Raw genomic sequence first — 54,526 nt, forward strand, 5'->3', positions numbered from 1 at the left:
GCCACCAGCGACGGGCGCGACCTGATCCTGCCGATCATCGAGGCCGTGGCCTCGCAGGTCTTCATCCCGCTGACGGTGGGCGGCGGCGTGCGCACGGTCGACGACGTGCGCCGGCTGCTCAACGCGGGCGCCGACAAGACCAGCTTCAACTCCGCCGCGCTCGCCAATCCCCAGGTGATCGAGGACGCCTCGCAGAAGTACGGCGCCCAGTGCATCGTGGTCGCGATCGACGCCAAGCGCCGTTCGCCCGAGGACGCCGCCACGCGCGGCGCGGGCTGGGACGTCTACAGCCACGGTGGGCGCAAGAACACCGGCCTGGACGCGGTGCAGTGGGCGGCCGAGATGGCCCGCCGTGGCGCGGGCGAGATCCTGCTGACCAGCATGGACCGCGACGGCACCAAGAGCGGCTTCGACCTGGCACTGACCCGCGCGGTGAGCGACGCGGTCAACGTGCCGGTGATCGCCTCGGGCGGCGTCGGCAGCCTTGACGACCTGGCCGACGGCATCCAGACCGGCGGCGCCGACGCGGTGCTGGCCGCCAGCATCTTCCATTACGGCGAATACACGGTCGGCCAGGCCAAGGCCCGCATGGCCGAGCGCGGAATCCCGGTACGCCTGTGAGGCCCTCTGTTCACGGCGTGATGCCCCGGGGTGGGACAATCCGGCCATGAACTGGCTCGATGAAGTGAAATGGGACGCGAACGGCCTGGTGCCGGTGATCGCGCAGGAACAGGGCAGCAACGATGTCCTGATGTTCGCCTGGATGAACCGCGAGGCGCTGGCCCGGACGGCCGAGCTCGGCCGCGCCGTGTATTTCAGCCGCTCGCGCAACAAGCTGTGGTTCAAGGGCGAGGAATCCGGCCATGTACAGACGGTGCACGAGATCCGCCTCGATTGCGACAACGACGTGGTGCTGCTCAAGGTGACACAACTCGGTCACGAACCCGGCATTGCCTGTCACACTGGCCGTCACAGTTGTTTCTTCAGCCGGTACGAGAATGGCCAGTGGACCGCGGTCGAACCGGTCCTCAAAGACCCAGGGACGATCTACAAATAATGGAAACGATGAGCACCGACGCGCTGGACCGCCTTGCGGCCGTGATCGAAAGCCGCCTGCCCGCGCGTGGCGGCGACCCCGAACAGAGTTATGTCGCCCGCCTGCTGCACAGGGGCCCCGATGCCTTCCTCAAGAAGATCGGCGAGGAGGCGACCGAGGTCGTGATGGCGGCCAAGGACGCCGACCACGGCGGCGACCCGCAAAAAATAGTGAACGAAGTCGCCGATCTGTGGTTCCACACCATGGTGGCGCTGGCGCATTACGGCCTGAGCCCGCGCGAGGTGGTGGCCGAACTGGCGCGCCGCGCGGGCACCAGCGGCATCGAGGAAAAGGCCCTGCGCAAGGCGCAGGACCGCGAAGCTTCCAACGACTGAAAGGACGCCATGGCCAACCACATCGTGACCACCGAGCCCGACGAATCGCTCAGGACCTGGGGCTGGGTCAGCTACATCCTGCACCTGATCGTGGCGGTGGGCGCGGTGCTGCCGGGCGCGCAGGCCTCCGTCGTGCTGTTGCTGATCGCGCTGGTGATCGACCTGGTGAAGCGGACCGACGCCGTCGGCACCTGGCAGCAGTCGCACTTCAGCTGGCGCATCCGCTCGGTGCTGTGGGCCGGCGTGCTGTACGTGGTCACGGCCTGGCTGTGGCTGCTGTTCGTCGTGCCCGGCTGGATCGCCTGGGGGCTGATCTCGCTGTGGTTCCTCTACCGTATCGTCAAGGGCATGGTGGGCATGAACGCCGGCCGCGCCATGGAGCCCGCCGATGTCGTCTGATTCGAACTGCATCTTCTGCAAGATCGTCGCGGGCCAGATCCCGTCGAAGAAGGTCTACGAGGACGAGGAGCTGTTCGGCTTCCACGACATCTCGCCCTGGGCGCCGGTGCATTTCATGCTCGTGCCCAAGCGGCACATCCCGTCGATGGCGCAGTTGACGCCCGACGATGCGGCGCTGATGGGCCGGATCATGACGCTGGCACCCCAGCTGGCGCTCGAGCAGGGCTGCCGTCCGTACCCCGAGGGCGGCTTCCGCGTGGTGGTCAACACCGGCCAAGAGGGCGGGCAGGAAGTCCACCATCTCCATGTTCACGTCATGGGCGGTCCGCGCCCATGGTTCAAGGGCTAGTCATGCTGGCGGGTGGCGGCCCTGTCCGCCCATGCCGCCGGGACTAAAATTCTTTTCATTCTTCAGGAGTACTTCCATGGGTTCCTTTTCCATCTGGCACTGGCTGATCGTGCTGCTCGTCGTGGTCATGATCTTCGGCACCAAGAAGCTGCGCAACATGGGCTCCGACCTGGGCGGCGCCGTCAAGGGCTTCAAGGACGGCATGAAGGACGGTTCGTCGACCGACACGCCCGCTGCGCCCACGCAGCACGTGACCGGCACGCCGGCCGCCGACAAGTCGACCATCGACGTCGAAGCGCGTCAGAAGTCCTGAGCCGCCGCGCGTGATCGACCTCGGCATCTCGAAACTCGCGCTGATCGGCGCGGTGGCGCTGATCGTCATCGGGCCTGAAAAGCTGCCCCGGGTGGCGCGCACGGTCGGCATGCTGCTGGGCAAGGCCCAGCGCTACGTCAACGACGTCAAGTCCGAGGTCAATCGCTCGATGGACCTCGACGAACTGCGCAAGATGAAGGACACGGTGCAGGACGCCGCGCGCGATGTCGAACAGAGCATCCACGCGGGTGCCAGCGACTTCGAGAAGCAGTTCTCGGAGAGCGGCCAGACCCTGTCGGCGCTGGCCGAGCCCGAGGCCGCGTCCTATCCCGAGTACAAGCATCCCCGCAAGAACTGGCGTTTGAAGCAGGGCGCCACGCCGCAGTGGTACAAGTCCCGCAACGGCGTTCGTACCAAGGCGCTTTCCGGCGCGGCGCGCGTCGCGCGCTTCCGTCCCCACAAGATCAACTAGGCGCCACGCCGAATCGGCCGCGCGCAGTGCGCCCCGACTTCCTGCCTGCAGCGTTCCCTCATGGCCGATTCCACCGACAAGAACAAAGACGACGAACTGGCCGGCACCGAGCAGCCTTTCGTCGCCCACCTGATGGAGCTGCGCGATCGCCTGCTCTATTGCGTCTACGGCCTGGCCGTGGCCGCGGCGCTGCTGGCCTTCTGGCCGGGCCCCAGCGGGCTGATCGACCTGATCGCGATGCCGATCAAGGCGCACATGCCGCCCGGCGCGAAGCTGATCGCCGTCGGCGTGTTCTCGCCCTTCTTCGTGCCGCTCAAGGTGCTGGGCATGACGGCCGTGCTGCTGGCGCTGCCCTGGCTGATGTACCAGATCTGGATGTTCGTGGCGCCGGGCCTCTACAGCCATGAAAAGAAGTTCGCACTGCCGCTGATCCTCTTCGGCAGCCTGCTGGCCTATTCCGGCATCGCCTTCGTGCAGTTCTTCGTGCTGGACAAGATGTTCGGCTTCATCCAGAAGTTCACGCCGCCCAGCGTGGCCGCCACGCCCGACATCTCCTCGTACGTGGAGGCGATCCTGTCGCTCTACATCGCCTTCGGCTGCGCCTTCCAGGTGCCGATCGTGGTGATGCTGCTGGTGCGCTTCGAGCTGGTGACCATCGAGAAACTGCGCAGCTTCCGCGGCTACTTCATCGTGCTGGCCTTCGTGGTGGCCGCCGTGCTGACGCCGCCCGACGTGGTGTCGCAGCTGGCGCTGGCGGTGCCTATGTGCCTGCTCTATGAGGTGGGTATCCTCGCGGCGCGCTATTTCGTGAAGCACAGCGCGGCGCCCAAGGAAGAAGAGGGCGCCGACTCGGCCTCCTCCTGAGGAACAAAAAAATGCCCGGGACCGGGCATTTTTTTCAGGCTACTCGGTATCGGCCGGGCTGCGCCGCTGCTGTACCTTGGGCCGCAGGCCCGGCACCACGTTCAATTCCATCTTGTCGGTGCCGCGCTGCAGCGCGAAGCGCGCCTCGTTGCCGGGCTTGAGGCCGGCCACCGCGGTCAGCAGCTCCTGCACGTTGTCGATCTTGCGATCGTCCACGTTGGTGATCACGTCGCCGGGCCGGATGCCGGCCTTGGCCGCCGGGCCGTTCTGCAGCACGCCGGTGATGATCACGCCGGCGTTGGCCTTGACGCCGAAGGTCTCGGCCAGTTCGGGCGAGAGGTTGTTCGGCTCCACGCCGATCCAGCCGCGCGTGACCTTGCCTTCCTTGACGATGTCGCCCAGCACCTGCTTGGCGATCGACACCGGGATCGCGAAGCCGATGCCCATGCTGCCACCCGAGCGCGAGTAGATCGCGGTGTTGATGCCCTCGAGGTTGCCGTTCACGTCGACCAGCGCGCCGCCCGAATTGCCGGGGTTGATGGCCGCGTCGGTCTGGATGAAGTTCTCGAAGGTGTTGATGCCCAGCTGGTTGCGGCCCAGCGCCGAGACGATGCCGCTGGTCACGGTCTGGCCGACGCCGAAGGGGTTGCCGATGGCCAGCACCTGGTCGCCCACCGCCAGCGCGTCGGAGTTGCCCAGCACGATGGCCGGCAGCTTGTCCAGTTCGATCTTCAGCACCGCCAGGTCGGTTTCCGGGTCGGTCCCGATCACCTTGCCGCGCGCATGCCGGCTGTCGTTGAGCGTGACGTCGATCTCGTCGGCGCCCGCCACCACATGGTTGTTGGTGAGGATGTAACCGTCGGTGCTGACGATCACGCCGCTGCCCAGGCCCACCTGGGGCTGGTCGTCGCCCTGGTCGCCGAAGAAAAAGCGGAACCAGGGGTCGTTGCTGCGCGGATGGCGCTGCGCGGCCTTGCTGGTGTTGATGCTGACCACCGCCGGCGCCGCCTTGCGGGCGGCGGCGCTGAGGCTGCCGGCGGCCGTCGTGGCCGGGCTGGCGTTGCCGGGCGCCTCGATGATCGAGACCAGCCCGCTCAGCGAGGTGCGCCGGTTGAGCCATTCGGGCTTGAGCGTGGCGACCACGAAATAGGCCGCCAGCAGGACGGTCACGGCTTGGGCGAAGAGCAGCCAGGTGCGTTTCATGAACAGAGGGGCAAAAGCGAAAGGAGAGCGCGGCCACACGCGGCCGGCGCCAGGGCGCAATTGTCCCTCAACGCTTCGCAACGCTGGCCACGCCGCGCCACAATCGGCACATGAGCACCACCCGCCACGAACTCCTGCACGCCTTCGACCTGCTGCTGGCCCCCGCGCGCTTCAAGGACTACGGGCCCAACGGCCTGCAGGTCGAGGGCCGCACCACGGTGCGCAAGATCGTCTCGGGCGTGACCGCCAGCCGGGCGCTGATCGAGGCCGCGATCCATGCCGAGGCCGATGCGATCTTCGTGCACCACGGCCTGTTCTGGCGCGGCCAGGACGGCCGCGTGACCGGCTGGATGCGGCAGCGCCTGGGCCTGCTGCTGGGCGACGACGTGAACCTGTTCGCCTACCACCTGCCGCTCGACGCCCATCCCGAGCTGGGCAACAACGCCCAGCTGGGGCTGCAGCTGGGCCTGGCGGCGCACCTGGGCCCGGCCGGTCGCTTCGGCGAGCAGGACCTGGGCTTCATCGGCGGGCGCATCGACGGCAGCGGCTTCGCCGACGCCGCGGCGCTCGCGGCGCATGTGCAGCAGGTGCTGGGCCGCCATGTCACGCTGGTGCCGGGCACGCGGCGCCCGATCCAGACAGTGGCCTGGTGCACCGGCGGCGCGCAGGGCTACTTCGAGGCCGCGATCGCGGCCGGCGCCGATGCCTTCATCACCGGCGAGATCTCCGAGCCGCAGGCCCACTACGCGCGCGAGATGGGCGTGGCATTCCTGGCCTGCGGCCACCACGCCACCGAGCGCTACGGCGCACCGGCGGTGGCTGCGCACGTCGCCGCCCAGCTGGGGCTGGCGCACGAATTCATCGATATCGACAACCCGGCCTGAACGAGGCGAGGAACATGAGCGACAACGTTGCATCGGCCGGCCTGCCGATCGCCATCACCATGGGCGACCCGGCCGGCATCGGCCCCGAGATCGTGGCCAAGGCCTTCCTGCAGGCGCCAGAACTGACGCGCGGCTGTTTCGTGGTGGGCGACCTCGGCACCCTGCGCCGCGCCGCGGCGGCGCTGGCGGTGCCTGGCGGCGTCTCGCTGCCGGTGGCGCTGATCGCGCGGGCCGAGGAGGTCGCGGGCCTGCCGCCGCATTGCCTGCCGCTGCTGCAGGCCATCGAGGTGCCGCAGGGCGTGGTGACCGGCCAGGTCGGCGCGGCCGCCGGAAAGGCGGCCGGCGACAGCGTGGTCTGGGCCGCGCGCGCGGCGCTGGCGGGCCAGGTGGCGGCCATCGTCACCGCGCCGCTGCACAAGGAATCGCTGGCGGCCGCGGGCTTTCCGTTTCCGGGCCACACCGAGCTGCTGCAGGCCGAAGCGGCCGCGCACCTGGGGCGTCCGCTGGCCGAGGTGCCGGTGCGCATGATGCTGGCCAACGACGAGCTGCGCACGGTGCTGGTCAGCATCCACATGTCGCTGCGCCAGGCGATCGATGCGGTGCACCGCGAGGGCGTGCTGGACACGATCCGGATCGCGCACCGGGCCCTGGGCGCCGCGCTGGGTCGCGCGCCGCGCATCGGCGTGGCGGGCCTGAACCCGCATGCGGGGGAGGGCGGCCTGTTCGGCAGCGAGGAGCGCGAGGTCATCGCGCCGGCCATTGCCGCCGCGCGCGCCGAAGGCATCGACGCCCAGGGTCCCCATGCGCCCGACACCGTCTTCATGCGGGCCCGGGCCACGCCGGACAAGGCCGGCGAATTCGACGTGGTGATCGCGATGTACCACGACCAGGGGCTGATCCCGGTCAAGTACCTGGGCGTGGACAAGGGCGTGAACGTGACGCTGGGGCTGCCGCTGGTGCGCACCAGCCCCGACCATGGCACCGCTTTCGACATCGCGGGCACCGGCCGCGCGGACCCGGCCAGCCTGATCGAGGCGATCCGGATGGCGCGATCGCTCGCGCCGGGCGCGCTCAGGGGCGCTTGAGGCTGTCGCGGATCTCGCGCAGCAGCGCGATGTCCTCGGGCGGGGTCGCCACGGCGGGCGCCGCTTCTTCCTTCTTCCGCAGCCGGTTGATCTGCTTGACCATCATGAAGATGATGAAGGCCAGGATCAGGAAGTTGACCGCGATGGTGATGAAGTTGCCATAGGCCAGCACCGGCACGCCGGCCTTCTTCAGGTCGGCCAGGTTGTTGGCCACGCCGGCCGGCACCGTGCCCAGCACCACGAAGAGGTTGGAGAAATCCAGCTTGCCGAACACCAGGCCGGCGAGCGGCATGATCACGTCGCCGACCAGCGAATCGACGATCTTGCCGAAGGCGGCGCCGATGATCACGCCGACGGCCAGGTCGATCACATTGCCCTTGATGGCAAATTCCCGGAACTCTTTGAGAACGCTCATGTCTGCCTACCTCGCGTGGATGTTGGAATCGCGGTCAGTATAGGGGTGCTCCAGGCTTCGGCGCGGCGCGGCCCGTGGGTGGGTGCGCGTTGAATCTGTCTGTATCGCTCCGCTACAATCGCGGGTTGACCCAAGCCCCCAGCGAGAAGATTGAGGACCCCCATGAGTGACATCCCCGTCGGCGCCCCCCGGATCGACAAGAGCAAGAGGACGTGGTTGATTGCATCGACCTGCGCCGGTGCCGTGGGTGGCGTGGCAACCGCCATCCCCTTCGTCAGCACCTTCCAGCCCTCCGAGCGCGCCAAGGCCGCCGGTGCGCCGGTCGAAGTGGACATCAGCGCGATGCAGCCCGGTGAGAAGATCACCGTCGAATGGCGCGGCAAGCCCGTGTGGATCCTCAAGCGCACGCCGCAGCAGATCGCCGAGCTGCCCAAGCTCGACAGCCAGCTGGCCGATCCGAAGTCGGCCCGCAACCCGGCCGAATTCACGCCCGAGTACGCGCGCAACGAAGGCCGCTCCATCAAGCCCGAAGTGCTGGTGGTGGTCGGCATCTGCACCCACCTTGGCTGCTCGCCCATCGACCGGCTGCAGGCCGGTCCGCAGCCTTCGCTGCCCGACAACTGGGAAGGCGGCTTCCTGTGCCCCTGCCACGGCTCGACCTTCGACCTGGCCGGCCGCGTCTACAAGAACAAGCCCGCGCCCGACAACCTCCCAGTCCCGCCGCACATGTACCTCTCGGACACGCGCCTGCTGATCGGCGAAGACAAGAAAGCCTGAGGCAGAAGAAAAATATGGCTGAATTCCACGAAATCTCCCCCAATGCCCCGGCCGGCGAAAAGCTGCTGAACTGGGTCGACAACCGCTTCCCGCTGACCAAGCTGTGGAACGACCAGTGGGGCAAGTACTACGCACCGAAGAACTTCAACTGGTGGTACATCTTCGGCTCGCTCGCGATGCTGGTCCTCGTGATCCAGATCGTGACCGGCATCTTCCTGGTGATGCACTACAAGCCCGACGCCAACCTCGCGTTCGCCTCGGTCGAGTACATCATGCGCGACGTGCCCTGGGGCTGGCTGATCCGCTACATGCACTCCACGGGGGCCTCGGCCTTCTTCGTGGTGGTCTACCTGCACATGTTCCGCGGCCTGATCTACGGCAGCTACCGCAAGCCGCGCGAGCTGATCTGGATCTTCGGCTGCGCGATCTTCCTGTGCCTGATGGCCGAGGCCTTCATGGGCTACCTGCTGCCGTGGGGCCAGATGTCCTACTGGGGCGCCCAGGTGATCGTGAACCTGTTCGCCGCGATCCCCTTCGTCGGTCCTGACCTCGCGCTGCTGATCCGCGGCGACTACGTGGTGAGCGACGCCACGCTGAATCGCTTCTTCAGCTTCCACGTGATCGCCGTGCCGCTGGTGCTGCTGGGCCTGGTCGTGGCGCACCTGATCGCGCTGCACGAAGTCGGCTCGAACAACCCCGACGGCATCGAGATCAAGGCCAACCTCGGTCCCGACGGCCACCCGGTCGACGGCATCCCGTCGCACCCTTACTACTCGGTGCACGACATCTTCGGCGTTGTGATCTTCCTGACGATCTTCTCGGCCGTGATCTTCTTCGCGCCCGAAGCCGGCGGCTACTTCCTGGAGTACAACAACTTCATCCCGGCCGACTCGCTCAAGACGCCCAACCACATCGCACCGGTCTGGTACTTCACGCCCTTCTATTCGATGCTGCGTGCCATCACCAGCGAGATGATGTATGCGCTGATCGCCTGCGTCGTCGGCGCCGCGGTGTTCGGCGTCTGGAAGACCCGCGTGCCGGCCATCGTCAAGGGTGCGTTCGTGATCGCCGCGGTCGTCGTGGCCGCGCTGATGCTCTCGATCGATGCCAAGTTCTGGGGCGTGGTCGTGATGGGCGGTGCCGTCATCATCCTGTTCTTCCTCCCCTGGCTGGACAACAGCCCGGTCAAGTCGATTCGCTACCGTCCGAGCTGGAACAAGTACCTCTACGGCGTGTTCGTGATCAACTTCCTGGTGCTCGGCTACCTGGGTGTGCAGCCGCCGTCGCCGCTGGGCGAGCGCGTGTCGCAGATCGGCAGCCTGTTCTACTTCGGCTTCTTCCTGCTGATGCCGTGGTGGAGCCGTGTGGGTACGTTCAAGCAGGTGCCGGACCGCGTCACCTTCCATGCGCACTGAGCCAAGAGAAGAAGAATGAAGAAACTGATCCTCACGCTGATCGCCGCTCTCGGCATCGTCACGGGCGCCCAGGCCGCCGAAGGCGGTATCGCCTGGGACAAGGCGCCCAACAAGACCAACGACCTGGCTTCGCTGCAGAACGGCGCCAAGCTGTTCGTCAACTACTGCCTGGGCTGCCACTCGGCGGCGTTCATGCGCTACAACCGGCTGCAGGACATCGGCATCACCGAGCAGCAGATCAAGGACAACCTGCTGTTCACGACCGACAAGGTCGGTGAAGTCATGAAGGCGAACATCGATCCGCACCAGGCCAAGGAATGGTTCGGCGCGAACCCGCCCGACCTGACCCTGGTGGCGCGCTCGCGCGCCGGCCATGGCGGCACCGGTGCCGACTACCTCTACACCTACCTGCGCACCTACTACCGCGACGACACCAAGGCCACGGGCTGGAACAACCTCGCGTTCCCGAGCGTCGGCATGCCGCACGCGCTGTGGGAGCTGCAGGGCGACCGCCGTCCGGTCTACACCAAGATCGAGTCGCACGGCCACGAGGTCGAGGTCTTCAAGGGCTGGGAACAGACCCGCCCGGGCACGCTGACCCCGCTGCAATACGACCAGGCCGTGGGCGATCTCGTCAACTACCTGCAATGGATGGCCGAACCGGCCCAGAACACCCGTGTGCGCATCGGTGTCTGGGTGCTGCTGTTCCTCACGATGGCGCTGGTCTTCGTCTGGCGCCTCAACGCCTCGTACTGGAAAGACGTCAAGTAAGTCGTCCAATGCCGATCGATGCCGCCGCAGGGCGGCCGGTCCCGCAGAGTGGGTTGCCAACGCAACCCACTCTTTTTGATTTTTAGGAGTCTCTCGCCATGATGGTTCTGTATTCAGGTACGACCTGCCCCTTTTCCCACCGCTGCCGCTTCGTGCTGTTCGAGAAGGGGATGGACTTCGAGATCCGCGACGTCGATCTCTACAACAAGCCCGAAGACATCAGCGTGATGAACCCGTACGGCCAGGTGCCGATCCTGGTCGAGCGCGACCTGATCCTGTACGAGTCGAACATCATCAACGAGTACATCGACGAGCGCTTCCCACATCCGCAGCTGATGCCCGGCGACCCGGTCGACCGCGCGCGCGTGCGCCTGTTCCTGCTCAACTTCGAGAAGGAACTGTTCGTGCACGTGGCGGCGCTCGAGAACCGTGCCGCCAAGGGCAACGACAAGGCGCTGGAAAAGGCGCGCGCGCACATCCGTGACCGCCTGACCCAGCTCGCACCGGTGTTCCTGAAGAACAAGTACATGCTGGGCGACAACTTCTCGATGCTCGACGTGGCCATCGCACCGCTGCTGTGGCGCCTCGACTACTACGGCATCGACCTCAGCAAGAACGCGGCCCCGCTGCTCAAGTACGCCGAACGCATCTTCTCGCGCCCGGCCTACATCGAAGCGCTGACCCCGTCCGAAAAGGTCATGAGGAAGTAAGACTCGCCCCCGAAGGCTGCACGCACTTCGTGTCGCGTGCGCCTTCCCCCTTCCGGGGGCAACACCTGCGGCCCGGCAAAGCCGGTTCCGCGGTGTTCCGCGAAAATGCGGGAGCCCGTTGCCGCGGACCGCAATCACCACTCACATGATCAACGCACTCGATTCGACTTCCACCCGCCCGTACCTGATCCGTGCCCTGTACGAATGGTGCACCGACAACGGGTTCACGCCCTATGTGGCGGTGCTGGTCGACGACTCCGTGCAGGTGCCGCGCGAGTACGTGAAGAACGGCGAGATCGTGCTCAACGTCAGCTTCGACGCGACCAGTTCGCTCAAGCTGGGCAACGACTTCATCGAGTTCAAGGCGCGCTTCGCGGGCACCGCGCGCGAGATCGTCGTGCCAATCGGCCGGGTGATCGCGATCTACGCACGCGAGAACGGCCAGGGCATGGCCTTTCCCGCGCCCGCGCCGGCTTCCGCGTCGGGTGAAGAGGGCGACGAGCCCTCGGCGCCGCCGCCCCGCATGCCGCTGCGCGATGCGTCGCGCGGCAACGAGGGCGATGCGAGCAAGGTGGTGCACCTGGTCGCGGTCGAAGGCTCGGACGAATCGCCCGATGGCGAAGGCCATGCGCCGGCCGATCCCGAGCCGCCGAAGCCGCCCGCGGGCGGTGGTGCCAAACCTTCGCTCAAGCGCATCAAGTAAGGCGCATCCGCGCCGGTAGAATTCGGTCCGCGCCGCTTTAGCTCAGTTGGTAGAGCAACCGCCTTGTAAGCGGTAGGTCGTCAGTTCGATTCCGACAAGCGGCACCACTTTGACTCCGGGAACATCCTGGAACCAACGAAACCCCTGGGGACATCCGTCCCGAGGGGTTTTTTCTTGTCCGGGCCCGCCGCGCTCAGTGCCGGGCCTGCACCTTGATCCGGATGCTCGAGACGTTCCAGCCCTTGGCGTTCAGACGGGTCACGAGCGCTGGCGTCAGCTGACGCAGTTTGGCAGCCGCGGCGCTGCCCTGTACCAGCAGGCACCAGACGTCTTCCTCGGCCGGGCCGGCCTTCACCGCGGCCCGCATGTCGGCCGGAATCAGCGTCTCGACGGCCTTGAGCCGTTCGCTCGCATCGCGGGCCCGCGCGACCAATCCGGCCAGGGTCGGCGATGCATCGGAGGCCTCCAACACGGTCTGGGGCTTGAAGCGGCGGTGTATTGACATGAACGAGGGTGGACCTAGTGGCTAAAATGCCCGGTTTGCCGGCACAGGCGCCGGGATGGACCGCTTGCTTTCAGGCAAAGCGTGCCCAAGTGCATTCACCCTATCTTAGGGATTTCGTCGCAGCGTCCGAAGCTTCGAGCGCCCGATCGATCCTTCACACATGGCCACCAACTTCCTGACCCAAATCTTCGGCAGTCGCAACGACCGCTTGCTCAAGCAGTACCGCAAGACCGTGGAGCGCATCAACGGCCTCGAGCCCCAGTTCGAGAAGCTCAGCGACGATGCACTGCGCGCCAAGACGCAGGAGTTCAAGGAGCGCATCGCGAAGGGCGAGTCGTTGGACGACCTGCTGCCCGAGGCCTTCGCCACGGTGCGCGAAGGCTCCAAGCGCGCGATGAAGATGCGGCACTTCGACGTGCAGCTGTTGGGCGGCATGGCCCTGCACAACGGCAAGATCTCGGAAATGCGCACCGGCGAGGGCAAGACCCTGACCGCCACGCTGCCGGTGTACCTGAACGCGCTGTCCGGCAAGGGCGTGCACGTGGTGACGGTGAACGACTACCTGGCCAACCGCGACGCGCAATGGATGGCCCGGCTCTACAACTTCCTCGGCCTGACCGTGGGCATCAACCTGCCCAACATGCCGCGCGAGGAGAAGCAGGCCGCCTACGCCGCCGACATCACCTACGGCACCAACAACGAGTACGGCTTCGACTACCTGCGCGACAACATGGTCTACGAGTCGCAGGACCGCGTGCAGCGCCAGCTGAACTACGCGATCGTCGACGAGGTGGACTCGATCCTGATCGACGAGGCCCGCACGCCGCTGATCATCAGCGGCCAGGCCGAGGACCACACCGACACCTACCTGGCGATCAACAAGGTGGTGCCGCTGCTGGTCAAGCAGGAGGGCGAGGAAGACCCGCGCACCGGCGAAGGCGTGACCAAGCCGGGCGACTTCACGGTCGACGAGAAGACCCACCAGGTGTTCCTGACCGAAGACGGCCACGAGAAGGCCGAGCAGGTGCTGTCCGAGTTCAAGCTGCTGCCCGAAGGCGCATCGCTCTACGACCCGGCCAACATCACGCTGATGCACCACCTGAATGCCGCGCTGCGCGCCCGGCATCTCTACCACCGCGACCAGCATTACGTGGTGCAGCAGGGCGAGGTCGTGATCGTCGACGAGTTCACCGGCCGCCTGATGAGCGGGCGCCGCTGGAGCGACGGCCTGCACCAGGCCGTCGAAGCCAAGGAAGGCGTGGAGATCCAGGCCGAGAACCAGACGCTGGCCTCGATCACCTTCCAGAACTACTTCCGTCTCTACAACAAGCTCTCGGGCATGACCGGCACGGCCGACACCGAAGCCTACGAGTTCCAGGAGATCTACGGTCTGGAGACCATGATCATTCCGCCCAACCGCATCAGCAAGCGCGAGGACCAGCTCGACCGCGTCTACAAGACCACGCGCGAGAAGTACGAGGCGGCGATCCAGGACATCCGCGAATGCTACGAGCGCGGCCAGCCGGTGCTGGTCGGCACCTCGTCGATCGAGAACTCGGAAATCATCGACGAGCTGCTCAACAAGGCTGGCCTGCCGCACCAGGTGCTCAACGCCAAGCAGCACGCCCGTGAAGCCGACATCGTGGCGCAGGCCGGTCGCGCCAAGATGATCACCATCGCCACCAACATGGCGGGCCGCGGCACCGACATCGTGCTGGGCGGCAACGTCGAGAAGATGATCGAGGCCGTCGAGGCCGACGAAGGCCTGGACGAGGCCGGCAAGCAGGCCGAGATCGCCACGCTGCGCGCCGAGTGGGCCCGCGACCACGAGGCCGTGAAGGCCCTGGGCGGACTGCGCATCATCGCCACCGAGCGCCACGAGTCGCGCCGCATCGACAACCAGCTGCGCGGCCGCTCGGGCCGCCAGGGCGACCCGGGCTCCTCGCGCTTCTACCTGAGCCTGGACGACCCGCTGATGCGCATCTTCGCGGGCGACCGCGTCAAGTCCATCATGGACCGGCTCAAGATGCCCGACGGCGAAGCCATCGAAGCCGGCATCGTCACGCGCAGCATCGAGAGCGCCCAGCGCAAGGTCGAGGCGCGCAACTTCGACGTGCGCAAGCAGCTGCTCGAGTACGACGACGTGTCGAACGACCAGCGCAAGGTGATCTACCAGCAGCGCAACGACATCCTGGACGCCACCGACCTCAATGCCCAGATCACGGCGCTGCGCGAAGGCTGCTTCACCGACCTCACGCGCCAGCACGTGCCGGCCGAATCGGTCGAGGAGCAATGGTCGCTGGGCGCGCTCGAGAAGACGCTGGCCAACGACTGGGCGCTCGAGATCCCCCTGAAGGCGGAGGTCGAGGCCGCTTCGGCCATCACCGACGAGGACATCGTCGAGAAGGTGGTCGCGGCCGCCAATGCCGCCTTCGAGGCCAAGCTGGCGCTCATCGGCCAGGAGAACTTCACCCAGTTCGAACGCATGGTGCTGCTGCAGAGCATCGACACCCACTGGCGCGAACACCTGGCCTCGCTCGACTACCTGCGCCAGGGCATCCACCTGCGCGGCTATGCGCAGAAGCAGCCCAAGCAGGAATACAAGCGCGAAGCCTTCGAACTCTTCGGCCAGCTGCTCGACTCGGTCAAGAACGCCGTCACGCGCCAGCTGATGACGGTGCGCGTGCAGTCGGGCGAACAGCTCGAACAGGCGGCCGAGACGATGGAAAGCCGCGCCGAGGCGATCTCGAACATCACCTACACCGCGCCCACCGAAACGGGCGAGGTCGAGGTGCGGGTCGACGAGGAGAGCACGCGCCGTGCGGCCGCAGCGGCCGCCGCGGGTGGAGGCCTGAGCGCCGAAGCCGCGGCCTTCGCGCGCGTCGGCCGCAACGACCCCTGCCCCTGCGGCAGCGGCAAGAAGTTCAAGCAGTGCCACGGCAAGCTGACCTGATCCGCTCCTGTTGTTCCCTCTTTTGAAGACGATGCCATGCCCGTGAACCTCACCCCTCCCAATCCGGCAATGCTGCACGCGGTGCCCGGCGTGCGCATCGGCGTGGCCGAAGCCGGCGTGCGCAAGGCGAACCGCAAGGACCTGACGGTCGTGCTGATCGACGAAGGCGCGGCCGTGGCCGGCGTGTTCACGCAGAACCGCTTCTGCGCCGCGCCGGTCCAGGTCTGCCGCGAGCACCTGGCGAAGAACTACGGCATCCGCGCGATGCTGATCAACACCGGCAACGCCAACGCCGGCACCGGCCAGGACGGCCTGGCGCGCACGCACCAGAGCTGCGTGGCACTGGCCCGCGAACTGAACATCGCCCCCGAGCAGATCCTGCCCTTCTCGACGGGCGTGATCATGGAGCCGCTGCCGGTCGACCGCATCGAGGCCGGCCTGCCCGCCGCGATCGCCGACGCTTCGCCCGACCATTGGGCGCGCGCGGCCGAAGGCATCATGACCACCGACACCGTGCCCAAGGCCTTCAGCCGCCAGGTGCAGATCGGCGGCGCGACCGTGACTGTCACCGGCATCAGCAAGGGCGCGGGCATGATCCGGCCGAACATGGCGACCATGCTCGGCTTCATGGCGACCGACGCGCAGATCGACCCGGCGCTGATCCAGCCGCTGGCCAAGGCCCTGGCCGACGCCTCCTTCAACCGCGTGACCATCGACGGCGACACCTCGACCAACGATTCCTTCGTCGTGATCGCCACGCAGAAGGCCGCACACGCGCGCATCGATTCGCTCGACTCGGCCGACGGCCGGGCGCTGTTTGCCGCGATGCAGGAAGTGGCGCGCCTGCTGGCCCAGGCCATCGTGCGCGACGGCGAGGGCGCGACCAAGTTCATCGAGATCCGCGTCGAAGGCGGCCGCGACGGCGCGGAATGCCGCCAGGTGGCCTATGCCGTGGCGCACTCGCCGCTCGTCAAGACCGCCTTCTTCGCCAGCGACCCGAACCTCGGGCGCATCCTGGCGGCCGTGGGCTACGCCGGCATCGACGACCTCGAACAGACCGGCATCGACCTCTACCTCGACGAGGTGCACGTGGCGGTCAAGGGCGGCCGCAACCCGGCCTACCGCGAAGAGGACGGCCAGCGCGTGATGAAGCAGAGCGAGATCACGGTGCGCATCGGCCTGGGCCGCGGCACCGCCGTCGACACGGTCTGGACCTGCGACCTGAGCCACGACTACGTCTCGATCAACGCCGACTACCGGTCCTGATCCGCCGTGGGCGGCGCGCGGGGCGCGTCGCTCCGTCTTCCTGCCCCTCTGCCGACAGAACCATGAACGACAAGTTTGACAAGCTGATCGAGCGCGCCGAGCACCTGATCGCCCGCATCGAATCGATCCTCCCGCAGCCGCTGCAGGCGCCCGCCGACTGGGATGCCGCGATCGCCTGGCGCTACCGCCGCCGCAGCACGGGCCATGGCGTGCTCGAGCCGGTGCGCCATGTGGCCAAGATGCCGCTCGACGCGCTCAAGGAGATCGACGTCCAGAAGGAGAAGATCGAGCGCAACACGCGCCAGTTCGTCGAGGGCAAGCCGGCCAACAACGTGCTGCTGACCGGCGCCCGCGGCACCGGCAAGTCCTCGCTGATCCGCGCCTGCCTGCAGGCCTATGCACCGCAGGGCCTGCGCCTGATCGAGGTCGACAAGGCCGAGCTGACCGACCTGCCCGACATCGTCGAGGTGGTGGCGAACCGGCCCGAGAAGTTCATCGTCTTCAGCGACGACCTGAGCTTCGACGAGGGCGAGCCCGGCTACAAGGCGCTCAAGTCCATCCTCGACGGCTCGGTGGCCGCATCGACGCCCAACGTGTTGATCTACGCGACCAGCAACCGGCGCCACCTGCTGCCTGAGTACATGAAGGACAACCTGAGCTACACCCACACCGAGGACGGCGAAGTCCATCCCGGCGAGGTGATCGAGGAGAAGATCTCGCTGTCGGAGCGCTTCGGACTCTGGGTCAGCTTCTACCCCTTCAGCCAGAGCGAATACCTGGCGATCACGGCGCAGTGGCTGTCGTCCTTCGGTGTCGACGCGGCGGCGATCGAGGCCGCACGCCCCGAGGCGCTGGTCTGGGCGCTGGAGCGCGGCTCGCGCAGCGGCCGCGTGGCCTACCAGTTCGCGCGCGACTACGCAGGAAGAGCATGACCGGGCGCAAGCACACCGAGGTCGCGGTCGGCATCCTGATCGGCGCCGACGAAGCCCTGCTGCTGTCGACGCGCCCCGAAGGCAAGCCCTACGCGGGCTACTGGGAGTTCCCGGGCGGCAAGATCGAGGCCGGTGAAACAGTGGAAGAGGCGCTGCGCCGCGAGCTGGAAGAAGAGCTCGGCATCACCATCGCGGGCGCCGAGGTCTGGAAGGTCACCGAGCACGACTACCCGCATGCGCTGGTGCGGCTGCACTGGTGCAAGGTGCGCGCGTGGTCCGGCGACTTCGAGATGCGCGAAGGCCAGGCCATGCGCTGGCAGCAACTGCCGTTGGACGTGAGCCCGGTGCTGCCGGGCGCGCTGCCGGTGCTGCAGTGGCTCAGCGAAGAGCGCGCCGCCTAGGCGGCGCCCGAGCTCACTGCAGGCGCGGGTCGCCGAAGGAGGCTTCGTCCGGCGGGGCCTCGGTCGGCACGCGGAATTCCTCGCTGGCCCAGGCGCCCAGGTCCACGCCCTTGCAGCGCGCGCTGCAGAAGGGGCGGTAGGCGTTGCTGGGGCCGTAGATGCTGTCTTCGCCGCAGCCGGGGCAGCGGACGATGCGTTCGCCGGTGGGCGTGCTTCGGGTGCTCATCGTGTTTCTCCTGCGCCCGGCGCCCGCTGAGGGCGTCCAGGCCGGTTCGTCCGCGCGCGGCTCACGCGCAGAGCGTCAGTTCGAAAGGGGTGTCCTGGGTGCTGGGATGCAGGCGATCGTCGGCTTCGTGGCGCATGAGCCGCACCGAGACCATCAGGCGGTTGCCGCTGATCTCGGGGATCACGCCCAGCCGCGGGTCGATGCGCAGGCGCAGCAACTGGAAACTCCGGCCTTGCGGCAGATTCTGCTGGAACTGGCCGCCGGCGGCCATGACCTTGTAGGGCACGTCGGCATCGCGCAGCAGCTTGAGCAGCAGGTAGATCGCTTCGGCCAGCGGCGACAGGGTGGCCGACCAGCGCTCCAGGTCCGTGCGGCGCAGCGGTGCCGGCCGGTTCTGCCAGGCATGGTAGGCCGGCAGGTCGAATTCGCAGGTGCCGCCGGGAATGCCGGCGCGGCTGCGGATGCTCATCAGCCACTCGTTCTCCGTCAGCGCCTGGCCGGCCTTGCCGGGCAGGGTGTGGAGCGTGGCGAAGTTGCGTTCGAGCTGGCCGACCACCTGGTCGAGCACCGCTTCCGAGATCGCCGGATTGCCGCGGTAGCTGTTGAAGACGTTCTTGTGCTTGTCGAGGTCACGCAGCACGTCGGCCTTGAGGTCGGCGCGCGCAGCCACGTCCATGATCTCGAAGATCGTGACGAGGGCGTAGTGATGGGAGAGGGCGGAGTCCGAGGGGACCAGCTCGCCCAGCCGGCGGAACAGGTGCTCCAGCCGGAGGTAGGTCCGGATGCGCTCGTTGAAGGGGTACTCGTAAAGAATCACGCGGGTGTATCGTTTCCTGTCGGGGCATCATAGCCGCCGGGTGGCCTGCCGGATGTGTCCTCTTGCTTCATTTGGCGATCCAGCGCGCCCACAGCTGCTGCACTTCCCGCGCCAGCTGCGGCAGGTCGAGCCCGTCGTTGTAGATCACCGCGTCGGCCGCGGCCCGCCGTGCGCTGCGCGGCGCCTGTTGCGCGATCACGGCCTGCACCGCCTCGGGCGTCCAGCCGGAACGCGCCACCACACGCTGCAGCTGCGTGGCTTCGTGCGCGTCGACCACCAGCACCCGGTCCACGATGCCGCGCCAGCGCTTCGATTCGACCAGCAGCGGCACGTCGAAGACGATCGGCGCGCCGGCGGCGGCCGCGGCTTGGCGCTCGGTCTCGAGGCCGATCAGCGGGTGCAGGATCGCTTCCAGCCGCTTCCGGGCGCCGGTGTCGCTGAACACGATCGCGCGCATGCGGGCGCGGTCCAGGCCGCCGTCGGCAGCGAGCACCCCGGGGCCGAAGGCAGCCTCGATCGCGGGCATGGCAGCACCGCCGGGCTGCGCGATGGCGCGCGCGATGGCATCGGTGTCGACGAGCGTGGCGCCGCACTGCACCAGCAGGGCCGCGACCGTGCTCTTGCCGCTGCCGATGCCGCCGGTCAGGCCGATGCGCATGGCCTCAGCCCAGGCCAACCGCGCGCAGGATCGCGTCGGGGCCGAAGAACATGGCGGTGAAGCCGGCGCCGGCGAGGAAGGGGCCGAAGGGCACGTAGCCGCCTTCGCGCAGCCCGTTGTTGAACTTGAGCGCCAGGCCGACGATCACGCCGATCACCGAGGCCATGAGCACGATCGGCACCAGCGCCTGCCAGCCGAACCAGGCGCCGAAGGCCGCGAAGAGCTTGAAGTCGCCGTAGCCCATGCCTTCCTTGCCGGTGGCGAGCTTGAACAGCCAGTACACGCTCCACAGCGAGAGGTAGCCGGCGGCAGCGCCCAGCACGGCGGCGTTCAAGGCCACGCCGGTCAGCCCCAGCAACGAGGCCAGCAGCCCGGCCCACAACAGGGGGAGGGTGATGTCGTCGGGCAGCAGCGTGGTGTCCCAGTCGATCAGCGCCAGCGCCAGCAGCGCGGCCGAGAAGCCGCACCAGGCCAGCGCCGCCCATTGGCCGGGCATGCGCCAGACGCACCAGGCGAAGAGCAGGCCGGTCGCGAGCTCGACCAGCGGATAGCGCAGCCCGATCGGCGTCTTGCAGGACGCGCAACGCCCGCGCAGCAGCAGGTAGCTGACCAGCGGCACGTTCTCGTACCAGCGGATCTCGTGGCCGCACTGCTGGCAGCGCGAACGCGGCACCATCAGGTTGAAGGGCTCGCCCGCGCCCGGTTCGCTGCCGTCGAGGCCGGCGCAATCCGACACCCACTGCCGCTCGAGCATCTTGGGCAGGCGGTAGATCACCACGTTGAGAAAACTGCCGATCAGCAGCCCGAGCACGCCGGCCAACGCGGCGTCCACACCTTGCGAAACGAACATCAGACGACTTGGCCCAGTTTGAAGATGGGCAGGTACATCGAGACCACGATGCCGCCGATGATCGTGCCGAGAAACACGATGATGATGGGTTCCATCAGGCTGGACAGGCCCGCGACCATGTCGTCGACCTCGGCCTCGTAGAAGTCGGCGGCCTTGCCGAGCATGTGGTCGATCGAGCCGGACTCCTCGCCGATGGCGGCCATCTGCAGCACCATCGAGGGGAACACGTTGGCATTGGTCATGGCGGTCGTCAGGCTGGTGCCGGTCGAGACCTCCTGCTGGATCTTGACCGTGGCATCGGCGTACACCGAATTGCCCGAGGCGCCGCCCACCGAGTCGAGCGCCTCGACCAGCGGCACGCCGGCCGCGAACATGGTCGCCAGCGTGCGGGTCCAGCGCGCGACGCAGGACTTGTCGATCAGCGTGCCGAAGATCGGCAGGCGCAGCAGCAGCCGGTCCATCACGCGCTGCACCTTCTCGTTGCGTTTCCAGGCCTGCAGGAAGAAGTAGATGCCGCCGCCGATCACGCCGAAGATCAGCCACCAGTAGGCGACGAAGACCTCGCTGATGCCCATCACGATCAGCGTCGGGGCCGGCAGGTCGGCGCCGAAGGAACTGAACACTTCCTTGAAGGCCGGGATCACGAAGATCATGATGATGGCCACCACGACGAACGCGACCACCACCACCGACATCGGGTACATCAGCGCCGACTTGATCTTCGACTTGATGGCCTCGGTCTTCTCCATGTAGGTGGCGAGCCGGTCCAGCAGTTCCTCCAGGATGCCCGCCGCTTCACCGGCTTCCACCAGGTTGCAGTAGAGGTTGTCGAAATACTTGGGGAACTTGCGGAAGGCGGCCGACAGCGAGGTGCCGGTCTCGACGTCGCTGCGGATGTCGTTGAGCAGCTTGGCCACGCTGGCGTTCGCGTTGCCGCGCCCGACGATGTCGAAGGCCTGCAGCAGCGGCACGCCGGCCTTCATCATGGTCGCCAGCTGGCGCGTGAAGATCGCGATGTCCTTGGGCTTGATGGCCTTGCCCGAGCGCATGCGCCGCTTCTTCACCTTGGTCAGCAGCACGCCCTGGCGCCGCAGCGCGGCCTGGACCTGGTTGGTGCCGGCCGCGCGCAGCTCGCCCCGCACCTGCTTGCCGTTGCGATCCTTGCCTTCCCATTCGTACACGAATTCCTTGTGTCCGCGTGGGGTGGATGTTGCCGTTGCCATGGGGGTTCCGCTTCTCAACAATGCTATTCGTTCGTGACCGCGAGCACTTCCTCGAGCGAGGTCAGTCCCTGCATCACCTTCTTCAGGCCCGACTGGCGCAGCGAACGCACGCCCTCGGCCTCGGATTGCCTGGCGATCTCCATCGCACTGCCGTCGCGCAGGATGATCTTCTGGATTTCCTCCGACACCGGCATGACCTGGTAGATGCCCACGCGGCCCTTGTAGCCGCCGTTGCAGGCCGAACAGCCGACGGCGCGGTAGGGCTTCCAGCTGCCGTCGATGTCGGCGTCCTTGAAGCCGGCGTCGCGCAGCGCTTCGTGCGGCACGTCCACCGGTTCGCGGCACACGGTGCACAGCCGGCGCGCGAGGCGCTGGGCCGTGATCAGGATCACGCTCGACGCGATGTTGAAGGGCGCGATGCCCATGTTGCGCATGCGCGTCAGCGTGGTGGGCGCATCGTTGGTGTGCAGCGTCGAGAGCACCAGGTGGCCGGTCTGCGCGGCCTTGATCGAGATGTCGGCGGTTTCCAGGTCGCGGATCTCGCCGACCATGATGATGTCGGGGTCCTGCCGCAGGAAGGCGCGCAGCGCGGCGGCGAAAGTCAGGCCGGCCTTCTCGTTGACGTTGACCTGGTTCACGCCCGGCAGGTTGATTTCCGACGGGTCTTCCGCGGTCGCGATGTTCACGCCGGGCTTGTTGAGCAGGTTGAGGCAGGTGTAGAGCGAGACTGTCTTGCCCGAGCCCGTGGGGCCGGTGACCAGCACCATGCCGTAGGGCCGGCCGATGGCGGTCAGCAGGCGCTCCTTCTCGACCGCGTCGTAGCCCAGCGCATCGATGCCCAGCTTGGCGCTGCTCGGGTCCAGGATCCGGATCACGATCTTCTCGCCGAACAGCGTCGGCAGCGTGCTGACACGGAAATCGATCACCCGGTCGGGGCCGATCTTGAGCTTCATCTTGCCGTCCTGCGGCACCCGCTTTTCCGAGATGTCGAGCTTGGAGATCACCTTGATGCGCGAGGCCAGCTTGTCCTTGATGATCGGCGGCGGGCTCGCGATCTCGCGCAGTTCGCCGTCGATGCGAAAGCGCACGCGGTACTGGTGTTCGTAGGGTTCGAAGTGGATGTCCGAGGCGCGCATCGCGAAGGCGTCGAGCAGCATCTTGTGCAGGAAGCGCACCACTGGCGCGTCCTCGACCTCGGCCACCGCCTGTTCGGCGCTTTCGCTGGGCGAGTCGATCGAGGCCTCGTCGAACTCGAACTCGGCGCCGACGATGCCGTCGATGGTCTCGGCCGCGGTGACCGCGGCCTGCTCGACCATGCGCGAGAGCTTGTCGTACTCGGCGATGACCCAGTCGACCCCCATCTGCGAGGCGAACTTGATCTTCTCGACGGCCTGCTGGTCGGAGGGGTCGGCCGTGGCGACGATCAGCCGGTTGTTGCGCTTGCTGAGCACCACGATCCGGTAGGCCTGGCACAGCTTCGCATCGAGCAGGTCCTTGGGCAGGCGCTGCGGATCGATGGCGTCGAGGTCGAGCAGGGGGGCGCCGAAGGCGCTGGACAAGGTGTGTGCGAGATCGGCCGCGGAGACGGCCCCGGTGCCGGTGAGCTCTGCAATGAAGCTGGAGCGGCCCGACAGCGAGCGCTGGTAGATTTCTTCGGCGGTCCTGGCGGGCAGCTTGCCGGCAGAGATCAGCGCTCGTGCGAGGCCCGGGAGGGCAACGGAGGCGCTATCTTTGGCAATGGGATCTGCAGCGGCCATCAGCGGATGTAAAAAGCGTGAAAAAGTGCTTCACGATCATCGCTGATCGCCCAGGGACTGTAAACGGCTGCCCGTCGAATGACGACGCAGCATTGTGTATTACAGCCTCAAAAGGCTGGTCGGGGTGAGAGGATTCGAACCTCCGGCCTCTACGTCCCGAACGTAGCGCTCTACCAGGCTAAGCTACACCCCGATGGTGGTTGCAATAAAAGAGAAATCGTCCTGGTTGCCCACTCTCGTGAGGGTCTAGGCGCGTCGCTCAAGCAACTGAGCCGCTAATTGTAGCAAACCTTGGACGTGCGAATTCGCAGAAAAACCACTTAATGCATCGATGGCGCGTTGCGCCTCGGCGGCGGCGGCCGCGCGGGTGGCTTCCAGCGCCCCGGTTTCGCGCACGATGGCCACGATGTGGGGCAGCTGGGTGGTGTCGCCGGTCTCGATGGCGTTGCGCACCAGCGCGCTCTGCGCGGGCGCGGCGCGCTGCATCGCGAGGATCAGCGGCAGCGTGGTCTTGCCTTCGCGCAGGTCGTCGCCGACGTTCTTGCCGGTCTCGCTGGCATCGCCTTCGTAGTCCAGCACGTCGTCGATGACCTGGAAGGCCGTGCCCAGGGCCTGGCCGTAGGAGGCGCAGGCTTCCTCGGTTGCGGCGTCAACGCCGGCCAGCACGGCCGCCAGCCGGGTGCTGGCCTCGAACAGCTTGGCGGTCTTGGAGCGGATCACGCGCAGGTAGGCCGACTCGTCGAGCGTGGCGTCGTGCATGTTCATGAGCTGCAGCACCTCGCCCTCGGCGATGATGTTGGTCGCCTCGGCCAGGATCTGCATCACGCGCATGTTGTCGGCGTCCAACATCATCTGGAAGGCGCGCGAATAGAGGAAGTCGCCGACCAGCACGCTGGCCGGGTTGCCGAAGGATTCGTTGGCGGTCGGCCGGCCGCGCCGCAGCGTGGACTCGTCGACCACGTCGTCGTGCAGCAAGGTCGCGGTGTGGATGAACTCCACCACCGCCGCCAGGTTGAAGCGCTGCTCGCCGCGGTAGCCCAGCGCGCCCGCCATCAGCAGCAGCAGGGCCGGGCGCAGCCGCTTGCCGCCGGCGGAGATGATGTACTGCGACACATGGCTGACCAGCGGCACCCCGGTATCGAGGCGGCGTGCAATCACGCGATCGACTTCGACCATGTCGTCTGCAATCAGCGCCAGAACGGAGGTCGTCGGGGAGGAGTCTGCGGCGGGGCTGGGCAACACGGTGACGCGCCGGAGCGCTGCTTGAAGTGAAGAACGAGCGGCGCGGGCCGCAGGTGCGAAGCCAAATTATAGAGAGCGCGGGAGAGGCTTGCCTGGACGCGCTGGCCCCGTGGGAGAGGGCGTGCTAGAATCTTGGGCTCTGCGGAATTCGCCGCGGAGCCATCTTCATCAAGAGGTCATCATGTACGCGGTCATAAAAACCGGCGGCAAGCAGTATCGCGTTGCTTCCGGCGAAAAAATTAAAGTAGAACAGATTGCTGCGGACGTAGGCCAGGAGATCGTGATCGATCAGGTTCTCGCAGTCGGCAACGGCGCAGAAATCAAGATCGGCACGCCCCTGGTGTCCGGCGCATCCGTCACGGTCACTGTGCTCTCGCACGGCAAGCACGACAAAGTGCACATCTTCAAGATGCGCCGTCGCAAGCACTATCAGAAACGTCAAGGCCATCGCCAGCAGTTCACCGAACTGCAAATCGGCGCGATCGCCGGTTAAGGAGAAGGCACCATGGCACAGAAAAAAGGCGGCGGCTCCACGCGAAACGGGCGCGATTCCAAGCCCAAGATGCTGGGCGTGAAAGCGTTCGGCGGTGAACTGATCAGCGCGGGCTCGATCATCGTGCGTCAGCGCGGAACCCAGTTCCACCCCGGCGTCAACGTCGGCGTGGGCAAGGACCACACGCTGTTCGCGCTGGTCGACGGCCACGTGTCGTTCGCCATCAAGGGCGCGCTGAACAAGCACACGATCAACGTGACGCCGGCTGCTTAAGCAACCGTCGTCCCGATCGGCCCGAAGCCCCGCTTGTCGGGGCTTCTTCATTTTTTCGTCCGCTGGCCGCAGCCACTGCGCACCGTCGCCAGCCGGGCTTTTCATTTGTAAACTGGACATCCCATGAAGTTCGTCGACGAAGCCTTCATCGACATCGCCGCTGGCGATGGCGGCAACGGCTGCGTGTCGTTCCGTCATGAGAAGTACAAGGAATTCGGCGGCCCCAACGGCGGCGACGGCGGTCGGGGCGGGCATGTGTTCGCCGTGGCCGACGTCAACCTCAACACGCTGGTCGACTTCCGCTATTCGCGCCGCCACGAGGCCAAGCGCGGCCAGCACGGCATGGGCTCCGACATGTTCGGCGCGGCCGGCGACGACATCGTGCTGAAGATGCCGGTCGGCACCATCATCACTGACGCCGAGACCGGCGAGGTGCTGTACGAGCTGCTGGTGCCGGGCGAGATGGTCACGATCGCCAAGGGCGGCGACGGCGGCTTCGGCAACATGCGCTTCAAGAGCGCGATCAACCGCGCGCCGCGCCAGAAGACGCCGGGCTGGCCGGGCGACAAGAAGAGCCTCAAGCTCGAGCTCAAGGTGCTGGCCGATGTGGGCCTGCTGGGCATGCCGAACGCCGGCAAGTCGACGCTGATCTCGGCCATCTCCAATGCCCGCCCGCGCATCGCGGACTACCCCTTCACCACGCTGCACCCCAACCTGGGCGTGGTGCGCGTCGGCCCCGAGCAGAGCTTCGTGGTGGCCGACCTGCCCGGGCTGATCGAAGGCGCCTCCGAAGGCGCCGGCCTGGGCCACCTGTTCCTGCGCCATCTGCAGCGCACCCGGCTGCTGCTGCATGTGGTCGACCTCGCGCCCTTCGACGAAGGCGTCGATCCCGTGGCACAGGCCAAGGCGATCGTCGGCGAGCTCAAGAAGTACGATGCCGGCCTCTACGACAAGCCGCGCTGGCTGGTGCTCAACAAGCTCGACATGGTGGCGTCCGACGAGCGCGCGGCGCGCGTCAAGGACTTCGTCAAGCGGCTGCGCTTCAAGGGTCCGGTGTTCGAGATCTCGGCGCTCACGCGCGAAGGCTGCGAACCGCTGGTCCAGGCCATCTACCAGCATGTCAAGGCGCAGCAGGTGGCCGAGCAGCCGCCGGTCGACGTCGATCCGCGCTTCGCCTGAGCGCTTCCCCGGGGCGGCCGCGGCCGCTCCCGTTTTCGAGTTTCTGATTCCGCCTCGCCTGCACCATGAGCTCCACCTTCGCTTCCACTGCCTTGCGCGATGCGCGCCGGATCGTCGTCAAGGTGGGTTCGAGCCTGGTCACCAACGAGGGCCGCGGGCTCGACGAGGCGGCCATCGGTGAATGGTGCCGCCAGCTCGCCAGCCTGATGCAGGACGGCCGCGAGGTGGTGATGGTCTCCAGCGGCGCGATCGCCGAAGGCATGAAGCGCCTGGGCTGGCGCACCCGCCCGCGCGAGATCAACGAACTGCAGGCCGCGGCCGCGGTGGGCCAGATGGGCCTGGCGCAGATCTACGAGACCAAGCTGCGCCTGAACGGCGTCGGCAGCGCGCAGGTGCTGCTCACGCACGCCGACCTGGCGGACCGCGAGCGCTACCTGAACGCGCGCTCGACCCTGCTGACACTGCTGAGCCTGGGTGTGGTGCCGGTGATCAACGAGAACGACACGGTGGTCACCGACGAGATCAAGTTCGGCGACAACGACACGCTGGGCGCGCTGGTCGCCAACCTGGTCGAGGCCGATGCGCTGGTGATCCTGACCGACCAGAAGGGCCTGTACACCGCCGACCCGCGCAAGAACCCCGACGCCACCTTCGTGCATGAGGGCCTGGCCGGTGACCTGGCGCTCGAGGCCATGGCCGGCGGCGTGGGCTCGGCCATCGGCAGCGGCGGCATGATCACCAAGATCCTGGCCGCGAAGCGGGCCGCCGGTTCGGGCGCCTCGACCGTGATCGCCTGGGGCCGCGAGCCCGATGCCTTGCTGCGGCTGACGCGCGGCGAGGCGATCGGCACCCTGCTGGTCGCGCAGACCGCCAAGCACCAGGCGCGCAAGCGCTGGATGGCCGACCACCTGCAGCTGCGCGGCGCCGTCACCGTGGATGCCGGCGCGGCCGCCAAGCTGCGCGACGAAGGCAAGAGCCTGCTGCCGATCGGCATGACCGGCGTGGAGGGCGAGTTCTCGCGCGGCGACGTGATCGCAGTGCGCGACCCGCAGGGGCTGGTGGTCGCGCGCGGCCTGGCCAACTACTCGAGCGCCGAGGCGCGCACGTTGTGCCGCAAGCCCTCGGCCGAGTTCGAGCGGCTGCTGGGCTATGCGGCCGAGCCCGAGATGGTGCACCGCGACAACATGGTGCTCATGGGCCGCTGACGCGCCCCGGGCGCGAGGGCTATTCGAGTTCCTGCACCGGATTCTTGAGCCGGCGGATCATCTCGCCGACGCTGGCGCGCGGCGCGCCGCTGCGGCACAGGCCCTGGGTCGCGAGCGCGTGGGTGTAGTTGGAGTTCACCAGCGCCATCGGCTTCCATTCCGGATTGGCGACCAGTTCCCAGGCGCCGCCGCTCGAGCGCGCATAGCTCTTCACCTCGCCGGTCGCGCAGCGCACGCCCTCGTAGAAGGCATTGACCGCGTTGCCCGACTTGCTCGTGCCCACCGCGACGTAGCGCACCAGGCCGTCGCCGGTGATGGTGATGGTGGCGGGGTCGACGCCGAACTTGAGCGTCATGTAGGCGGGCACTTCGAAGGGCACCAGGCGACGCAGGTCGAAGGCCGGGGGCGGCGGGGTGTCGCTCTCCTTCCAGTCGGGACCCTGGAAGATCTGGCCGATGGCGCCGCCGCCCGCGCCGCCGAGCAGGCAAGCCAGCAGCAGGGCGCGGCTAGCGCGGGACATGGAAGGGGTTGCGCGGGGCAGGGTGGTCGTTGGCAGGCGTGGCATTGGGGTCCGGGTCGAAGGTGGCGCCCGGGGGCAGGTCGAACTGAGGGTCTTGGCCTGCACCAGACGACGGGCGCTCGAATTCACGGGCGCGCACGTTGCTGCGCAGGAAGCGGTTGCGGAAATCCTGGCGGGGCAGGTAGCGTGCGAGTTCGGTCAGCGCCATTTCATAGACGCCGCGCTTGAACTCCACGACGACGTCGAGGGGGACCCAGTAGTCGTGCCAACGCCAGGCATCGAACTCCGGATGGTCGGTGGCACGCAGGTTGAGGTCCCAGTCGTGCCCGACCAACTGCAGCAGATACCAGATCTGCTTCTGGCCCTTGTAATGGCCCCGTGCGTCACGGCGGATGAACCGATCCGGCACCTCGTAGCGCAACCAGTCACGGGTACGGGCGACGATCCTCACATGCTCCGGCTGGAGCCCTACCTCTTCATGCAATTCCCGGAACATGGCCTGCTCGGGGCTTTCGCCACGATCGATGCCGCCTTGCGGGAACTGCCAGGAGTGCGTGCGGATGCGTTTGCCCCAGAAAACCTCGTTTCTCTGGTTGAGCAGGATGATGCCGACGTTGGGCCTGAAGCCGTCCCGGTCGAGCATAATCAAACCCCAATTTTTGAACTGCGTTGATTATGCCTGCCGGGTTGCACTCGGCAAGCGACCAGTTCCCCGGCCCTGCGGCCCAAACCCCCTTCCCGAGCGCGCGAACGACCGATGAAAGCTTCCCGTTTCTTTGTCTCCACCCTGAAGGAAGCGCCCGCTGACGCCGAAGTCGCGAGCCACCGGCTCATGATGCGTGCCGGCATGATCAAGAAGCTCGGCACGGGCATCTACACCTACATGCCCATGGGGCTGCGCGTGATCCGCAAGGTCGAGGCCATCGTGCGCGAGGAAATGAACCGTGCTGGCGCCGTCGAGCTGGCGATGCCGGTGGTGCAGCCGGCCGAGTTCTGGCAGGAGACCGGCCGCTTCGAGAAGATGGGCCCCGAGCTGCTGCGCATCAAGGACCGCCACGACCGCGACTTCGTGATCCAGCCCACCAGCGAGGAAGTGGTCACCGACATCGCGCGCCAGGAAATCCGCAGCTACAAGCAGCTGCCGAAGAATTTCTACCAGATCCAGACCAAGTTCCGTGACGAGCGCCGTCCGCGCTTCGGCCTGATGCGCGGGCGCGAGTTCATCATGAAGGACGCGTACAGCTTCGACCGCGACCTCGATGCCGCCAAGGCCAGCTACCAGGTCATGGCCCAGGCCTACCGCAACATCTTCGACCGCTTCGGCCTGCGCTACCGCGCCGTGGCGGCCGACAGCGGCGCCATCGGCGGCGACCTGAGCGAGGAATTCCAGGTAATCGCCGCCACCGGCGAAGACGCCATCGTCTACTGCCCCGACAGCAGCTACGCCGCCAACATGGAAAAGGCCGAAGCCCTGGCCCCGGCCGGCCCGCGCCCCGCGGCCGCCAAGGCGCTCGAGAAGACGCCCACGCCCGGCAAGAGCACCTGCGCCGACGTGGCCGAGCTACTCGGTGTGCCGCTCGCCACCACCATCAAGTCGCTGGTGCTGAGCACCGACATCCTCGACGAGGCCGGCAACCTCAAGGGTTCGCAGGTCTGGCTGCTGCTGCTGCGCGGCGACCACGACATGAACGAGATCAAGGTCGGCAAGGTGCCCGGCCTGGACAAGGGCTTCCGCTTCGCGACCCTGGCCGAGATCGACGAGCACTTCGGCTGCAAGCCCGGCTACCTCGGGCCGCTGAACCTCAAGAAGCCCGTGAAGCTGGTGGCCGACCGCGAAGCCGCGGTGCTGGCCGACTGGATCACCGGCGCCAACGAGGTCGATTTCCACATGACCGGCGTCAACTGGGGCCGTGACCTGCCCGAGCCCGAGATCGTGGCCGACCTGCGCAACGTGCTCGCGGGCGACCCCTCGCCCGACGGCAAGGGCGTGCTGGCCATCGAGCGCGGCATCGAGGTGGGCCATGTGTTCGTGCTGGGCACCAAGTACAGCAAGGACATGAACGCCACCTTCCTCGACGAAGGCGGCAAGCCGCAGTTCCTCGAGATGGGCTGCTACGGCATCGGCATCACGCGGCTGCCGGCCGCGGCCGTCGAGCAGAACCACGACGAGCGCGGCATCATCTGGCCCGACGCCCTGGCGCCCTTCACCGTGGTGGTCTGCCCGATCGGCATGGACCGCAGCGCCGAGGTCAAGACCGCCGCCCATGCGCTCTACGAGCAGCTGCTGGCGGCCGGCGTCGACGTGCTGCTGGACGACCGCGGCGAGCGCCCGGGCGCGATGTTCGCCGACTGGGAGCTGATCGGCGTGCCGCACCGCATCGTGATCTCCGATCGCGGGCTCAAGGAAGGCGAGCTGGAGTACCAGCACCGGCGCGACACCGCCGCGACCAAGGTGCCCGCCTCGGCGGCCCTGAGCTTCCTGCAGTCCCGCCTGGCCGCATGAGCCTGACGCCGGCCACCTCCCGCCGACAGCTGCTCGGCGGCGCGGCGGCCGGTGCGCTGGTGCTGGCCTGCCCGCGCGGCGCATGGGCCGGCGCGCAGATCGAGGAGCCGCTGATCGACTCGGTGCGCACCGCGCTGAGTTCGGCCATCCACAACAAGGCGCCGCCGATCCCCGAATTCGCGAGCACCGAGGCGCGGATGGCCTATTTGCGCTGGCTGGGCGACATGAGCGAGCGGCTCAAGAAGAAGATCGCCGACTGGCCCTCGCGCAAGGAATTCCTCCAGACCGCCTGGTACGAGAGCAAGCGCGCCGGGCTGGACGTGAGCCTGGTGCTGGGCCTGGTCCAGGTCGAGAGCAACTTCCGCAAGTTCGCCGTCTCGAGCGCCGGGGCGCGCGGCTACATGCAGGTCATGCCTTTCTGGACCCGGGTGATCGGCGACGCCGATCCCGCCAAGCTGTTCCACATGCAGACCAACCTGCGCTTCGGCTGCGTGATCCTGCGCCACTACCTGGACCGCGAGCGTGGCGACCTGTTCCTCACGCTGGGCCGCTACAACGGCAGCCGCGGGCGGGCGCCGTACCCGGACGCGGTGTTCGCCAACCAGCGGCTCTGGACCTTCAAGGACCGCGCGGCGGACTAGTTCTTGGGCGGCGTGCGCGTCACCATCACCTGGTCGATGCGGTAGCTGTCGACGTCCATCACCTCGAAGGTGTAGCCGGCCCAGACCACGCTGTCGGTGCGCTTGGGCACGCGGCGCAGCATCACCATCAGGAAGCCCGCCAGCGTCTCGTACTCGTCGGCATGCGGCAGCACGTCGATGTCGAGCGCGCGCTGCACGTCCTGCACCGGCGTCACGCCGTCGATCAGCCAGGAGTTCTCGTCGCGCCGCACGATCTGCTGCTCCTCGTCTTCCTGCGGGCCGACCAGGTCGCCCATCACCGTGCTCATCACGTCGTTGAGCGTGATCACGCCGACCACCAGGCTGTACTCGTTGACGATGATCGCGAAGTCCTCGTGCGCCTGGCGGAACTGCTCCAGCACCTCGGTCAGCGAGAGCCGATCGGGCACCACCAGCGCCTTGTGCAGCGGCACGCCCTGGTCGAGCGCCAGCGGCTGGCCGCTCAGCACGCGCTGGAACATGTCCTTGGCATCGACGTAGCCCAGCACATGATCGATGTCGCCGTCGCACACCGGGTAGGCGGAGAAGGGCTCGGCCACGATGCGCGCGCGCAGCACCGATTCGGGGTCGTCCTTCTGGAACCAGGCGATGCGGTCGCGCGAGGTCATCACGCTGCCGACCAGCCGGGTGTCGAGCTCGAACACGTTGGCGATCACCTGCTGCTCGCGCGCGGCCAGCACGCCCGCGCGGGCGCCGGCCTCGGTCATGGCCAGGATGTCGGCCGAGGTGATCTGGTCGACGCGCTGCAGCGGCACGCCCAGGAGCTTGAACAGCAGGTCGGTGCAGCGCGTGAAGAACCACACCAGCGGCTTGAAGGTGGTGATCAGCACATTCATCGGGCCGACCATGCGCACCGCCAGCTGTTCGGGATCGTTCATGCCCAGGCGCTTGGGGAACAGGTCGGCGAAGACCAGGAACAGCGCGATCACGATCGAGAACGAGGCCGCGAAGGCCCAGCCCTGGGCCGCTTCGACGCTGAGCCAGCGGCCGAGCAGGTCGGCGAAGAAGGGGGAGAAAGCGCCTTCGCCCACCACGCCGCCCAGGATCGCCACCGCGTTGAGGCCGATCTGGACCACGGTGAAGTAGGGCCCGGGCTGTTCCTGGATGCGCAGCACGCGGTCGGCGCGTGCGTCGCCGTCGTCGGCCATCTGGCGCAGGCGCAGGCGGCGGGAGGCTGCGAGCGTGATCTCGGCCAGCGAGAAGAAGGCGCTCGCCGCGATGAGCCCGAGGATGAGGAGCAGGCTTTGGGTCAGTGTCATGGGGGTCTCGGAAGACCCTCATGTTACTGACTGTGCGGACGCCACGACGCGCCCGCCGGTGCGGCCTCAGGCGGCGGGGGCGCCGATCACTTGCTGCAGCTCGCCCGATTCATACATCTCCATCAGGATGTCCGAACCGCCGATGAACTCGCCCTTGACGTAGAGCTGCGGGATGGTCGGCCAGTTGCTGTATTCCTTGATGCCCTGGCGGATTTCCTGGTCGTCGAGCACGTTGACCGTCTTGAGCGTGCGCGTGTCGACGCCCACGGCCTTGAGGATCTGGATCGCGCGGCCGGAGAAGCCGCACATCGGGAAGCTGGCGTTGCCCTTCATGAAGAGCACGAGTTCGTTGGTCTTGACGAGGTCGTCGATGCGTTGCTGGGCGTCGGACATGGGGCACTCCTGAAAATAGACTGATCGGATTATTTCACCGCGCCGGCTTTCGCGCCGCGCGGCGGATTCAAAGCCCGGCGTGGCGCCCGCCGGTGCAGCGCGCGATGCCGGCCAGGTCGTGGCGGTGCTGCACGTCTTCGAAGCCCTGCGCCGCCAGCAGCGCACGCACGGCCCCGGCCTGGTCGTGACCATGCTCGAGCAGCAGCCAGCCGCCGGCTGCGAGGTGGCCGGGCGCGGCGCGCACGATGCGGCGCAGGTCGTCGAGGCCGTCGGCGCCCGCCACCAGCGCGGCCACGGGTTCGTGCGCCAGCGCGGGCAGGTGCGGGTCGCCGGCCGCAATGTAGGGTGGGTTGGACACGATCAGGTCGTAGCCCGCGGCCGCGCCGGCCAGCCAGTCGGCCTGGGCGAAGCGCACCGCCAGGCCCAGCCGCCGGCCGTTCTCGCTGGCGACCGCCAGCGCGTCGGCGCTGGCATCCACCGCGTCGACACGGGCGTCGGGCCGCGCCTGCTGCAGCGCCAGCGCGATCGCGCCGCTGCCGGTGCCGAGGTCGAGCACGGTGGGGGCCTCGCGTTCCCGCAGGACCTCGAGCGCCCATTCGACCAGCGTCTCGGTGTCGGGCCGCGGCACCAGCACGCGGGCATCGACCTTCAGCGCCAGGCCGTGGAATTCCTTCTCGCCCAGCAGGTAGGCCGCGGGTTCGCCCGCGGCACGGCGGGCGCACAGCGACGCGAAGGCGGCCCATGCGGGCTCGGGCAGCGCATCGCCGTCGTGCGCCAGCAGCCAGGCGCGCTCGTGCACCGGGCGCTGCAGCACCTGCAGCAGCAGCAGTTGGGCATCGAGCCGGTCCACGCCCAGCGCGGCCGCGGCGCGCAGCGCCTGGGCCAGCGTCGAAGGGGCCTGCGACAGATCGGTCATGCGGGCAGGCTCGATTCCAGCTCGGCCAGTTGTTCGGCTTCGCGCGCGGCCTGCAGCGCGGCCAGCACGTCGCCCAGGTCGCCTTCCATGATCTGCAGCAGCTTGTAGAGCGTGAGGTTGATGCGGTGGTCGGTGAGCCGGCCCTGCGGGAAGTTGTAGGTGCGGATGCGGTCGGAGCGGTCGCCACTGCCGACCAGGCCCTTGCGCAGCGCCGCGTCCTTGGCGGCGCGCTCGCTGCGGTCCTTCTCCTGGATCCGGGCCGACAGCACCTGCAGCGCCTTGGCCTTGTTGCGGTGCTGGCTGCGGTCGTCCTGGCACTCGGCCACGATGCCGGTCGGGATGTGCGTGATGCGCACCGCCGAGTCGGTCTTGTTGATGTGCTGGCCGCCGGCGCCGCTGGCGCGGTAGGTGTCGATGCGCAGGTCGGCCGGGTTGATCTGCACCGCCACCGTCTCGTCGGGCTCGGCCAGCACCGCCACCGTGCAGGCGCTGGTGTGGATCCGGCCCTGGGTCTCGGTGGCCGGCACGCGCTGCACGCGGTGGCCGCCCGATTCGAAGCGCAGCTGGCCGAACACGTCGTCGCCCACGATGCGCAGCACCACTTCCTTGTAGCCGCCCAGTTCGCTCGGGCTCTCGCTCACGATCTCGCAGCGCCAGCCGGCGCGCTCGCAGTAGCGCGTGTACATGCGCAGCAGGTCGCCCGCGAACAGCGCCGATTCGTCGCCGCCGGTGCCGGCGCGGATCTCCATGAAGGCGTTGCGCGCGTCGTCGGGGTCCTTGGGCAGCAGCAGGCGCTGCAGTTCGTCCTCGAGCTGCAGCAGCTCGGCCTCGCCGCCCGCGATCTCCTCCTGCGCCATCTCGGCCATGTCGGGATCGTCGAGCATCTCGCGCGCGGCCGCGATGTCGGCCTCGCGCTGCGTGTAGCGGGCCCAGCGGCCGGCGATCTGCGTGACCTCGGCGTGCTCCCTGGAGATCACGCGGTACTGCGCCATGTCGCTCATGATGTCCTCGCGCGAGAGCAGGAAGTCCAGCTCGCCGAGGCGTTGCGCATAGCGCTCGAGTTGGTGGCGCAGAAAGGGTTTCACGGCAGGAACGAAGAAAGAGGAGGGGGCGCCGCCCGGGCGGGCGACGAAGGCGAGCGGCCGACTGCAGCGGCCGGGCGGACCGGCGTCGCTAACGCTCTTTGGGGCCGCGCGGATCGCCGCGCAGGAACAGGCGCGAGACCACCTGCGCGGTCTGCGCACGCGCGGCGGCGTCGCCCGCGTGCAGCTCGGCCATGGCGCCGTGCAGCATCTTCTGCGTGAGGCCGCGCGAGAGCGCCTCCAGCACCGCATCGACCGATTCGCCCCTGGCCAGCAGCTTGCGCGCGCGGGCCAGCTCGGCCGCGCGCCACTCGTCGGTCTGGGCGTTGAGCTGCTGGATCAGCGGCACCGTGCCGCGCTGGTCCAGCCAGTGCATGAAGCTCTGCACGCCGGCAGCGATGATGACTTCGGCCTGTGCCACCGCAGCCTGGCGGCTGGCCTGGCCCTGCTGCACCACCTGGGCCAGGTCGTCCACGGTGTAGAGGTAGACGTCTTCCAGCGCCTTGACTTCGGGTTCGATGTCGCGCGGCACGGCCAGGTCGACCATGAACATGGGGCGGTGCTTGCGCTGCTTGAGCGCGCGCTCGACCGCGCCCAGGCCGATCAGCGGCAGGGTGCTGGCGGTGCAGCTCACCACGATGTCGAAGTCGGCCAGCCGCGCCGGCAGGTCGGCCAGCCGCATCGCGGTGCCGCCGAAGCGGGTGGCGAGCTTCTCGCCGCGCTCGATGGTGCGGTTGGCGATGGTGATGGACTTGGGTTCCTTGGCCGCGAAATGGGTCGCGGCCAGGTCGATCATCTCGCCCGCGCCCACGAACAGCACGCGGGTCTGGCGCAGGTCCTCGAACAGCTGGCCGGCCAGGCGCACGGCCGCGGCCGCCATGCTGATCGAATGGGCGCCGATCTCGGTGGCGGTGCGCACTTCCTTGGCCACCGCGAAGGAGCGCTGGAACAGCTGGTTGAGCGTGCTGCCCAGCGAACCCACGCTCTCGGCCGCGCGCACCGCGTCCTTCATCTGGCCCAGGATCTGGGCCTCGCCCAGCACCATCGAATCGAGGCCGCTGGCCACGCGGAAGGCATGGCGCGCCACGGCGTCGTTGCTCAGCGTGTAGGCATGGGAGCGCAGCAGGGCCGGCGACACGCCGCCGCTCTCGGCCAGCCAGCCCAGCGCGTGGTCGACCGCGGCATGGTCGGCGGCGCAATAGATCTCGGTGCGGTTGCAGGTGGAGATGATCGCGGCCTCGATCGCCGGGTGCCGGCCGGAGGCGAAGGAACTGCGCAGGCTCTGCAGCGTGGGGGCCAGTTGATCGACCGCGAACGCGAAACGACCGCGCAGATCGAGCGGCGCGGTCGTGTGGTTCAACCCAAGGGCCCAGACTGACATAGACGGCGATTATAAAATCAGCGGCCGACCGGGTCCCGCCAGGGGGTCAATGGCATTCCCCATGACCGCCATGATTTTTGCCGCCTGGCCCTCGTTTCCCCTCTGATGGACCTGCTGAACACCCTCGATCACCTGCTGAATTTCGCCGCGCCGGCGGCCTTTCTGGCGCTGGTGCTGGTGGCGATCGGGCGTTTCCTGGGCGCCTCGCGCACCGGCGTGCCGCGCTGGTGGCTGCAGTGGGCGATCACCTTTGCGGCGGGCCTGGGGGTGCTGGCGGCCGGGCTCGTGCTGTCCGGGCGCGACGGCCGGATGAGCACCTATGCCGCGCTGGTGGTCGTTTGTGGCACGGTCCAGTGGCTGGTGCTGCGCGGCTGGCGCCGCTGAGCCGCCCTCAGCCGAGCCGGCGCGCCATGTACACCGCGTCGCCCGGGTAGGTGGCGAGCCGGGCCTGCTGTTCGACGCCCGCGGGCGCTGTCGGCGCGTAGCCGTGGCGCGCCCAGAAACCGACCGAAGCCTGCACCGACACCAGCGTCGAATGCGCCCAGCCCGCCTGCGCCGCGTGGGCCCAGGCGTGGCGCACCAGCAACGGCCCCTGGCCCAGACCGGCCGCCGACGGATGCACCGCCAGGTCGTGCAGGTAGAGCGCATCGGCCGCGGGCGCGGGCTCGAATTCGCCGTGCAGCGGCGTGAGCTTGCCCAGCACCGAGGGGTAGGCGGCCAGGTAGGCGCACACGGCGCCGGCCCGTTCGGCCACCCAGCCGGTGTGCGGCGCGGCCGCCAGCCGGCGGGCGATCAGCGCGCCGTCCTCCACGAAGCCCGCGCCGTAACAGGCCAGCTGGACCGCCAGCACGGCCTCGAGGTCGTCGGCGCGCATCGCGCGCAGCCGCACGGCTTCCGACGCCATCAGGCCAGCAGCAGCTTGTCGTCGTCGAGCTTCTCGCCGCGCGTCTGCTCGAACATGCGCAGCAGGTCGGGCACGTCGAGCCCGTCGCGCTGCGGACCGGCCACGTCGAGGATCACCTGGCCCTCGTGCAGCATCACGGTGCGCGAACCGTAGTCCAGCGCCTGGCGCATGCTGTGGGTGACCATCATCGCGGTCAGCTGGCTGCCTTCGACGATCTTGGCCGTGAGCTCGAGCACGAAGGCCGCGGTCTTGGGGTCGAGCGCGGCCGTGTGCTCGTCCAGCAGCAGGATGCGCGAGGGCCGCAGCGAGGCCATCAGCAGGCTCACCGCCTGCCGCTGGCCGCCCGAGAGCAGGCCGATGCGGTCGGTCAGCCGGTTCTCCAGCCCCAGCTTGAGGATCGCCAGCTTCTCGCGGAACAGCTCGCGCAGGCCGCGGTTGAGCGCGAAGCCGAAGCTGCGGCGCTCGCCGCGCTTCCAGGCCAGCGCCATGTTCTCCTCGATGGTCAGGGCCTCGCAGGTGCCGGCCATCGGGTCCTGGAACACGCGGGCCACCATGCCCGAGCGCTGCCAGGCGTTGAGCCGCGTCACGTCCTTGCCGTCGATCTCGATGCGGCCCTGGTCGACGATCAGGTCGCCGCTCACCGCGTTGAGGAAGGTCGACTTGCCCGCGCCGTTCGAGCCGATCACGGTGACGAACTGGCCGGTGGGGATCTCCAGGTCGAGCCCGCGCAGCACGCGGTTCTCGATCGGCGTGCCCGGATTGAAGGTGATCTCGAGTTGTTGGGCGCGCAGCATCAGTTCTTCCCCTTGAAAAGCGCGCCCAGCTTGCGCTTGTAGGCGGGCACCAGCAGCGCGAAGGCCACCAGCACGGCGGTCACCAGGTTCAGGTCCTGCGCCTGCAGGCCCATGAAGTCGGTGTTGAGCGCCAGCGCGATGAAGAAGCGATAGAGCAGCGCACCGATGATGCAGGCCAGCGTGGTGATCACCATGCTGCGCGCGGGCAGCAGGGTTTCGCCGATGATCACCGCGGCCAGGCCGATCACGATCGTGCCCACGCCCATCGAGATGTCGGCCGTGCCCTGGCTCTGCGCGAACAGCGCGCCCGCCAGCGCCACCAGTGCATTGGAGATCGCCAGGCCGGCCATGGTGTGGAAGTCGGTCGAGATGCCCTGGGCGCGCGCCATGCGTGCATTGCTGCCGGTGGCGCGCATCGCGAGCCCGGCTTCGGAGGCGAAGAAGATGTCGACCACGATCTTGGCCGCGATCACGATCAGCAGCAGCAACAGCGGCTTGGCCCACTGCTCGGGCATGCCGCCGAAGTCGACCATGGTGAACACGGTGGGTTCGCTGATCAGCGCGACGTTGGGCTTGCCCATCACGCGCAGGTTGATCGAGTACAGCGCGATCATCACCAGGATGCTCGCGAGCAGCTGCATGATCTTGAGCTTGACGTTGAGCCAGGCCGTGAGCCAGCCCGAGGCGGCACCGGCGATGCAGGCCACGACGGTGGCGGGCACGGGGTTCCAGCCGGCGACGATCAGCGTCGCGGCCACGGCCGCACCCAGCGGAAAGCTCCCGTCGACCGTGAGGTCGGGGAAATTGATGATGCGGAACGACATGAAGACGCCCAGCGCGACCAGTCCGAAGATCAGACCGATCTCGATGGCGCCCAGCGATGCGATGAGGGACATGGGGGGCTTCCTGCGAGGCAAGAGAACAGGCCCGTCGCCACCACCCGGCGGCGAGCGGGCCCGCAGGGCTGGCTTACTTGGTGCTCACGGCCTTGGCCGTCTTGAGCAGCTCGTCGGACAGCGTCACGCCCTGCAGCTTGGCCGCGCCGGGGTTCACCACCAGCTCGAAGTTGGTGCTGGTCTGCGAGGCGATGGTGCCGGGCTTCTCGCCCTTGAGGATGCGCACCACGATCTTGCCGGTCTGGCGGCCGATGTCGCTGTAGTTCAGGCCCAGGGCGGCCACGGCGCCGCGTTCGACGGTGGCGGTGTCGGCCGCGACCACCGGCAGCTTGGCCTGTTGCGCGACCTTGACGATGCCCTCGAAGGCCGAGACCACGTTGTTGTCGGTCGGCGTGTAGATCACGTCGGCCTTGCCCACCAGGCTCTGGGCGGCGGTCGGCACGTCGACGGTGCGCGCGGCGGCGGCCTCGACCACCGTCATGCCGGCGTCGGTCGCGGCCTTCTTGAGCGCGGCGATGATGGCCACGGAATTGGCTTCACCGGGGCTGTAGATCACGCCGATGCGCTTGGCGGCGGGCACCACCTGCTTGATCAGGGCCACGTGCTTTTCCAGCGGCGACAGGTCGGACACGCCGGTCACGTTGGTGCCGGTGGCGTCCCAGTTCTTCACCAGCTTGGCCGCGACCGGGTCGGTGATGGCCGAGTAGACGACCGGGATGGTCTTGGTGGCGGCCACCATGGCCTGGGCCGAGGGCGTGGCGATGGCGACGATCACGTCGGGCGCGTCGCCCACGTACTTGCGGGCGATCTGGGCCGCGGTGCCCACGTTGCCCTGCGCGCTCTGGTAGCTGAACTTGAGGTTCTTGCCTTCTTCGTAGCCGGCGGCCTTGAGTTCGGCCTTGACGCCGTCGCGCACGGCGTCGAGCGCGGGATGTTCGACGATGGCGGTCACGGCCACCGACTTGGTGTCGGCGGCGAAGGCGGGCGCGGCGGCCAGCATGCCGAGGGCCAGGGCCACGGCGCTGAAGGGGGTGCGAAGCAGGGCGTTTTTCACTGAAGGTCTCCGAAGAAGCGTGGATGCGTCTGGATGCCGCTTCGGTCTGGACGACCGGCGCGGCACGCAGCAGGCCGGCGCGCGCCATGCGCTGCCGACAATGGCGAGTCTAGAGGCTGGAACGCACAGGGTCGGTGCATGAATCCCCGAAACGCATCAGGTCTGCGTGCCGGGGATGGGCGAAGCGGGCGTCGCGGGCACCACGGCGGCCGCTGCCGCGGCGGGCTCGGGCGCGGCCATCACCATCGTGGTCGGCGTGGCCATCGGCAGCCCGGCCTTCTTGAGTTCGTCGAGGATCACGAACAGCAGGTCGCTGCGCACGCCACCGGCCAGCCGCGGGCTGGCCACATAGGCGATGGCCTGGAAGATCAGCAGCCCGTTCTCGATGCCCTCGAGCGTGAGCGAGGGCGCGGGCGTCGCCAGCACGCCCTCGTGCGCGCCGCAGGCCGCGAGCATCAGCGTGCGCACCTGCTGCGCATCGGTGGTCAGCGGCATCGGCAGGCGGATCAGCACCCGGCCTTCGGCGTTGGCCAGGGTCATGTTGCGCACCGTCTTGGTGATGAACTCTGAATTCGGCACGATCAGCGTGGAGCGGTCGCCCAGCTGGATCTCGGTGGCGCGCACGTTGATGCGGCGCACGTCGCCCTCGGCCGTGCCCAGCACCACCCAGTCGCCGACCTTCACCGGCCGCTCGGCCAGCAGGATCAGCCCGGAGATGAAGTTCTGCACGATGGCCTGCAGCCCGAAGCCGATGCCCACCGACAGCGCGCTCGCGACCCAGGCGATGCGCTCGATGCCGATGCCCAGCGCCGACAGCGCCGAGGCGATCACCAGGATGCCGCCCACATAGCCCAGCAGGGTGGTGAGCGAACTGCGCATGCCGGGCTCCAGCGTGGTGCTGGGCAGGTAGCTGTTGTCCAGCCAGCGCTTGAACAGCCGCAGCACCAGGAAGCCGATCACCAGCACCGCCAGCGCGCCGAACAGCGCGCCCGGCACCAGTTCGAACTGGCCGACCTTGAGGCCGGAGCCGACCTTGCCGCTGCGCTGGAACAGCTCGCCCGGCGAGGTGCCCAGCGGCGCCAGCAGCGCGATCACCAGGTAGAAGAACAGCGCGACCCGGCCCACCGCCGACAGCACGATGGCGGCCTGGTCGAGCGTCTGCGGCGCGACGTTGAGGCTCTTCTGCAGCCGCTGGCCGGCGTTGCTGCGCGAGGACAGCAGCGCGATGAACAGGTCGTCGGTGAACTTGAACAGCAGGTAGGCGGCCGCGCCCACCACGCCGGTCCAGGTCAGCTGGCTCGCGAGGAAGCTGGCCAGCGACACATAGCCGAAGGCCACCAGCACGCAGATCGCGATCAGCACCACCGCGACCGCGCCGGTCACCAGCCCGACCCACAGGGGCCGGCCGGCCAGCGCCGCCGCCTCTTCGGGCTTCAGCGTATCGGGCGCGGGGGCCGCGGCGACGGCCGGAGCCACATCGGCGTCGGGCAGGCGCAGGCGCAGCAGCATGACGACCGTGAGCGCCGTCAGCGCCAGGGCCGTGGCCACGTGGGTCGCGACCGTGGCGGCCAGGCTGGCGTCCACCAGCGTGTTGATCTGGGTCGTGAGCCAGATCAGCGTGGTCACGCCCGCGATCAGCCAGGGGTAGGGCGCCATGCGCGCGGCCATGGCGTCGGCCATCGGCGGCAGCCGCCACGAGGGCCGGCCGTTGGCCAGCAGGGCGCGGCCCAGGCCGATCACGAAGCCGACGAAGATGGCGAAATTGGCCACCGATTCGCCCAGGCGCTGCGCGGCCGGGCCCCACTGGCCCGCGTCCTCGAGCGTCTGCCAGCCCCATTGGGCGGCCAGCGCCACGATCAGCACCGTGGCCGTCACCATGGCCACGGCCAAGAGCGAGCGCCGCAGCCGGCCCATCGGGAAGCGGCGGGCCGCGAGCTTGGTGAGCGCGTGTTCGGCGGCCCAACTGCCCAGCAGCGCCAGCAGCAGCGCGCCGACCAGCGAGGCGATCACGCTGCCGCGCTCGGGGCTGTGCAGCGCGGTCGAGACGCCGGCGCGGACTTCCTTCTCGAGCGCGATCAGCCGGTCGCGGTCGGTCGGCCAGGCGCTGTGGATGTCGCGCCAGAAGGCGCCGGCCAGCGGCGAGTTGGAGCGTTCGAGCAGGTGCGCCTCGAACAGCGCGCGGCGCTGGGCGATCAGGTCGCTGCCGCGCTGCTGCGCATCCACCGCCACCAGCCGGGCCAGGCGGATGTCGGCATCGAGGGCGTTGCGTTCCTTTTCCAGCGCGGTTCGCTGGCGCGTGATGTCGGGGTCCTCGGCCGTGCCCTTGGGCGGGGCCGTGCCCAGTTCGCCCAGCCGGGCGTTGAGGTCGGCCAGCGGGCCGGCACGCGAGGCCACGAAGCGCTGGGCCTGGGCCACGATGTCCTGCGTCTGCGCGACCAGGGCCGCCACGTCGTCGTCGGTGTCGACCGCCTCGGGGATCTTGTCGAGCCGCGCGCGCAGCGCGGGCACCGTGACTTCGGGCGCCGGCGCCGTGCCGCCGTCGCTGGCGGACGAGGCCGCAGCCGCGGCCGGCGGCGGGGTGGCCGCGGTACCGGTCAGGGCGAAGGCCGCCAGCAGCAGCAGGGCGGCCAGCCCGCGGGGAATGGATCTCATCGGGCCATTATCAGAGCCCGCGATGGCGCCGGGCTCAGCCCGCGGGGCTGAACAGGTCGACGCGGTCGGTGATGATGCCGTCGGTGCCCAGCGCGATGAGCCGCTCGGCGGCCCACTCGTCGTTGACCGTGTAGCTCAGCGCGCGCATCCCGGCCTCGTGGACCAGGGCCACGGTGGCGGCATCCCACAGCGCATGGTTGCAGACGATCGCCACGCAGCCCAGCTCGCGCGCCGCGGCCAGCCAGCCGTCCCACAGAGTGTCGAGCAGCAGGCCGCGCGGCAGCGAGGGCGCCGCATCGCGCGCGCCGGTCAGCGCCTCGGTCTTGAAGGAGGTCAGCAGCGGCGGGATCGCCTCGCCGGCCCACAGGCGCGCCGCATCGCGCGCCACCACCTCGCCGGTGTGGCGTTCGACGCCCGGCGTGGGCTTGATCTCGATGTTCAGCAGCAGGCGGTTGTGCACGCAGTAGCGCGCCACGTTCTCCAGGCTGGCCAGTGGCTCGCCCGCGAAGGCGCGCGAGTGCCAGCTGCCGGCATCGAGCTGCGACAGTTCGCTCCATGGCAGGTCACCGCCGGTGCCGCGGCCGCTGGTGGTGCGCTCCAGGGTGCTGTCGTGCATCAGGAAGGGCACGCCGTCGGCGCTGAGCTTGGCGTCGCACTCGAACATGCGGTAGCCATGCGACGCGCCGAGCCGGAAGGCGGCCAGCGTGTTCTCGGGCGCGAGCTTGCCGGCGCCGCGATGCGCGACCCAGCGGGGGTAGGGCCAGGGCGCCGCCATGGTCAGACGGTTCTCTTGCCGGAGCCGGCGTCGAACCAGTGCAGGCTTTCCTGCGGCGCCGAGATGTGGACCGTGTCGCCCGCGGTCGGCGGATGGTCGGCCGCGTCGGTGCGCATGATGATCTGCTCTTCGCCGATGCGGCCGTAGACCAGGCGCTCGGCGCCCAGCAGCTCGACGTGCTCGACCTGCACAGTCCAGCCGGTCTGGTCCAGCTTCAGGTGCTCGGGGCGCACGCCGAGGATCTGGCCCGGGCGCACGCCCGGCGCGTGCTTGAGCAGGTTCATCGGCGGCGAGCCGATGAAGCTGGCGACGAAGGTGGTGGCGGGGCGGTTGTAGACCTCTTCGGGCGTGCCGAACTGGTCCATCACGCCGCCGTTCATCACGATGATGCGCTGGGCCAGGGTCATGGCCTCGACCTGGTCGTGGGTCACGAACAGCGAGGTGATGCCCAGCTCGCGGTGCAGCTTCTGGATCTCGATGCGGGTCTGGGCGCGCAGCTTGGCGTCCAGGTTCGACAGCGGCTCGTCGAACAGGAAGACCTGCGGCTGGCGCACGATCGCGCGGCCCATGGCCACGCGCTGGCGCTGGCCGCCCGACAGCTCGCGCGGCTTGCGTTCGAGCAGATGGCCCAGCTCGAGGATCTTCGCGGCCTTGTCGACGCGGGTCTTGATCTCGGGCACCGGCACCTTGGCGATCTTCAGGCCATAGGCCATGTTGTCGAACACCGTCATGTGCGGGTAGAGCGCGTAGTTCTGGAACACCATCGCGATGTCGCGTTCGGACGGTTCGAGGTTGTTCACCACGCGCCCGCCGATGGCGATCTCGCCGGCCGAGACCTCTTCCAGCCCGGCGACCATGCGCAGCAGCGTGGACTTGCCGCAGCCCGAAGGCCCGACGATCACGATGAATTCATGGTCGGCGATCTCGGCACTCACGCCGTGGATGACTTGGTTGGCCTTGGGGCCCACGCCGTAGCGCTTGATGACGTTGCGAAGGGAAAGTGCAGCCATGTTCTTCTCGATCTCTGCCTCGACGACGAGGCGCTATTTCTTTTTCCAGGAACACCGCGGATCTGGCTTTGCCAGGCCGCTGGTGTTGCCCCCTTGAGGGGGAGGCGGGCTACACGAAGTGAGCCCGCATCGGGGGTGGGTCACTTCTCTGTGTCGACCAGACCCTTGACGAACCACTTCTGCATCAGCACCACGACCAGCGCGGGCGGCAGCATCGCGAGGATGGCCGTGGCCATCACCACGTTCCACTCGTTCTGGCCGTCGCCGCCGGCAATCATCCGCTTGATGCCCACCACCACCGGGTACATGTCCTCGCTGGTGGTCGCGAGCAGCGGCCACAGGTACTGGTTCCAGCCGTAGATGAACTGGATCACGAACAACGCCGCGATCGAGGTCTTCGACAGCGGCAGCAGCACGTCGAAGAAGAAGCGCATCGGGCCCGCGCCGTCCATGCGCGAGGCCTCGGTCAGCTCCTCGGGCACCGTCAGGAAGAACTGGCGGAACAGGAAGGTGGCCGTGGCCGACGCGATCAGCGGCACGGTGAGGCCCGCATAGGTGTTGAGCATGTTCAGGTCGGCCAGCACCTTGTAGGTGGGCAGGATCCGCACCTCCACCGGCAGCATCAGCGTCACGAAGATGGCCCAGAAGCAGATCTTCTTGAACGGGAAGCGGAAGTAGACGATCGCGAAGGCCGACAGCAGCGAGATCGCGATCTTGCCGACCGAGATCACCATCGCGGTCACGAAGCTGACCCACATCATGTGCGCCACCGGCGCGTTGGAGCCGGCACTGGTCTCGCGGCCGAACAGCGCGGCCTTGTAGCTGTCCCACATGTGGCCGCCGGGCAGCAGCGGCATCGGGGCCTGCACGATCTCCTGCGCCGTGTGGGTGGAGGCCACGAAGGCCAGGTAGAGCGGGAAGGCGACGATCAGCACGCCGAGCACCATGACGACGTGCGCCAGGATCCCGTGGGTTCCGCGTTTTTCGACCATATCAGTATTGAACCTTTTTCTCGACGTAGCGGAATTGCACGACCGTGAGCGCCACGACGATGAGCATCAGCACCACCGACTGGGCCGCCGAACCGCCAAGGTCCATGGCCTTGAAGCCGTCGTAGTAGACCTTGTAGACCAGGATCGCGGTGTCCTTGCCCGGGCCGCCCTGGGTGGCCGCATCGACGATCGCGAAGGTGTCGAAGAAGGCGTAGACCACGTTGATCACCAGCAGGAAGAAGGTGGTGGGCGACAGCAGCGGGAACTGCACCGTCCAGAAGCGGCGCCACGGGCGCGCGCCGTCGATGGCGGCGGCTTCGATCAGCGACTTCGGGATCGACTGCAGGCCGGCCAGGAAGAACAGGAAGTTGTAGGAGATCTGCTTCCAGACCGAGGCCATCACGATCAGCGTCATGGCGTGGCCGGAGTCCAGCAGATGGTTCCAGTTGATGCCGATCTTGCCCAGCGCATAGGCCACCACGCCCAGCGAGGGCGAGAACATGAACACCCACAGCACGGCCGCGACGGCGGGGGCCACGGCGTAGGGCAGGATCAGCATGGTCTTGTAGAAGGTGCCGCCGCGCACCACGCGGTCGGCGAACACCGCCAGCATCAGCGACAGGCTGATGCCGATGCTGGCGACCAGCACCGAGAAGAATGCAGTGGTCTTGAAGGACTCGACGTAGCTCGGGTCGTCGAACAGCTGCCTGAAGTTGTCGAAGCCGACGAACTCGATGGACGTGCCGAAGGGGTCCTGCTGCTGCAGCGACTGCAGCAAGGCCTGCGCTGCAGGCCAGAAGAAGAACACCAGGATCACCGCCATTTGGGGTGTCAGGAGCAGCCACGGCAACCAGCCGGAGCGAAAGAAAACGCGTTTTTCCATAGGGACCCTGGATAAAAGAAAACCCGCCGGGCTCGAAAGCGCGGCGGGCAGAGTCTACTGTGGCGCAAGCCCCCCTCTCACCGGAAGGAACCCTTCCCGCTCGGCGGGGAGGGCAGGGTGGGGTGCGAGGGGGCGGCGAATGCCGCAAAGGCGTCAGCCCTTGTTGGCTTTCTGGAAGCGCTCGAGCTGCTCGTTGCCGCGCTTGACGATCGAGTCCAGGGCTTCCTTGGCGGTCTTCTTGCCGTTCCAGACCTGTTCGAGTTCTTCGTCCTCGATGGCGCGGATCTGCACGTAGTTGCCCAGGCGGATGCCGCGGCTCTTGTCGGTCACCTTGCGGATCATCTGCGTCACGGCGACGTCGGTGCCCGGGTTCTGCTTGTAGAAGCCCGATTCCTCGGTCAGCTTGTACGAGGCGGTGGTGACGGGCAGGTAGCCGGTGCGCTTGTGGCTGGCGGACTGCACTTCAGGCGTCGAGATGAAGCTGAAGAACTTGGCCACGCCCTTGTACTCCTCGGCCTTCTTGCCCGACATGACCCACAGGCTGGCGCCGCCGATCACGGTGTTCTGCGGTGCGCCCGGCACGTCCGGGTAGTAGGGCAGCGGGGCCAGGCCGTAGGCGAACTTGGCGTTCTTGGCCACGTTGCCGTAGAAGCCCGAGGAGGTGTTGATCATCGCGCACTCGCCCGACACGAACGAGGCCTCGGGCACGTTGCCGCGGCCCTTGTAGACGAACAGGCCCTGCTTGGCCATGTTGGCCAGGTTCTCGATGTGGCGCACATGCAGCGGCGAATCGACCTTCAGGCGGGCGTCCAGGCCCTGCAGGCCGTTGGCCTTGGAGGCGAACTCGACGTTGTGCCAGGCCGAGAAGCTCTCGACCTGGGTCCAGTTCTGCCATGCGGTGGTGAACGGGCACTTGTGGCCGCTGGCCTTGAGCTTGGCGGCTGCGGCCACCACTTCGGGCCAGGTCGCCGGCGCCTTGTCGGTGGGCAGGCCGGCCGCCTTGAAGGCGTCCTTGTTGAAATAGAAGATGGTGGTCGAGCTGTTGAAGGGGAAGCTCAGCATCTGGCCGTTGGGGGCCGTGTAGTAGCCGGCCACGGCGGGGATGTAGGCGGCCGGGTCGAACTTCTCGCCCGCGTCCTTCATGACCTGGCCCACCGGGATGACCGCGCCCTTGCTGGCCTGCATGGTGGCGGTGCCCACCTCGAACACCTGCAGGATGTGCGGCGCGTTGCCGGCGCGGAAGGCGGCGATCGACGCGGTCATCGATTCGTCGTACGTGCCCTTGAAGGTCGGCACGATCTTGTAGTCCTTCTGGCTTTCGTTGAACTGCTTGGCGAGGTCGTTGACCCACTCGTTGTTGACCGCGGTCATCGAGTGCCACCACTGGATCTCGGTCTGCGCTTGCGCCGTGTTGAACAGTGTTGCCGCGAGCGCCGAGGCCAAGGCGAGCGTTTTGAATCGCATGAAGACTCCTGATGGGATTTTGAAAGCAGAAAGAAGCGCGAATGGTAGACCGTGCTTGATCGTAGGTCGTGCCTGTGACACAACCGCGTCATGTTTGTCGCACGGGGGTGTCGGCCGCGCCAAGCGGGGAAACCCTTTTGGCACCCGGGGCGGGGCCCGGCGGACGCTCTGCTGCGCTGCACCATGCTAGCATCGTCGTCCTCCTTTTCAGCGCTGTCTTGCGAGCGGATCGCAGGGCTTTCGCGACCTCTCATGAGCAAGACCTCCCTCGACAAAAGCAAGATCAAGTTCCTTCTGCTCGAAGGTGTGCATCCCTCGGCGATCGAGGTTCTCAAGGCCGCCGGCTACTCGCAGATCGAGACCCTGCCCAAGGCGCTGCAGGGCGAGGAACTCAAGGCCAAGCTGGCCGACGTCCATTTCCTCGGCATCCGTTCGCAGAGCAAGCTCACGGCCGACGTGCTGTCGGCGGCGCCCAAGCTGGTCGCGGTCGGCTGCTTCTGCATCGGCACCAACCAGGTCGACCTCAACGCGGCGCGCGAGCGTGGCGTGGCGGTGTTCAACGCGCCGTATTCCAACACCCGCTCGGTGGCCGAGCTGGTGCTGGCCGAAGCCATCCTGCTGCTGCGCGGCATTCCCGCCAAGAACGCGCTGGTGCACCGCGGCGGCTGGATGAAGTCGGCCGCCCAGTCGCACGAGATCCGCGGCAAGACGCTGGGCATCGTGGGCTATGGCTCGATCGGCACCCAGCTGTCGGTGCTGGCCGAGGGCCTGGGCATGCACGTGGCCTTCTACGACGTGGTGAGCAAGCTGCCGCTGGGCAACGCGCGCCAGGTGCCCAAGCTGCACGACCTGCTGGCCCAGAGCGACATCGTGAGCCTGCACGTGCCCGAGCTGGCGTCCACCAAGTGGATGATCGGCCCGGCCGAGATCGCGGCCATGAAGCCGGGCGGCATCCTGATCAATGCGGCGCGCGGCACGGTGGTCGACATCGACGCGCTGGCCGAAGGCGTCAAGAGCGGCAAGCTGTGGGGCGCGGCCATCGACGTGTTCCCGGTCGAGCCCGGCAGCAACAACGAGGAGTTCCAGTCGCCGCTGCGCGGCCTGGACAACGTGATCCTCACGCCGCACATCGGCGGCTCGACGATGGAGGCGCAGGCCAACATCGGCGGCGAGGTGGCCGAGAAGCTGGTCAAGTACAGCGACAACGGCACCTCGATCTCCTCGGTCAACTTCCCCGAGGTGGCGCTGCCCGCGCACCCGGGCAAGCACCGGCTGCTGCACATCCACCACAACGTGCCGGGCGTGCTGTCGGAGATCAACAAGATCTTCTCGGACAACCAGATCAACATCGCTTCCCAATACCTGCAGACCAACGAGAAGGTCGGCTACGTGGTCACCGACATCGATGCGGCCTCGTCCGACCTGGCGCTCGAGAAGCTCGCGCAGGTGCCCGGCACCATCCGCAGCCGGGTCCTTTTCTGAGCCCTCAGCGCCGGCTTCGGCGCTGACTTAAAATCTCGGGCCCGGTTCAAGGGCGCGCAGCGTCCTGCCGAGGTGCTCCCCGATGAACGCTCCGATCGCGCTGACTGCGTTGTTGACGCAGGCCGCAGAGCCTGCCCGACTGCGCGAGATTCCGTACAACTACACCAGCTTCTCCGACCGGGAGATCGTGATCCGCCTGCTGGGCGAACGCGGCTGGGCCCTGCTGCAGTCGCTGCGCGACGAGCGGCGCACCGGCCGCTCGGCCCGCATGCTCTACGAGGTGCTGGGCGACATCTGGGTGGTGCAGCGCAACCCCTACCTGGTCGACGACCTGCTGGACAACCCGCGCCGCCGCGGCCAGCTGGTGGATGCGCTCAAGCACCGGCTGGGCGAGGTCGCCAAGCGCCGCACCCCCGACGTCGACGCCCAGCGCGACCTGCTGGTCGGTGAGCTGACCGCCCTGGTGGCGCAGGCCATCGCCGCCTTCGACACCATGTTCCGCGACGTCGCCGCGCTGCGCCGCAAGGCCACGCGCGCCTTCGGCCGGCTCACCGCCAAGGACAACGTCAAGTTCGACGGCCTGTCGCGCGTGTCGCATGTCACCGACGCCACCGACTGGCGCGTGGAGTACCCCTTCGTGGTGCTGTGCCCCGACACCGAGGCCGAGATGGCGCTGCTGGTCAAGGGCTGCATCGAACTGGGCCTGACCATCATCCCGCGCGGCGGCGGCACCGGCTACACCGGTGGCGCGATCCCGCTGACCTGGAACAGCGCGGTCATCAACACCGAGAAGCTCGAGGCCATGACCGAGGTCGAGTTCATGTCGCTGCCGGGCCTCGAGGCGCCCGTGCCCACCGTCTGGACCGAGGCCGGCGTGGTCACCCAGCGCGTGGCCGACGCGGCCGAGCGCGCGGGCTACGTGTTCGCGGTCGACCCGACCTCGGCCGAAGCCTCCTGCGTGGGCGGCAACGTCGCGATGAACGCGGGCGGCAAGAAGGCCGTGCTGTGGGGCACGGCGCTGGACAACCTGGCCTCCTGGCGCATGGTGACGCCGCAGGCCGAATGGCTCGAGGTCACGCGCATTGGCCACAACCTGGGCAAGATCCACGACGCCGAGCGCGCCGTGTTCGAGCTGCAGTACTTTGCGGCCGACGGCAAGACCAGGCTGCGCACCGAAACCCTCGACATCCCGGGCAAGACCTTCCGCAAGGAAGGCCTGGGCAAGGACGTGACCGACAAGTTCCTCTCGGGCCTGCCGGGCATCCAGAAGGAGGGCTGCGACGGCCTGATCACCAGCTGCCGCTGGGTGGTGCACAAGATGCCCGCGCACACCCGCACCGTGTGCCTGGAGTTCTTCGGCAACGCCAAGGACGCGGTCCCCAGCATTGTCGAGATCAAGGACTTCATGTTCGCCGAGCAGAAGCGCTCGGGCGTGCTGCTCGCGGGTCTGGAGCACCTGGACGACCGCTACCTCAAGGCGGTCGGCTACGCCACCAAGTCGAAAAAGCACGGCGGCCTGCCGAAGATGGTGCTGTTCGGCGACATCGCGGGCGACGACGCCGATGCGGTGGCGCGCGTCACCTCCGAAGTGGTGCGCATCGCGAACTCGCGCAGCGGCGAGGGCTTCATCGCCATCAGCCCCGAGGCGCGCAAGAAGTTCTGGCTCGACCGCAAGCGCACGGCCGCCATCAGCAAGCACACCAACGCCTTCAAGATCAACGAGGACGTGGTGATCCCGCTGCCGCGCATGGCCGAGTACACCGACGGCATCGAGCGCATCAACATCGAGCTCTCGCTGCAGAACAAGCTGGCCTTCGCCGACGCGCTCGAGGCCTTCTTCCTGCGCGGCAACCTGCCGCTGGGCAAGAGCGACGACGCCAACGACATCCCCTCGGCCGAGCTGCTGGAGGACCGCGTGGCGCAGGCCGTGACCCTGGTGCAGGAGGTGCGCGCGCTGTGGGCCGGCTGGCTGCAGGATGTCGACGCGCTGTTCCCTCGCCTGCAGGACCACACGCTGCGCGCGAGCTGGAAGACCCAGATCCGCCAGCCGCTGCAGGCCATCTTCAGCGGCGCCGAGTTCGCGCCGATCCTGGCCGAGTGCGCGGCCATCCACCAGCGCGTGCTCAAGGGCCGCGTGTGGGTCGCGCTGCACATGCACGCGGGCGACGGCAACGTCCACACCAACCTGCCGGTCAACAGCGACAACTACGAAATGCTGCAGACCGCCCATGCGGCGGTGGTGCGCATCATGGCGCTGGCGCGCAGCCTCGACGGCGTGATCTCGGGCGAGCACGGCATCGGCATCACCAAGCTCGAGTTCCTGAGCGACGCCGAGCTGCAGCCCTTCACCGACTACAAGCAGCGGGTCGACCCTGAAGGCCGCTTCAACAAGGGCAAGCTGCTGCGCGGGGACTCGCCGGCCGCGCACGGGCTGCAGGCCGACCTCACCAACGCCTACACGCCCAGCTTCGGCCTCATGGGCCACGAGTCGCTGATCATGCAGCAGAGCGACATCGGCGCCATCGCCGACTCGGTCAAGGACTGCCTGCGCTGCGGCAAGTGCAAGCCGGTCTGCGCCACCCACGTGCCGCGCGCCAACCTGCTCTACAGCCCGCGCAACAAGATCCTCGCCACCTCGCTGCTGGTCGAGGCCTTCCTCTACGAGGAGCAGACCCGGCGCGGCGTGAGCATCAAGCACTGGCAGGAGTTCGAGGACGTGGCCGACCACTGCACGGTCTGCCACAAGTGCCTCACGCCCTGCCCGGTGAAGATCGACTTCGGCGAGGTCTCGATGCACATGCGCAACCTGCTGCGCAAGATGGGCCAGAAGAGCTTCCGGCCCGGCAATGCCGCGGCCATGCTGTTCCTCAACGCGACCAGCCCGCAGACCATCAAGGCCATGCGCATGGGCATGGTGGGCATCGGCTTCAAGGCGCAGCGCCTGGCCAACGACCTGCTGCGCCGCGTGGCGCGCAAGCAGACGGCCGCGCCGCCGGCCACGCTGGGGCCGGCGCCGATCAAGGAGCAGGTGATCCACTTCATCAACAAGAAGATGCCGGGCGGCCTGCCCAAGCAGACGGCACGCGCGCTGCTGGACATCGAGGATGCCGACTACGTGCCGATCATCCGCAACCCCAAGGCCACGACCTCGGAGACCGAGGCGGTGTTCTATTTCCCGGGCTGCGGCTCGGAGCGGCTGTTCTCGCAGGTGGGCCTGGCGACGCAGGCCATGCTGTGGCATGCGGGCGTGCAGACGGTGCTGCCGCCGGGCTACCTGTGCTGCGGCTATCCGCAGCGCGGCAGCGGCCAGTTCGACAAGGCCGAGAAGATGATCACCGACAACCGGGTGCTCTTCCACCGCGTGGCCAACACGCTCAACTACCTCGACATCAAGACCGTGGTGGTGAGCTGCGGCACCTGCTACGACCAGCTGCAGGGCTACCAGTTCGACAAGATCTTCCCGGGCTGCCGGATCATCGACATCCACGAGTACCTGCTCGAGAAGGGCATCACCCTGGGCGATGCGGGCGGCGGCGGCTACCTGTACCACGACCCCTGCCACAGCCCGATGAAGCTGCAGGACCCGATGAAGACCGTCAAGGCGCTGGTGGGCGACAACGTGCTCAAGAACGACCGCTGCTGCGGCGAATCGGGCACCCTGGGCGTGACCCGGCCCGACATCTCGACCCAGATCCGCTTCCGCAAGGAAGAGGAGCTCAAGAAGGGCGAGGCCGCGCTGCGCGACAGCGGCAAGGTCGCGGCCCAGGGCAACGTGAAGATCCTCACCAGCTGCCCCAGCTGCCTGCAGGGCCTCTCGCGCTACGGCAACGACCTGAACAACGGTCTGCTCGAAGCCGACTACATCGTGGTGGAAATGGCCAACCAGATCCTGGGCGAGCAGTGGCTGCCGGAGTACGTCGCGGCCGCGAACAGCGGCGGCATCGAGCGGGTCCTGGTATGACCGCAAAGCGCGACGGCTGCGTGCTCTGCGAAACCTCGGGCGGCCGCCTGGTCTTCGAGGCGCCGCAGTTCCGCGTGATCCATGCCGAGGAGGCGGGCTTTCCCGCCTTCTACCGTGTGATCTGGCAATCGCACGCCGCGGAGTTCTCCGACCTGTCGAGCGCCGAACGGGCCGTCTGCATGGAGGCGGTGGCGATCGTCGAGCAGTGCCTGCGCGCGCATGTTTCGCCGGCCAAGATCAACCTGGCGGCGCTTGGCAACATGGTTGCGCACCTGCATTGGCACGTGATCGCGCGCTTCGACTGGGACACGCGCTTCCCGGCGCCCGTCTGGGCGACGGCGCAGCGAGATCGCGACGCCGGCAGGGAGGCGGGCGTCGCGGCGGCGCTGCCCGCGGCCGAGGCTGCGATGATCGCGGCACTCAGCAAAAGGACATCCTGATGGCAGGTCTGCACGCCGGCGCTCCGACGCCGCAATCGATCACGGTGCACAACAAATCGAAGGTGCTCGAGGTCGGCTTCTCCGACGGCGCGAGCTTTCGCATCCCCTTCGAGCTGATGCGCATCTACTCGCCCTCGGCCGAGGTGCAGGGCCACGGCCCGGGCGAGGAGGTGCTGCAGACCGGCAAGCGCGAGGTCGGCCTGCTCGAACTCGAGCCGGTGGGCAACTACGCGGTCAAGCCGGTGTTCACCGACGGCCACGAGAGCGGCATCTTCAGCTGGACACTGCTCTACGAACTGGGCCAGCAGCAGGAGGCCCTGTGGGCCGAGTACGAGCGGCGCCTGGCCGCCGCCGGCGTCGACCGCGACGCCCCGATGGCGCCCAAGGGGGGCCACGGCTGCAGCAGCCACTGAGCCCTTCCGGGGCAATGTCCGCCGTCGCTGCGGGGTCGTCCACTTGATGGCAGGCGCTTCCGCCCTAACATCGGGTGCATGAGCACCACCCACTTCGGTTTTGAGAACGTCGACGAAAGCGACAAGGCGCGCCGCGTGCGCGGCGTGTTCGACTCGGTCGCCACCCGCTACGACATCATGAACGACCTGATGTCCGCGGGCCTGCACCGCGCCTGGAAGGCGTACACCGTGATGGTGGCCAATGTCGGCGAGGGCTCGCGCGTGCTCGACATCGCGGGCGGCACCGGCGACCTCGCCCTGG

The 54,526-nt window shown here is 67.9% G+C and carries 58 protein-coding genes and 2 tRNA genes (2 of these 60 cut by a window edge); 32 read left to right on the top strand and 28 right to left on the bottom strand.

The window, feature by feature from the left end; translation table 11 throughout:
* The 8 genes from hisF to tatC form a co-directional block, all read left to right on the top strand.
* Positions 1-621, top strand: the 3' portion of a protein-coding gene (gene hisF, locus A9977_RS11560; RefSeq protein ID WP_183024995.1) for an imidazole glycerol phosphate synthase subunit HisF. 159 nt of this gene lie to the left of the window's left edge; 621 of the gene's 780 nt are visible here — the last part of the coding sequence; its start codon lies off the left edge, out of view; the stop codon is at positions 619-621.
* A gap of 46 nt (positions 622-667) precedes the next feature.
* Positions 668-1,057, top strand: a complete 390-nt coding sequence (hisI, locus tag A9977_RS11565; protein ID WP_183024996.1) for a phosphoribosyl-AMP cyclohydrolase — start codon at positions 668-670, stop codon at positions 1,055-1,057.
* Complete coding sequence (locus A9977_RS11570) at positions 1,057-1,431, top strand: phosphoribosyl-ATP diphosphatase (protein ID WP_220811696.1); 375 nt, start codon at positions 1,057-1,059, stop codon at positions 1,429-1,431. The genes hisI and A9977_RS11570 overlap by 1 nt, the downstream gene beginning before the upstream one ends.
* A 9-nt stretch (positions 1,432-1,440) precedes the next feature.
* Entirely contained in the window at positions 1,441-1,830 is a 390-nt protein-coding gene (locus A9977_RS11575; protein ID WP_183024997.1) for a hypothetical protein, read from the top strand.
* Positions 1,820-2,179, top strand: coding sequence for a histidine triad nucleotide-binding protein (locus A9977_RS11580; RefSeq protein WP_183024998.1), 360 nt, complete (start codon positions 1,820-1,822; stop codon positions 2,177-2,179). Before A9977_RS11575 ends, A9977_RS11580 begins: the two co-directional genes overlap by 11 nt.
* A 76-nt stretch (positions 2,180-2,255) precedes the next feature.
* Positions 2,256-2,492, top strand: coding sequence for a Sec-independent protein translocase subunit TatA (gene tatA / locus A9977_RS11585; RefSeq protein ID WP_183024999.1), 237 nt, complete (start codon positions 2,256-2,258; stop codon positions 2,490-2,492).
* 10 nt (positions 2,493-2,502) lie between these two features.
* Positions 2,503-2,964, top strand: coding sequence for a Sec-independent protein translocase protein TatB (tatB, locus tag A9977_RS11590; RefSeq protein ID WP_183025000.1), 462 nt, complete (start codon positions 2,503-2,505; stop codon positions 2,962-2,964).
* A gap of 60 nt (positions 2,965-3,024) precedes the next feature.
* Complete coding sequence (gene tatC, locus A9977_RS11595) at positions 3,025-3,828, top strand: twin-arginine translocase subunit TatC (protein WP_183025001.1); 804 nt, start codon at positions 3,025-3,027, stop codon at positions 3,826-3,828.
* A gap of 39 nt (positions 3,829-3,867) precedes the next feature.
* Here tatC and A9977_RS11600 read toward each other — a convergent pair whose 3' ends face one another.
* Positions 3,868-5,031 carry a S1C family serine protease gene (locus tag A9977_RS11600; protein WP_183025002.1) on the bottom strand — a complete coding sequence of 388 codons (1,164 nt, stop codon included), beginning with the start codon at positions 5,029-5,031 and terminating at the stop codon, positions 3,868-3,870.
* Between the two features lie 110 nt (positions 5,032-5,141).
* On the opposite strand from A9977_RS11600, the gene A9977_RS11605 reads away from it, so the two are divergent.
* Together A9977_RS11605 and pdxA are read left to right on the top strand one after the other, a co-directional pair.
* Positions 5,142-5,915 carry a Nif3-like dinuclear metal center hexameric protein gene (locus A9977_RS11605; protein WP_183025003.1) on the top strand — a complete coding sequence of 258 codons (774 nt, stop codon included), beginning with the start codon at positions 5,142-5,144 and terminating at the stop codon, positions 5,913-5,915.
* A gap of 14 nt (positions 5,916-5,929) precedes the next feature.
* Entirely contained in the window at positions 5,930-7,000 is a 1,071-nt protein-coding gene (gene pdxA / locus A9977_RS11610; RefSeq protein ID WP_183025004.1) for a 4-hydroxythreonine-4-phosphate dehydrogenase PdxA, read from the top strand.
* On the opposite strand, the gene mscL is transcribed toward pdxA, so the two are convergent.
* The gene (mscL, locus tag A9977_RS11615) at positions 6,987-7,415 is read right to left on the bottom strand and encodes a large conductance mechanosensitive channel protein MscL (RefSeq protein ID WP_183025005.1); all 429 of its coding nucleotides are present in this window, start codon (positions 7,413-7,415) and stop codon (positions 6,987-6,989) included. The two genes, pdxA and mscL, sit on opposite strands and share 14 nt — an antisense overlap.
* A 162-nt stretch (positions 7,416-7,577) precedes the next feature.
* Between mscL and petA the strand changes: the two genes are divergently transcribed.
* The 6 genes from petA (at position 7,578) to A9977_RS11645 (ending at position 11,898) form a co-directional block, all read left to right on the top strand.
* Positions 7,578-8,192, top strand: coding sequence for a ubiquinol-cytochrome c reductase iron-sulfur subunit (petA, locus tag A9977_RS11620; RefSeq protein WP_183025006.1), 615 nt, complete (start codon positions 7,578-7,580; stop codon positions 8,190-8,192).
* 14 nt (positions 8,193-8,206) lie between these two features.
* Entirely contained in the window at positions 8,207-9,607 is a 1,401-nt protein-coding gene (locus A9977_RS11625) for a cytochrome bc complex cytochrome b subunit (RefSeq protein ID WP_183025007.1), read from the top strand.
* Positions 9,608-9,622: 15 nt separating this feature from the next.
* Positions 9,623-10,378, top strand: coding sequence for a cytochrome c1 (locus tag A9977_RS11630; protein ID WP_183025008.1), 756 nt, complete (start codon positions 9,623-9,625; stop codon positions 10,376-10,378).
* Between the two features lie 98 nt (positions 10,379-10,476).
* Positions 10,477-11,088, top strand: coding sequence for a glutathione S-transferase N-terminal domain-containing protein (locus A9977_RS11635; protein WP_183025009.1), 612 nt, complete (start codon positions 10,477-10,479; stop codon positions 11,086-11,088).
* 145 nt (positions 11,089-11,233) lie between these two features.
* Entirely contained in the window at positions 11,234-11,791 is a 558-nt protein-coding gene (locus A9977_RS11640; RefSeq protein ID WP_183025010.1) for a ClpXP protease specificity-enhancing factor, read from the top strand.
* Positions 11,792-11,822: 31 nt separating this feature from the next.
* Positions 11,823-11,898, top strand: a tRNA-Thr gene (locus tag A9977_RS11645).
* Between the two features lie 86 nt (positions 11,899-11,984).
* Here the strand turns inward: A9977_RS11645 and A9977_RS11650 are convergent.
* Entirely contained in the window at positions 11,985-12,290 is a 306-nt protein-coding gene (locus A9977_RS11650) for a DciA family protein (RefSeq protein ID WP_183025093.1), read from the bottom strand.
* Between the two features lie 166 nt (positions 12,291-12,456).
* Here A9977_RS11650 and secA point away from each other — a divergent pair, with 166 nt between their 5' ends.
* From secA to A9977_RS11670, 4 genes are all read left to right on the top strand, one after another.
* Positions 12,457-15,249 (top strand): preprotein translocase subunit SecA, encoded by a 2,793-nt coding sequence (secA, locus tag A9977_RS11655; protein ID WP_183025011.1) that lies wholly within the window; start codon positions 12,457-12,459, stop codon positions 15,247-15,249.
* Positions 15,250-15,285: 36 nt separating this feature from the next.
* Positions 15,286-16,515: a bifunctional glutamate N-acetyltransferase/amino-acid acetyltransferase ArgJ gene (gene argJ / locus A9977_RS11660; protein WP_183025012.1), complete on the top strand. Its 1,230-nt coding sequence runs from the start codon at positions 15,286-15,288 to the stop codon at positions 16,513-16,515.
* A 62-nt stretch (positions 16,516-16,577) separates the two neighbouring features.
* Positions 16,578-17,447, top strand: a complete 870-nt coding sequence (locus tag A9977_RS11665) for an ATP-binding protein (protein WP_183025013.1) — start codon at positions 16,578-16,580, stop codon at positions 17,445-17,447.
* Positions 17,444-17,848, top strand: coding sequence for an NUDIX domain-containing protein (locus A9977_RS11670; RefSeq protein ID WP_183025014.1), 405 nt, complete (start codon positions 17,444-17,446; stop codon positions 17,846-17,848). The genes A9977_RS11665 and A9977_RS11670 overlap by 4 nt, the downstream gene beginning before the upstream one ends.
* Before the next feature lie 13 nt (positions 17,849-17,861).
* On the opposite strand, the gene A9977_RS11675 is transcribed toward A9977_RS11670, so the two are convergent.
* From A9977_RS11675 to A9977_RS11710, 8 genes are all read right to left on the bottom strand, one after another.
* Positions 17,862-18,074, bottom strand: a complete 213-nt coding sequence (locus tag A9977_RS11675) for a DNA gyrase inhibitor YacG (protein WP_183025015.1) — start codon at positions 18,072-18,074, stop codon at positions 17,862-17,864.
* Positions 18,075-18,135: 61 nt separating this feature from the next.
* Positions 18,136-18,891 carry a cell division protein ZapD gene (zapD, locus tag A9977_RS11680; protein WP_183025016.1) on the bottom strand — a complete coding sequence of 252 codons (756 nt, stop codon included), beginning with the start codon at positions 18,889-18,891 and terminating at the stop codon, positions 18,136-18,138.
* Positions 18,892-18,958: 67 nt separating this feature from the next.
* The gene (coaE, locus tag A9977_RS11685; protein WP_183025017.1) at positions 18,959-19,549 is read right to left on the bottom strand and encodes a dephospho-CoA kinase; all 591 of its coding nucleotides are present in this window, start codon (positions 19,547-19,549) and stop codon (positions 18,959-18,961) included.
* 4 nt (positions 19,550-19,553) lie between these two features.
* Positions 19,554-20,399, bottom strand: coding sequence for an A24 family peptidase (locus tag A9977_RS11690; RefSeq protein WP_183025018.1), 846 nt, complete (start codon positions 20,397-20,399; stop codon positions 19,554-19,556).
* Positions 20,399-21,622, bottom strand: a complete 1,224-nt coding sequence (locus A9977_RS11695; RefSeq protein ID WP_183025019.1) for a type II secretion system F family protein — start codon at positions 21,620-21,622, stop codon at positions 20,399-20,401. The genes A9977_RS11690 and A9977_RS11695 overlap by 1 nt, the downstream gene beginning before the upstream one ends.
* A 23-nt stretch (positions 21,623-21,645) precedes the next feature.
* The gene (gene pilB, locus A9977_RS11700; protein ID WP_183025020.1) at positions 21,646-23,379 is read right to left on the bottom strand and encodes a type IV-A pilus assembly ATPase PilB; all 1,734 of its coding nucleotides are present in this window, start codon (positions 23,377-23,379) and stop codon (positions 21,646-21,648) included.
* A 116-nt stretch (positions 23,380-23,495) separates the two neighbouring features.
* Positions 23,496-23,572: transfer RNA gene (locus A9977_RS11705), tRNA-Pro, on the bottom strand.
* Between the two features lie 53 nt (positions 23,573-23,625).
* Positions 23,626-24,618, bottom strand: a complete 993-nt coding sequence (locus A9977_RS11710) for a polyprenyl synthetase family protein (protein WP_183025094.1) — start codon at positions 24,616-24,618, stop codon at positions 23,626-23,628.
* A gap of 184 nt (positions 24,619-24,802) precedes the next feature.
* Here A9977_RS11710 and rplU point away from each other — a divergent pair, with 184 nt between their 5' ends.
* The 4 genes from rplU to proB all read left to right on the top strand — a co-directional run bounded on the left by rplU (position 24,803) and on the right by proB (position 27,771).
* Positions 24,803-25,114, top strand: coding sequence for a 50S ribosomal protein L21 (rplU, locus tag A9977_RS11715; RefSeq protein WP_183025021.1), 312 nt, complete (start codon positions 24,803-24,805; stop codon positions 25,112-25,114).
* A gap of 12 nt (positions 25,115-25,126) precedes the next feature.
* Positions 25,127-25,387 (top strand): 50S ribosomal protein L27, encoded by a 261-nt coding sequence (gene rpmA / locus A9977_RS11720; RefSeq protein WP_140839925.1) that lies wholly within the window; start codon positions 25,127-25,129, stop codon positions 25,385-25,387.
* Between the two features lie 123 nt (positions 25,388-25,510).
* Positions 25,511-26,566, top strand: a complete 1,056-nt coding sequence (cgtA, locus tag A9977_RS11725) for an Obg family GTPase CgtA (RefSeq protein ID WP_183025022.1) — start codon at positions 25,511-25,513, stop codon at positions 26,564-26,566.
* 65 nt (positions 26,567-26,631) lie between these two features.
* Positions 26,632-27,771, top strand: a complete 1,140-nt coding sequence (gene proB, locus A9977_RS11730; protein WP_183025023.1) for a glutamate 5-kinase — start codon at positions 26,632-26,634, stop codon at positions 27,769-27,771.
* A gap of 19 nt (positions 27,772-27,790) precedes the next feature.
* On the opposite strand, the gene A9977_RS11735 is transcribed toward proB, so the two are convergent.
* Together A9977_RS11735 and A9977_RS11740 are read right to left on the bottom strand one after the other, a co-directional pair.
* Positions 27,791-28,291 carry a CNP1-like family protein gene (locus tag A9977_RS11735; protein WP_183025024.1) on the bottom strand — a complete coding sequence of 167 codons (501 nt, stop codon included), beginning with the start codon at positions 28,289-28,291 and terminating at the stop codon, positions 27,791-27,793.
* Entirely contained in the window at positions 28,278-28,934 is a 657-nt protein-coding gene (locus A9977_RS11740) for an RNA pyrophosphohydrolase (protein ID WP_183025025.1), read from the bottom strand. Before A9977_RS11740 ends, A9977_RS11735 begins: the two co-directional genes overlap by 14 nt.
* A gap of 114 nt (positions 28,935-29,048) precedes the next feature.
* Between A9977_RS11740 and A9977_RS11745 the strand changes: the two genes are divergently transcribed.
* Together A9977_RS11745 and A9977_RS11750 are read left to right on the top strand one after the other, a co-directional pair.
* Positions 29,049-30,794 (top strand): proline--tRNA ligase, encoded by a 1,746-nt coding sequence (locus tag A9977_RS11745; protein WP_183025026.1) that lies wholly within the window; start codon positions 29,049-29,051, stop codon positions 30,792-30,794.
* Positions 30,791-31,435: a lytic transglycosylase domain-containing protein gene (locus tag A9977_RS11750; protein ID WP_183025027.1), complete on the top strand. Its 645-nt coding sequence runs from the start codon at positions 30,791-30,793 to the stop codon at positions 31,433-31,435. Before A9977_RS11745 ends, A9977_RS11750 begins: the two co-directional genes overlap by 4 nt.
* On the opposite strand, the gene A9977_RS11755 is transcribed toward A9977_RS11750, so the two are convergent.
* From A9977_RS11755 to hemA, 5 genes are all read right to left on the bottom strand, one after another.
* Positions 31,432-32,733: a hemolysin family protein gene (locus A9977_RS11755; protein WP_183025028.1), complete on the bottom strand. Its 1,302-nt coding sequence runs from the start codon at positions 32,731-32,733 to the stop codon at positions 31,432-31,434. The genes A9977_RS11750 and A9977_RS11755 overlap by 4 nt on opposite strands.
* Before the next feature lie 66 nt (positions 32,734-32,799).
* A complete protein-coding gene (gene grxD, locus A9977_RS11760; RefSeq protein ID WP_183025029.1) occupies positions 32,800-33,126 on the bottom strand; it encodes a Grx4 family monothiol glutaredoxin in 327 nt (108 codons plus the stop codon).
* Between the two features lie 67 nt (positions 33,127-33,193).
* Entirely contained in the window at positions 33,194-34,042 is an 849-nt protein-coding gene (prmC, locus tag A9977_RS11765) for a peptide chain release factor N(5)-glutamine methyltransferase (RefSeq protein ID WP_183025030.1), read from the bottom strand.
* On the bottom strand, positions 34,039-35,127 hold the full coding sequence (prfA, locus tag A9977_RS11770; protein WP_183025031.1) for a peptide chain release factor 1: 1,089 nt from the start codon (positions 35,125-35,127) through the stop codon (positions 34,039-34,041). Before prfA ends, prmC begins: the two co-directional genes overlap by 4 nt.
* 88 nt (positions 35,128-35,215) lie before the next feature.
* On the bottom strand, positions 35,216-36,505 hold the full coding sequence (gene hemA / locus A9977_RS11775; protein WP_183025032.1) for a glutamyl-tRNA reductase: 1,290 nt from the start codon (positions 36,503-36,505) through the stop codon (positions 35,216-35,218).
* 105 nt (positions 36,506-36,610) lie between these two features.
* Between hemA and A9977_RS11780 the strand changes: the two genes are divergently transcribed.
* The gene (locus tag A9977_RS11780) at positions 36,611-36,889 is read left to right on the top strand and encodes a hypothetical protein (protein WP_183025033.1); all 279 of its coding nucleotides are present in this window, start codon (positions 36,611-36,613) and stop codon (positions 36,887-36,889) included.
* Positions 36,890-36,896: 7 nt separating this feature from the next.
* On the opposite strand, the gene A9977_RS11785 is transcribed toward A9977_RS11780, so the two are convergent.
* The 10 genes from A9977_RS11785 to ugpB all read right to left on the bottom strand — a co-directional run bounded on the left by A9977_RS11785 (position 36,897) and on the right by ugpB (position 47,929).
* Positions 36,897-37,409, bottom strand: coding sequence for a GNAT family N-acetyltransferase (locus A9977_RS11785; protein WP_183025034.1), 513 nt, complete (start codon positions 37,407-37,409; stop codon positions 36,897-36,899).
* Positions 37,409-38,203: an ABC transporter ATP-binding protein gene (locus tag A9977_RS11790; RefSeq protein WP_183025035.1), complete on the bottom strand. Its 795-nt coding sequence runs from the start codon at positions 38,201-38,203 to the stop codon at positions 37,409-37,411. The genes A9977_RS11785 and A9977_RS11790 overlap by 1 nt, the downstream gene beginning before the upstream one ends.
* Positions 38,203-39,099, bottom strand: coding sequence for an ABC transporter permease (locus A9977_RS11795; protein WP_183025036.1), 897 nt, complete (start codon positions 39,097-39,099; stop codon positions 38,203-38,205). The genes A9977_RS11790 and A9977_RS11795 overlap by 1 nt, the downstream gene beginning before the upstream one ends.
* Before the next feature lie 73 nt (positions 39,100-39,172).
* A complete protein-coding gene (locus A9977_RS11800; RefSeq protein ID WP_183025095.1) occupies positions 39,173-40,099 on the bottom strand; it encodes an ABC transporter substrate-binding protein in 927 nt (308 codons plus the stop codon).
* Between the two features lie 210 nt (positions 40,100-40,309).
* Complete coding sequence (locus A9977_RS11805) at positions 40,310-42,805, bottom strand: DUF3772 domain-containing protein (RefSeq protein ID WP_183025037.1); 2,496 nt, start codon at positions 42,803-42,805, stop codon at positions 40,310-40,312.
* A gap of 34 nt (positions 42,806-42,839) precedes the next feature.
* On the bottom strand, positions 42,840-43,580 hold the full coding sequence (ugpQ, locus tag A9977_RS11810) for a glycerophosphodiester phosphodiesterase (RefSeq protein ID WP_183025038.1): 741 nt from the start codon (positions 43,578-43,580) through the stop codon (positions 42,840-42,842).
* 2 nt (positions 43,581-43,582) lie between these two features.
* Positions 43,583-44,590: a sn-glycerol-3-phosphate ABC transporter ATP-binding protein UgpC gene (ugpC, locus tag A9977_RS11815; RefSeq protein WP_183025039.1), complete on the bottom strand. Its 1,008-nt coding sequence runs from the start codon at positions 44,588-44,590 to the stop codon at positions 43,583-43,585.
* Positions 44,591-44,730: 140 nt separating this feature from the next.
* A complete protein-coding gene (gene ugpE / locus A9977_RS11820) occupies positions 44,731-45,582 on the bottom strand; it encodes a sn-glycerol-3-phosphate ABC transporter permease UgpE (protein WP_183025040.1) in 852 nt (283 codons plus the stop codon).
* Between the two features lies 1 nt (position 45,583).
* Entirely contained in the window at positions 45,584-46,465 is an 882-nt protein-coding gene (gene ugpA / locus A9977_RS11825; RefSeq protein WP_183025041.1) for a sn-glycerol-3-phosphate ABC transporter permease UgpA, read from the bottom strand.
* A gap of 153 nt (positions 46,466-46,618) precedes the next feature.
* On the bottom strand, positions 46,619-47,929 hold the full coding sequence (gene ugpB, locus A9977_RS11830) for a sn-glycerol-3-phosphate ABC transporter substrate-binding protein UgpB (RefSeq protein ID WP_183025042.1): 1,311 nt from the start codon (positions 47,927-47,929) through the stop codon (positions 46,619-46,621).
* A gap of 252 nt (positions 47,930-48,181) precedes the next feature.
* Between ugpB and serA the strand changes: the two genes are divergently transcribed.
* The 5 genes from serA to ubiE form a co-directional block, all read left to right on the top strand.
* The gene (gene serA / locus A9977_RS11835) at positions 48,182-49,411 is read left to right on the top strand and encodes a phosphoglycerate dehydrogenase (RefSeq protein ID WP_183025043.1); all 1,230 of its coding nucleotides are present in this window, start codon (positions 48,182-48,184) and stop codon (positions 49,409-49,411) included.
* 82 nt (positions 49,412-49,493) lie between these two features.
* Complete coding sequence (locus A9977_RS11840) at positions 49,494-53,372, top strand: DUF3683 domain-containing protein (protein WP_183025044.1); 3,879 nt, start codon at positions 49,494-49,496, stop codon at positions 53,370-53,372.
* Positions 53,369-53,812 carry an HIT family protein gene (locus A9977_RS11845; RefSeq protein ID WP_183025045.1) on the top strand — a complete coding sequence of 148 codons (444 nt, stop codon included), beginning with the start codon at positions 53,369-53,371 and terminating at the stop codon, positions 53,810-53,812. The genes A9977_RS11840 and A9977_RS11845 overlap by 4 nt, the downstream gene beginning before the upstream one ends.
* On the top strand, positions 53,812-54,225 hold the full coding sequence (locus A9977_RS11850) for a gamma-butyrobetaine hydroxylase-like domain-containing protein (protein WP_183025046.1): 414 nt from the start codon (positions 53,812-53,814) through the stop codon (positions 54,223-54,225). The genes A9977_RS11845 and A9977_RS11850 overlap by 1 nt, the downstream gene beginning before the upstream one ends.
* A gap of 78 nt (positions 54,226-54,303) precedes the next feature.
* Positions 54,304-54,526, top strand: the start of a protein-coding gene (gene ubiE, locus A9977_RS11855) for a bifunctional demethylmenaquinone methyltransferase/2-methoxy-6-polyprenyl-1,4-benzoquinol methylase UbiE (RefSeq protein WP_183025047.1). 509 nt of this gene lie beyond the right edge of the window; only the first 223 of its 732 coding nucleotides appear in the window; it begins with the start codon at positions 54,304-54,306; its stop codon lies off the right edge, out of view.

The organism is Variovorax sp. UMC13 (genome assembly GCF_014170375.1).
In the GTDB taxonomy this organism is placed as follows: Bacteria; Pseudomonadota; Gammaproteobacteria; order Burkholderiales; family Burkholderiaceae_C; genus Variovorax.

What these genes read in the sequence shown, in the direction of transcription:
- hisI (WP_183024996.1), top strand. Translation starts at nt 668, where the DNA reads ATGAACTGGCTCGATGAAGTGAAATGGGACGCGAACGGCCTGGTGCCG.
- A9977_RS11570 (WP_220811696.1), top strand. Translation starts at nt 1,057, where the DNA reads ATGGAAACGATGAGCACCGACGCGCTGGACCGCCTTGCGGCCGTGATC.
- A9977_RS11575 (WP_183024997.1), top strand. Translation starts at nt 1,441, where the DNA reads ATGGCCAACCACATCGTGACCACCGAGCCCGACGAATCGCTCAGGACC.
- A9977_RS11580 (WP_183024998.1), top strand. Translation starts at nt 1,820, where the DNA reads ATGTCGTCTGATTCGAACTGCATCTTCTGCAAGATCGTCGCGGGCCAG.
- tatA (WP_183024999.1), top strand. Translation starts at nt 2,256, where the DNA reads ATGGGTTCCTTTTCCATCTGGCACTGGCTGATCGTGCTGCTCGTCGTG.
- tatC (WP_183025001.1), top strand. Translation starts at nt 3,025, where the DNA reads ATGGCCGATTCCACCGACAAGAACAAAGACGACGAACTGGCCGGCACC.
- A9977_RS11600 (WP_183025002.1), bottom strand. Translation starts at nt 5,031, where the DNA reads ATGAAACGCACCTGGCTGCTCTTCGCCCAAGCCGTGACCGTCCTGCTG.
- A9977_RS11605 (WP_183025003.1), top strand. Translation starts at nt 5,142, where the DNA reads ATGAGCACCACCCGCCACGAACTCCTGCACGCCTTCGACCTGCTGCTG.
- pdxA (WP_183025004.1), top strand. Translation starts at nt 5,930, where the DNA reads ATGAGCGACAACGTTGCATCGGCCGGCCTGCCGATCGCCATCACCATG.
- mscL (WP_183025005.1), bottom strand. Translation starts at nt 7,415, where the DNA reads ATGAGCGTTCTCAAAGAGTTCCGGGAATTTGCCATCAAGGGCAATGTG.
- petA (WP_183025006.1), top strand. Translation starts at nt 7,578, where the DNA reads ATGAGTGACATCCCCGTCGGCGCCCCCCGGATCGACAAGAGCAAGAGG.
- A9977_RS11625 (WP_183025007.1), top strand. Translation starts at nt 8,207, where the DNA reads ATGGCTGAATTCCACGAAATCTCCCCCAATGCCCCGGCCGGCGAAAAG.
- A9977_RS11630 (WP_183025008.1), top strand. Translation starts at nt 9,623, where the DNA reads ATGAAGAAACTGATCCTCACGCTGATCGCCGCTCTCGGCATCGTCACG.
- A9977_RS11635 (WP_183025009.1), top strand. Translation starts at nt 10,477, where the DNA reads ATGATGGTTCTGTATTCAGGTACGACCTGCCCCTTTTCCCACCGCTGC.
- A9977_RS11640 (WP_183025010.1), top strand. Translation starts at nt 11,234, where the DNA reads ATGATCAACGCACTCGATTCGACTTCCACCCGCCCGTACCTGATCCGT.
- secA (WP_183025011.1), top strand. Translation starts at nt 12,457, where the DNA reads ATGGCCACCAACTTCCTGACCCAAATCTTCGGCAGTCGCAACGACCGC.
- argJ (WP_183025012.1), top strand. Translation starts at nt 15,286, where the DNA reads ATGCCCGTGAACCTCACCCCTCCCAATCCGGCAATGCTGCACGCGGTG.
- A9977_RS11665 (WP_183025013.1), top strand. Translation starts at nt 16,578, where the DNA reads ATGAACGACAAGTTTGACAAGCTGATCGAGCGCGCCGAGCACCTGATC.
- A9977_RS11670 (WP_183025014.1), top strand. Translation starts at nt 17,444, where the DNA reads ATGACCGGGCGCAAGCACACCGAGGTCGCGGTCGGCATCCTGATCGGC.
- A9977_RS11675 (WP_183025015.1), bottom strand. Translation starts at nt 18,074, where the DNA reads ATGAGCACCCGAAGCACGCCCACCGGCGAACGCATCGTCCGCTGCCCC.
- coaE (WP_183025017.1), bottom strand. Translation starts at nt 19,549, where the DNA reads ATGCGCATCGGCCTGACCGGCGGCATCGGCAGCGGCAAGAGCACGGTC.
- A9977_RS11690 (WP_183025018.1), bottom strand. Translation starts at nt 20,399, where the DNA reads ATGTTCGTTTCGCAAGGTGTGGACGCCGCGTTGGCCGGCGTGCTCGGG.
- A9977_RS11695 (WP_183025019.1), bottom strand. Translation starts at nt 21,622, where the DNA reads ATGGCAACGGCAACATCCACCCCACGCGGACACAAGGAATTCGTGTAC.
- pilB (WP_183025020.1), bottom strand. Translation starts at nt 23,379, where the DNA reads ATGGCCGCTGCAGATCCCATTGCCAAAGATAGCGCCTCCGTTGCCCTC.
- rplU (WP_183025021.1), top strand. Translation starts at nt 24,803, where the DNA reads ATGTACGCGGTCATAAAAACCGGCGGCAAGCAGTATCGCGTTGCTTCC.
- rpmA (WP_140839925.1), top strand. Translation starts at nt 25,127, where the DNA reads ATGGCACAGAAAAAAGGCGGCGGCTCCACGCGAAACGGGCGCGATTCC.
- cgtA (WP_183025022.1), top strand. Translation starts at nt 25,511, where the DNA reads ATGAAGTTCGTCGACGAAGCCTTCATCGACATCGCCGCTGGCGATGGC.
- proB (WP_183025023.1), top strand. Translation starts at nt 26,632, where the DNA reads ATGAGCTCCACCTTCGCTTCCACTGCCTTGCGCGATGCGCGCCGGATC.
- A9977_RS11735 (WP_183025024.1), bottom strand. Translation starts at nt 28,291, where the DNA reads ATGTCCCGCGCTAGCCGCGCCCTGCTGCTGGCTTGCCTGCTCGGCGGC.
- A9977_RS11740 (WP_183025025.1), bottom strand. Translation starts at nt 28,934, where the DNA reads ATGCTCGACCGGGACGGCTTCAGGCCCAACGTCGGCATCATCCTGCTC.
- A9977_RS11745 (WP_183025026.1), top strand. Translation starts at nt 29,049, where the DNA reads ATGAAAGCTTCCCGTTTCTTTGTCTCCACCCTGAAGGAAGCGCCCGCT.
- A9977_RS11750 (WP_183025027.1), top strand. Translation starts at nt 30,791, where the DNA reads ATGAGCCTGACGCCGGCCACCTCCCGCCGACAGCTGCTCGGCGGCGCG.
- A9977_RS11755 (WP_183025028.1), bottom strand. Translation starts at nt 32,733, where the DNA reads ATGACACTGACCCAAAGCCTGCTCCTCATCCTCGGGCTCATCGCGGCG.
- grxD (WP_183025029.1), bottom strand. Translation starts at nt 33,126, where the DNA reads ATGTCCGACGCCCAGCAACGCATCGACGACCTCGTCAAGACCAACGAA.
- prmC (WP_183025030.1), bottom strand. Translation starts at nt 34,042, where the DNA reads ATGACCGATCTGTCGCAGGCCCCTTCGACGCTGGCCCAGGCGCTGCGC.
- hemA (WP_183025032.1), bottom strand. Translation starts at nt 36,505, where the DNA reads ATGTCAGTCTGGGCCCTTGGGTTGAACCACACGACCGCGCCGCTCGAT.
- A9977_RS11780 (WP_183025033.1), top strand. Translation starts at nt 36,611, where the DNA reads ATGGACCTGCTGAACACCCTCGATCACCTGCTGAATTTCGCCGCGCCG.
- A9977_RS11785 (WP_183025034.1), bottom strand. Translation starts at nt 37,409, where the DNA reads ATGGCGTCGGAAGCCGTGCGGCTGCGCGCGATGCGCGCCGACGACCTC.
- A9977_RS11790 (WP_183025035.1), bottom strand. Translation starts at nt 38,203, where the DNA reads ATGCTGCGCGCCCAACAACTCGAGATCACCTTCAATCCGGGCACGCCG.
- A9977_RS11795 (WP_183025036.1), bottom strand. Translation starts at nt 39,099, where the DNA reads ATGTCCCTCATCGCATCGCTGGGCGCCATCGAGATCGGTCTGATCTTC.
- A9977_RS11800 (WP_183025095.1), bottom strand. Translation starts at nt 40,099, where the DNA reads ATGCTGGCCGCCGCGCCCGCCTTCGCCGCCGACACCAAGTCGGTGGCC.
- A9977_RS11805 (WP_183025037.1), bottom strand. Translation starts at nt 42,805, where the DNA reads ATGAGATCCATTCCCCGCGGGCTGGCCGCCCTGCTGCTGCTGGCGGCC.
- ugpQ (WP_183025038.1), bottom strand. Translation starts at nt 43,580, where the DNA reads ATGGCGGCGCCCTGGCCCTACCCCCGCTGGGTCGCGCATCGCGGCGCC.
- ugpC (WP_183025039.1), bottom strand. Translation starts at nt 44,590, where the DNA reads ATGGCTGCACTTTCCCTTCGCAACGTCATCAAGCGCTACGGCGTGGGC.
- ugpE (WP_183025040.1), bottom strand. Translation starts at nt 45,582, where the DNA reads ATGGTCGAAAAACGCGGAACCCACGGGATCCTGGCGCACGTCGTCATG.
- ugpA (WP_183025041.1), bottom strand. Translation starts at nt 46,465, where the DNA reads ATGGAAAAACGCGTTTTCTTTCGCTCCGGCTGGTTGCCGTGGCTGCTC.
- ugpB (WP_183025042.1), bottom strand. Translation starts at nt 47,929, where the DNA reads ATGCGATTCAAAACGCTCGCCTTGGCCTCGGCGCTCGCGGCAACACTG.
- serA (WP_183025043.1), top strand. Translation starts at nt 48,182, where the DNA reads ATGAGCAAGACCTCCCTCGACAAAAGCAAGATCAAGTTCCTTCTGCTC.
- A9977_RS11840 (WP_183025044.1), top strand. Translation starts at nt 49,494, where the DNA reads ATGAACGCTCCGATCGCGCTGACTGCGTTGTTGACGCAGGCCGCAGAG.
- A9977_RS11845 (WP_183025045.1), top strand. Translation starts at nt 53,369, where the DNA reads ATGACCGCAAAGCGCGACGGCTGCGTGCTCTGCGAAACCTCGGGCGGC.
- A9977_RS11850 (WP_183025046.1), top strand. Translation starts at nt 53,812, where the DNA reads ATGGCAGGTCTGCACGCCGGCGCTCCGACGCCGCAATCGATCACGGTG.